This window comes from Pseudomonas sp. C2.3V, assembly GCF_058536325.1.
Map to the genome: position 1 here is coordinate 2,644,921 of NZ_JBZUBN010000001.1, position 57,671 is coordinate 2,702,591.

Sequence of the window (57,671 nt, forward strand, 5' to 3'; positions counted from 1 at the left end):
CTCGGCGCGGGCCGCCTGATCACCATCTGCTGAAGCATCGTAGAGCGGCTTGACCGCTGTCAGGGCAACCTGCACGTAATTCTTCAGGGTTACGTTGCTTTGCTCCATCAAGCGATCACGCGTTGTCTGTATATCGCGCTCGGCTTTATTGCTCAGCATCACATAGGAAATACCGCTGATGATCAGGGTAGTAATCACAACAGGTAGGAGCGCCAGCAGGAGCACCTTGGCTTTTAAACTCATCACTGAGACCTCTTAGGTTGTTATCTAAGTAGGTTTTCGGCCAAGCGAAACGAAAATGAAGGTCGATCGATAGTGCTCTATCCGTATGGTCTCAATCACCGGGAGCAGATCGGGAGGCTCGGAGCGGCAGCCGGACCAAAACTTTCAGCCCGCCCAGGGAACTGCTTTCCAGGCTGAGCGTACCTGCGCAACTGTCCACAATGTCACGCGCAATACCAAGGCCCAAGCCATGTCCCATGACTCGCTCATCCAGACGCGCACCTCGCTCGAGAATATCCTGTCTGGATTCAGGCGCGATACCTGGCCCATCATCATCAATACTGATCTCATAACAGGCATCTTTCTTCAGTACCGTCAGCTCTACCTGGCTGCTCGCCCATTTACAGGCGTTATCCAACAGCGTACCCAGCAATTCAAGCAAGTCTTCGCGATCCCAGGGCAGTTTCAAACCGGAAGGCACATGACAGGAGATCGTCAGGTCGTTGTCATGGATCTGCTTGAGCATGGCGCAGAGCGAAGGCAATTCAGCCTCGCAGTCCAGATAGACACCGGGAAGCTGGTCACCGGCCAGGCGAGCACGGCGCAGCTCCCGCTCAAGACGCTGCTGGATCTGCTCAAGCTGATCGCGCAGGATGTTTTGCAGTTCAGGATGCGCACTCAGTTCTTGCCGCTCCGCAAGGCTTACCAGCACGGCCAGAGGCGTTTTCAATGCATGCCCCAGATTACCGATGCCATGGCGGGCACGCTTGAGATTATCCTCGGTATGACGCAGCAGATGATTGATCTGCTCCACCAGCAGCTCAAGCTCTTGGGGAACCTGCGTATCCAGCTGGCTGCGCTGCCCCTGTTGCAGTTGAGCCACTTGTTGCCGGACCCGTTCAAGTGGCTTTAAGGCGCGCCTTACCGTAATCCGTTGTAGAAAAAGGATTATGATTAACGCAACCAGCCCAATACCGGCACCTATACGCAGCATTCGACTGAAACTGGTCAGGAGCGGGTTGTAATCCTGTGCAACGACAATGCTGAGCTTTTGCCCCAACCGCTGATAATCCGCGCGATAGACCAGGAGGCGCTGATCTCCGGGGCCATTGACGAGATGTCCGGTCAGCCCTACGTGCGTAGGTCTCTCAAGCACATGATCCCAGAGCGACCGGGAGCGCCAGCGAGGTTCTCCTATGTCGATCTCGAAATAACGCCCGGAAAATGGTCGTTGATAGGCGGGATTAAGGCGCTGCTCATCCAGCTGCAGCCCGTTTGGCCCCCGCGCAATAGCCACCAGGAGGTTTTCGCTCTCTGTCTGAAGTCCGCTTCCCAGATAATCCCGTAGCGCCGTATCAACCAGCCAGCGTGCGCCCAGTATCAATAAAAGTCCGGATATCAGCAGAGCGGAGGCCAAGCCAATGCTCAATCGCTGCTGAATGGACTTCATGCAGATTTCCCGAAGCGGTAGCCCTGTCCTCGCCGTGTCTCGATAATATCGCGCCCCAATTTACGCCTGAGATGGTTCACGTGCACCTCGATGACATTGGAGTCACGCTCGCTCTCACCGTCGTAGAGATGTTCACCCAAATGACTTTTGGACAGGATCTGCCCTGCATGCAGCATGAAATACCGCAGCAGCCTGAACTCTGCGGCGGTCAGCTCGATGCTTTCATCCCCGCGATTAACACATTGCCGTGACTCATCCAGGCTCAGGCCGGAAGCCTGCAATGTCGGCTGATTCACCAGCCCGCGGGCACGCCGCAATAATCCTTGAATCCGCAAGGAAAGCTCTTCAGGGTGGAACGGCTTGGTCAGGTAATCATCGGCGCCAGCCTTGAGCCCATCGATACGCTCGGCCCAACCACTGCGCGCCGTCAGAATCAGTACCGGCGTAGAAAGTCCCTGCGTGCGCCACTCCCTGAGCACATCCAGCCCAGAACGCCCCGGCAGTCCCAGATCAAGTACGATAAGGTCATAAGGTTCGACTGCCCCCTGGTATGCCGCATCACGGCCATCAGCCAGCCAGTCTACGGCATAGCCTTGTCGTGTCAGGCTGGCCATTAACTCATCCGCCAGGGGAACACTGTCCTCTACCAACAACAGACGCATCAGTCGTCTACCTCGTCCTTCAAAATCGTACCGTCAGTGGCGCTGATTTCCAGCTCGCGCACAACGCCCTTGTCTACCAGAAACTCGATCTCATAGACATAAACACCATCTTCCTCCTCAAGCTCCGCCTCCAGCAATGTTGCCTTTGGATAGCGCGCATAAGCCTGGTTGATAAGCTGCTCAAGAGGGCGAATTCTTCCTTCCTGACGAAGCCGCAACGCCTCATCCTGGTCAAGGTCGCGAGCGCTTGAAAGCCCGCTGGCTGACAGCAATGTCAATACCAGCAGGCCTTTCATCATGCTGCTACCCAGGCTCAATCGTCCTGTACATCCTTGAGCACTTCGCCCGTTGCGGCATCGAGTTCCAGATCCCATGTCACACCTTTCTGGTCACGTAACTCAACCTGATAGATATAGCGTCCATATTCTTCTTCCAGCTCAGTGTCGTGAGTCGTCGAGCCAGGATGCTTGGCGATAGCCGCCTTGTTCAATACGTCGAAGGATTTGATGGTACCTGCATCACGCAGCTTGAGCGCTTCGTCAGGTCCCAGGTCGCGGGCTTGGGCCGCACCGGCCAGGGCGGTCAGGCTGGCAGCGGCAATCAATGTAGTCAGTGCTTTCATGTGTATGTCCTCACGGGTTATTCAGTGAGTTCACCTTAACGAGGCAGCCTTAATTCAGCCTTAATCTCATTTTGGAACTACATGGTCAGCCCAACGGTCTTTCGCAATCAATGCCATACCTGCTCCGCATCGCGGCGGTGCGTTTGTATACTGGCTGTCCGTATGGAGTCCTCATGACAGCTATTCACATCAAATCTCCTTCCCTCGTTATTCGCGCGGGCACGCAGGCGCTGGCGAATATTCGCCAACAGGGCCTGTCACCTGCAGACGTAGGTATTATCCCGGGCGCAGCAGGCGGCCCGAAAGCACTAGGCTTGCAAGGGCTAGACATCGCGCTGTTTGGTGAATGGCTGCCTCGCTCACCACGGGTGCGCGCATTGGTTGGCGCATCCATTGGGGCCTGGCGCTCCGCATGTGTCTGCCTACCGGATCCGGCAGACTCATTACGCCGGCTGGGCGACCTCTATACCGGATTGCATTTTCCCAAAGGTATTGGAATCAGGCAGATCAGTCAGATTTGCGAAAGCATGCTGGATGAACTGCTGGGAGGGCGTGACGAGGCGATTCTGACCGCACCAGGCTATCGCCTGAACATCATGATTGTTCAGGCATTGGGCCCTCTGGCCAGTGACCAGCGCCGAACATTAAGCCTTGGCCTGGGCGCTGTGATCCGCGACAACCTGATAGCACGGTCTCGTCTGATTCGCCATTTCAGCCGTATCGTGGCCCATGATTTGCGCCAGGCGCCGCCGTTGGATGAACTGAATGATTTCCCAACGCAGTACCATGCGCTTCGCCCCGACAACCTTCGCCAGTCGTTGCTGGCGTCAGGCTCCATTCCACTGGTCATGGAGGGCGTAACAGATATCCCTGGCTTTGGCTCCGGTACTTACCGTGACGGGGGACTGCTCGATTACCATCTGGATCTTCCCTATCGCGGGAATAACATTGTGCTCTATCCACATTTTATCGATCGCATCATTCCTGGGTGGTTCGACAAGGGCATCTTCTGGCGCAAGGCCAATACACATAACCTGCGAAATGTGGTGCTACTGGCACCCTCACGGTCTTACCTTGAGCGGCTACCTGGTCGAAAGCTTCCCGACCGCAAGGATTTCACCCGTTATGCAACCGACCCTGCCACACGGCAACGTCACTGGCATACAGCCATGGCGGAAAGCCAGCGGCTAGGTGATGAGTTTTTGGAGCTTGCCGAAAGCGGTCGGTTAAAGGATCAGATATTGCCTCTCGTCTAGAGCGACGAACCGGCTACTAGCCCTGCGGTCTTCATAGAAAGCAGTCCACAGCCGGTGTTTTCATGTCAGAGAGTGCCTCATTTATTCCCCCGACCGCCGAGGGTACGCTGCCCGCCCCTGGAGACGAGCGCGACGATACAGGTACAGCCCTGTGCCCCCCGCTACCCTCGGACCTTCACTATGTGGATGACACGCAGCCGGGCCTGCGGCGAAAAAAGCTGCGCGGGAAGTTTATCTACCTGGATGCCCAAGGCGAACGTATTCGCGATCAGGCTGAAATTGACCGCATCAACAAACTGGCCATTCCACCCGCCTATACGGATGTCTGGATCTGTGCCGATCCTTGTGGCCATTTACAGGCAACGGGGCGGGACGCCCGAGGACGCAAGCAATACCGATATCATCCACGTTGGCGCGAAATCAGAGACACTGACAAATACGAACGGATGCTGGAGTTCGGCAATGCCCTTCCCAAACTGCGCAAGCGGATAGAAGAGCATCTGGCGCAACGCAAGCTGAACCGGGAAAAGGTCATGGCGACCGTTATCAGCCTGCTGGACGCCACCTTGATTCGCGTAGGCAATCAGCAATATGCCAAAAGCAATAAATCGTACGGCCTGACAACTCTGCGTAACCGACATGCAGACGTTACCGGCAATACGATTCGCTTTCACTTCCGCGGCAAAAGCGGCGTCGAGCACAACATCAAGCTGACAGACCCGAGGCTTGCACGTACCGTCAAGCGCTGCCTTGAGCTACCCGGCCAACACTTGTTTCAGTATCTGGATGAAGATGGCGATCGGCATACGGTCACCTCGTCAGACGTAAACGCCTACCTGCACGAACTCAGTGGTGCCGATTTTACTGCCAAGGATTACCGCACCTGGGCAGGCAGCGCCTTGGCTCTTTCTACGCTCAAGTCACTGCGCTACGAAACTCAAACTGAAGCCAAAAAGCACCTTCAGGAGATGGTCAAGCAAGTATCCAGTACGCTGGGCAACACACCGGCAGTATGCCGCAAGTGTTATATCCACCCGGGCGTCATGGATGCATTTATGGCTGGCGAACTCGGCTCGCTACCCAAGCCGCGCAAACGCAAGGGACTTCGCGAAGAGGAAGTCACCCTGCTCATGTTTTTAGAGCGCCTGGTCGAGAAGACGCAGGCAGCTTAGGTACTCGAGCCGCCTACTAGAGGCGGCTCTGGAACAGCGATTGATGCTCCTGGCACTGCTTGGCGGAAAGCAGAAAGACCCCGTGACCGCCCCGCTCGAACTCGAGCCACATAAAGTCGACTTCGGGATAAAGCGCTTCGACGTGTACCTGACTATTGCCCACCTCAACGATCAACGTGCCGGTGTCAGTGAGGTGATCCGCGGCTTCAGCCAACATTCGGCGCACCAGATCCAGCCCGTCTGAGCCACAGGCAAGGCCCATTTCCGGCTCGTGGTGATATTCAGCCGGCATATCGGCAAAATCTTCTGCGTCCACATAAGGTGGATTTGACACGATCAGGTCGAAACGCTGCCCTGGCAGTCCAGCAAACCCATCCCCTTGCACGGTATAAACCCGGTCTTCAAGGTCATGCCGCTCTATGTTCTGCCAGGCGACCTCCAATGCATCAAAGGAAAGATCGGCCAACGCGACTTCTGCATTAGGGAACGCATAAGCACAGGCAATACCAATGCATCCCGAGCCGGTACAGAGGTCCAGGACTCGAGCAGGCTCATGGGGTAGCCAAGGCACAAAGCGGGCATCAATCAATTCAGCAATCGGTGACCGTGGCACCAACACACGTTCATCAACCATAAACGGCAGCCCACAAAACCAGGCTTCGCCTAACAAATAAGCCGTCGGAATGCGCTCCTGAATCCGTCGGTGAAGCAGGACGCTCAAGTCGTAGCGCTCATCATCTTCCAACCGGCAATCCAGGTAGCTGTCAGACATTTCCCAAGGCAGATGCAAGGCGCCTAACACCAGCTGCCTGGCTTCATCCCACGCATTGTCGGTGCCATGGCCAAAATAAAGCCCTTCGGCGTGGAAGCGGCTCACCGCCCAACGGATATAGTCACGAAGAGTGCGTAAACGGGATTCGGTCATCTAGGGCTCCTTTTCAGCGGCATAGTGTAGCCTTGCAGCTCTGCCCACGAAACGTCAGATGCACTCCTCCAGTCTAGCGGCGCGTCCTGGCAATCAGGCCACCCAGAACGCCCGTTACACAGCCGGCCAGCAGACCTCCTACATGAGCGCCATTGGCAATGGCACCAAAGCCAAGCACATCAATGGCGCCGGTCAGGCATATACCCAGCCAGGCAAGCATCATGATGACAACGCCCTTTGGCATTCGATACGCCGGGGTGGGTGCCAACAGCTGGAATAACCAGCAATGGCCCAGCAGGCCATAGAGCACACCTGACAATCCGCCAAACAGTGCCGGGCCACTCCACCAGTACTGCACAAGGTTGGCTGCCAGTGAAAAGAGGACGGTTAACGCCAATAGCATCCACCCCTTTTGACGAAACTCAATGCGGCGCCCCAGCTCCCAATACCACAGGGAATTCATGGCCAGATGCAAAACGCCAAAATGCAGAAACATGGGTGAAACAAACCGCCACCACTGATTTTGTTCAAGGGTATAGGAGACGGGATAGAACTCGATATACGTATCGTAAAGCCGAAAGTCCAGAAAAGTAAGCCAGCGAACAACCTCATAACGATCGCCCAACAAGGTAATCGCAGCCACGACCAGTGTGATGATCAGGACGCCTGCAGTTACAGGACTTGCCCGTAGCTGCTCCTTGAAGCCAGGCCGAGTTACAGCAGGCCGAACATCAGAGATCTCACCGGCCGTGTCCCCTTGCGGATAGCGTGCATACAGGTTACGCACCTCGTCTACCAGTCCTGGATCAGTAACCCACACCACTTGTGCATCGCGTTCTTCAGTCACTCGGTGAGGAATATGCAGACGACGGAGTAATTGCGTAAACCCTAGCAGGTCCGTTTCGAGTCCTACACGTAACGCAGGCTGTGCATTCATTCCGCCCCTCCTGTTGACGGCACATCGACCCAGACGAATTTCTTTGGATCCAGACGATGCTCCTCATCCAGCCGATACGCCACCAGCTTTCCGTTGTTCACGGCACTGTAATCCAGACAGGCGAGATTAGGCCGTATCGGTTCAGGATGACCGTCGAGCCAGTAATGCCCTACAAACAGCAGCGGCTCATCGACGCCATAACACATCAGGCTGGACTTCTCGGTTTCACTTAGCCGCTCGCAGGCCACATCATCCGGCAAACCATCTGGCTGAAAGACAATATCGCCGTATGTCTGCGGGTCTTCCTCCCAGAATTTGGTTCGGAACCGACCGCGTGTGAAGCCATCACGCCCCGTCATTTTCATGCCGTTGGGCAGCGGCAGGGAAACGCCATTGAGCAGCCGAGAGCAGGCGCGATTAGCCAGGCTCCCCGGAATGGCCGACTGCTGAATGAATCGCTCATCGATATACCCACCCGGATAGACCTCATCAATGGCAGCAATCAGGGACGAATCCCAATAGGCATGTACCAGCCTGAAACGTCCGGCATCGATATATAAGGGCAACTCATACAGCCATGTGAGAAAGTCATTCCACTCCGCAGAATGGTGATCGAACTGCACCAAGGTCGTCTGGATCACCCGCTCGTAACGAGAGGTATGCTCACGAACGTATCGCTTGTGGCTTTCTGGCGGCGCCGGCGTGTGCCAGCTCAAGGCATTGATTTCATGGTTACCCAGCAGGCACATTGCCTGGCCTGCCTCCACCATGTCACGAATGCAGTGCAGCGACTCTCGCACATGAGGCCCACGATCAAGGATGTCCCCTAGAAAGAGCGCCATCCTTCGCGGATGCTGCCAGACACCGTTGTGTCGGCGATAGCCCATTTGGTCCAGCAAACGTTCAAGCACATGAGCGCAGCCGTGAATATCGCCTATCAGGTCATAGCCACGATCAGGGTCAAGCATCAATCATTCCCCAGACGGCTGCTCCAGCCGAGCTTCGTCCGGCAAACCTCGTAATAGTTATGATCCAGTGGATGGATGAGTCGCAGTTTGTGCGGCTTTTTCTGGATGGTTACGACGTCACCAGGCGCGCAATTAAGATGATTCTGTCCATCACATGAGACCTGCGGATAGATCTGCATGTTCGGCGAGACCACGATTTTCAGCTCGCTGTCGCCACTGACTACAATGGGGCGGCTGGACAAGGTATGCGGGTACATCGGCACGATGACAATTGCATCCAGCTTGGGATGCATGATGGGCCCTCCGGCTGACAGCGAGTAGGCTGTCGAGCCTGTGGGTGTCGCGACGATAAGCCCATCGGCCTTCTGAGCGCAGACGAACTTGCCATCGATATGCAGGGCAAACTCGATCATGCGGGTCGATTTGCCCGGATGCAGGACAACATCATTCAGAGCATCGGCCTGACCAATCGTTTCTCCCTCACGGCAGACAAAAGCATCCAGAAGAAAACGTGTCTCGACGATATACTGCCCCTCAAGCACCTCGGCTACCTTGGTCTCAAGCTCATCCGGGCGAATATCGGTCAGGAAACCCAGATTGCCACGGTTGATACCCAGAACAGGTACACGCGGGCGCGCCAGTACACGTGCCGCCCCCAGCAGACTGCCATCGCCTCCTACCACAATAACCAGATCGCAGACCTCGCCCATGGTTTTACGTGAGCAGGTTTCCAGGCCGTGACCGGGCATGACCTCGGCGATGATGTCTTCTAAGATCACATGCAGGCGCCGCGCCAATAAGAATGTTTTGAGCCGGCGAATGGTATCCAGCACTTGAGTGCTGCCCAGACGGCCGATAATGCCGATTTTCTGAAAAGAGTCCATACGCGGCCGTAGCCCTTCTATGGCAGGAATGTCGATAAATTATGCGGGCAAGCGGCAAGGCACAGCAAACCGTACACCCTTGTCCAACTCGGCGTATGCTTGAGTGATGAGCAATCCATTCCAAGCACTGGCCGTACTGCCTTACACGCTTCGCCACCCAGCGGTGCGTGATCTAGCCTGGGTAATCACCTCTCCGCCCATCCTGGACCGAGCGGAACAACGTCACCCCTTGGCTGCAAGCAATTGGACAGCAAAACCTGGCAAATTAGCCGATTGGCTCCATGAGCTTGATCGAAGTCCTGCATTGCTGACAGGCTGGCTTACCCAGGGAAGCGACCGCCGCCTTGGGCGGTACTACGAATTGCTCTGGCAATTTGCCCTCACCCATGCCCCTGGGGTTAAGTTGCTGGGAGCCAATCTACCGCTCCGTACGGCGACTCATACGCTGGGCGAGCTTGATCTCCTGATCCGAGATGATGAAGGCGTTCATCACCTTGAAGTAGCGGTTAAATATTATCTGGCAACGGGCCTTCCGCAATCACCGGAATGGTTGGGCCCAGGTGGCGAAGATCGACTCGAACGCAAGCTGAGTCATTTTCTAAACCGACAGTTACCCTTGTCGCAGTCTCCGGAAGCACGCGTTCTGTTTAAAACGCTCGATATCGCCTCTGTCCAGCCCTGGCTATGGATGGGCGGTTATCTGTTTTATCCATCCGCGGGTGCCACACCATTTCCCAGCTGCTCCCCACACCATTTGCGGGGTTTGTGGCAACGCTTTGATAAAGCGAAGCCTGAAGAAGAAGGCGCATGGAAACTACTTCCCAAGCAGCGCTGGCTTGCGCCTGCACACCGACACGATGGACATGCTCCATTCGACTTCAACGTCGAGCCCCATTGGCCTCGGTTACTTGTGCACTTTGACGAGGAAGGTCAGGAAGACCACCGTTTATTCTGGGTACCTGAGACATGGCCTTTTATACCGGAAAGGGCCGAACACTGATCTATGACTTCAGCAGCTTTAACAGGTTGTCCTGCATCGCCCGACGCCCCTGTAGACCGCCCGTATGCAGCGCTATAATACGCTGTCCGGCTGGAATATCGCCCGCTTCAACCGTACGGCGAAGCGCCAGCAATAGCTTGCCTGTATAAAGTGGCTCGAGTGGTATTTGTGTTTCGGTCTCGAACGAGGCCATAAAGCTGGCCAATTCGGCATCAATACGTGCAAATCCTCCTAAACTCGCATCGAGCCAACGGATATCTGCATCAGGTTGCCCCCCCTCGCGCACCCAACGCGCCACCTGATCGGGAACGTTGTAGCGCAGCGGGACAGATAGCGTCCCGATGACAGGATGTCTGCCAGCCTCTCCTACAGCCAGACCGGCAAGCGTCGTTCCCGTACCAACAGCCACCCACAGCGCATCATAATCAGACCAGCCAATCGTGTTCAGCTGCGTCTTAATATAAGCAACCAGAGGTATACACCCCTGCATGCCCAGCGAGCCACCGCCCCCTTCGGGAATAGGCAAATAGCCTGGGTAACGTGCCAGCCATTCACCCCAGAACTCGTCATCGCGTCGGGCCCGATAACCTCCGTAACCCAACCAGTGCAACTCCATTTTCCATTTGCGCAGGTCATCAACTGTTGGCGTACCCTGCGGCTCGCCTCTCAGGAGCCCTACAGTTTTCAAGCCGAGCCGTTGTCCGGTAGCTGCAAGTGCATGCAGATGATTGGAGTGCGGGCCACCGAGGCTAATCAACCCTGAAGCCCGTTCGATATGCGCCTGCTGGAGGTAAGCCGCCAGCTTATAACTCTTGTTGCCGGAAACCAGAGAGTCCACTTCATCAAGGCGAAGCAGTGCCAGTCGGACTCCCGCCTTGCTAAGCCATATGGTTGCAACTTCTTCCAGCGGTGGACTTTTTAACAACAAGTCCAATGCTAACCTGCCTGGTTTTTCAGAAACGCCGCTGTTTGATGTTGAAGACAGCAGTCAGACTCGCCTCGAATGAACTGGTGAGGTGAGTCAATACGTTGGAGCGGCTTACTACACGGCGTGCCGCCCGGTAATGCCCTTTGGCAAACAGGATGCTTGTAATGAGAGAGCCATTGCTGGTAATGCGGTTGTGTCACTCGGCAGTGCATAGCTGTGTAAGCCAATGGGCTTTCAACAAACCGCATGACATCCATGCGTGACAGTGTCATGTGCCCTGCACCAGGCTGGTAAGTCACGAATATGACGCCACTGTCTGCCATTCTTTCAAGCAGCTTGCTGCCACTCCCCGCTTCAAGCCGTGCACATTTCGCCTTGAGCTGCTCGAGCTCTTCTTCCAATTGCGAATCCAGCTCCTCCCGATAAGCCAGCTCAACTTCCCGGATGGCCAATTGTTCCTTGTAGTCGGCTACTGCCGTTTCGATACGGGCCTGCTGCTCGGCCTCGAATTGAATCTTGAACGCCTCGAGCTTGTATTCGCTGTTTTTCTCCAGGGCTCGCAATTGCTGAGTCAGCTCATTTCGAGTCGAACGATACTGACTGGCCTCCTGCTCCAGCTTTTTCATCAGCATACCGTTCATCCGCTCCTGCTCAGCCAAGGCAGTCTGCAGGTGCTCGGCTTCCTGCTTGAGCTGAACCAGCTCCTCTTCATGCTTGCGCGTCAGGGCGAGGATACGCAGCCGCTGCTGGCGCACAAGGTGGTCCATCTTTGCCTGATGCTCTTGTTCGAGATTGGCCAGATCAACATGTACAGTCGACGCAGAGGGCTCTTGAACATACCACTGATGCTCTTCTGCCATATGAAGATGTTCAGGTTTGACTTCGTCAACGACAGCCTCGGTACGGGCCAGCCCAAGCTGATTACGCTTGATGCATTCTCGAAGCTCAATCAGGTCATTTCGACCTGCGACAAGCTCAGGGTCCCACAGGCTGGGCTGATGCCAGGAAATCGGACACTGACTGCGACAGGCAAGCCTGATAGGTCCTGCGCCCAGATCCGGGCCACGCCCGGCGCGCTCGGCCATTTCGCGTAGCGGAATGTTCCAATTGGGGTCTGCAGCCCCCGTACGGGTGAAATCCAGATAGAAAAATACACCTGATCGGATGCACAGCTGTAGATCGATCGTCACATAGGCCAGCCGAACTCGTCGCTGGGCGAATTGGGGCAATGCAAAGAAGGCATCCAGCAATGCTTCGAATTCGTGATAGAGCATTTCTTTGATGACTGATCCTTCTTCATCAAAGAACAGCACCGCTTCGGCTCGTTGAGCCTTATTCAATGTATTCATGGGGCAGTCCTCGACCCATTGGAAAAGCGCATGACTCATAGGCGCCTTGGCACCGGACGTACAACCGGACAGCACAACACATTTATTTAAGGCACATCGGCCCTAAACCCATTGCTACAGTCTAGGGCCTTTCAGTTAAAAGACTAGGTGGCTTATGTGAACGACTCAGCACCTATGCACATTATTGTTTGGCAAGCTGTTTCAGTGCATGCAGTCAGGTTTCATAACATCGCTGCCAGGCGGGCACCCTGATTGATGGCCCGCTTGGCATCAAGCTCTGCAGCCACATCCGCCCCTCCAATAACATGCACACGCTGTCCAGCCGAAGACAGGGCATCCATCAGGTCTCGTTTGGGCTCCTGCCCAGCGCAGACAATGATGGTATCAACGGCCAGAACCCGAACGTCTTCACCAATCCGGATATGCAACCCTTGATCATCAATACGGAGATACTCCACCCCGTTCAGCATTCTTACCTGACGGTGTTTCAAGCTGGTGCGGTGAATCCAACCTGTTGTCTTGCCCAAGCCTTCGCCCATCTTGGTCGCCTTACGCTGCAACAGATAAACCTCTCGAGCAGGGGGTGTAGGCTTAGGCGAAATACCTGTAACTCCCCCTCTGGCCTGTAGGGTCGTGTCGATTCCCCACTCTCGCCAGAAGGCTGTCGGACTCAAGGTATCCAGATGCGCCTGATGAGTGACAAATTCAGCCACATCAAATCCTATTCCTCCCGCACCAATAACCGCTACCCGTGCACCAATGTTCTTATGTCCGTATATGGCGTCCAGATAGTTGATGACAGACGGATGCTTAATACCCGGGATGGATGGCGTACGCGGTACGATTCCTGTCGCTAAAACGATATCGTCATAGCCTCCCTGAATCAGCTCTTCAGCCCGTACCTCGTGCCCCAGTCTTACGGTAACGCCTGTAAGCTCAAGACGTTTACCAAAGTAGCGAAGCGTCTCGTTGAACTCCTCCTTGCCCGGTATACGCCTGGCAACATTGAACTGCCCTCCGATAATTTCGGAGCGCTCAAACAGAGTCACTGAATGGCCCCGCTGTGCTGCTATGGTGGCTGCCGCCAAACCCGCCGGTCCTGCACCAATGACTGCAATACGCTTGGTCTTACTGACAGGGCTGTAGTTGAGCTCGGTTTCATGGCACGCCCTTGGATTGACCAGACAGCTGGTCAGTTTGCCCGCAAAGGTATGATCCAGGCAGGCCTGGTTACAGGCGATGCACGTGTTGATCTCATCTGCCCGTCCTGTAGCAGCCTTTATAACGAACTCAGGATCAGCCAGGAACGGGCGCGCCATGGAGACCATGTCCGCCTGCCCTTCTGCCAGTATGCGCTCTGCCATATCCGGCATATTGATGCGGTTGGTAGCTATCAAGGGGATATTCACTCTACCCTTCAGCTGAGCAGTTACCTGACTGAATGCTCCCCTTGGCACCAGTGTCGCAATCGTGGGAATGCGCGCCTCATGCCAGCCAATGCCGGTATTGATCAGCGTGGCGCCAGCCCGCTCGATCGCCTGGGCCAGTTGCACAATTTCTTCCGGACTACTGCCGTCCTCTACCAGATCCAGCATAGACAGACGGAAGATTACGATAAACGCCTCACCCACTGCTTCCCGGATCTGCCGTACCACTTCTACAGCCAGGCGGATACGGTTCTCATAGCATCCGCCCCACTCATCCTCACGGTGGTTGGTTCGCGCCACGATAAACTGGTTGATGAAGTATCCTTCCGACCCCATCACCTCTATACCATCGTAACCCGCGAGCTGAGCCAATCGGGCACACCGGACGTAGTCATTGATCTGCTTGTAGACTTCCTCGGTAGTCAGTGCCTTTGGCTTGAAAGGATTGATAGGTGCCTGAAGAGCCGAAGGGGCAACAAGCTTTGGGGTGTAGGCATAACGTCCTGCATGAAGAATCTGCAGGCAGATCTTTCCATCACAGTCATGAACCGCCTGAGTGACTGTTTTGTGGCGGTAAGCCTCTTCCTCAGTAGTAAGCTTGGCCGCACCGCCATACACCGCACCCTCCTCGTTGGGCGCAATCCCTCCAGTCACGATCAGACCAACTCCACCGCGGGCACGCTCGGCAAAATAAGCCGCCATGCGCTCAAAGCCATCCGGCCGCTCCTCAAGCCCTGTATGCATGGATCCCATTAGTGTTCGGTTTCGCAGCTGGGTGAAACCCAGGTCTAGCGGCTCAAGCAGGTGAGGGTAATGAATGGCAGTCACGGGAATCTCCAAGGCCAATGGCTAAAAGCCTGTTATGGACGTTATGGGAAAAACATAAGCTGCCTGTCCCGCAGACTCAATCACCGTAAATGACAACTTATTAACCATGGTGCACACCCCCGGCTTGGCTTTTAAAGGCATTTTCCCTACCCTGACGTGGAATTTTCAGCCAGAGTGTTCAAGCCCTTGGGCACGCCTGGTTCAACGCGGAGCTTTAATGCGCAAGTTTGTATTTCTATTCATCATCTGCATCTTCGCTGCAGTCGCAGGCTGGATAGCCCAACGGCCGACCTTTCATTATTTATCGGATTTGCGAAGCGAGCTGGCAATCAATGCAGGCGAAGCCAAGGGCCACGGCAACCTGCTGGCGATTCAGCCGGAGCTGTTTGCACTCGACTACCAGACCCCTGAGCGTCTGCGACTGAAGCTTGAAGGCTACCTCGCCAAAGCCCAGCGCGAGGGATTGCTCAATGACAAGACGATTGTGGTATTCCCCGAGCATATTGGAACAGGGCTTATGCTTACTGGCGAGAAACCTATCGTTTACAACACTGCCCAGCTAAACGAAGCTCGCCAGTGGCTAGCCCTCAGCAACCCCGTCAAGTTCACCCGTGCCTGGCTTGCATCAAAAAGCGATCAGCGATTCGATGAAGCCCTGCTGAGAATGAAAGCCTGGGATATGGCAGGAAATTATCAGATCCTGTTTGGCGGGCTGGCTCGCCAGTTTTCGGTTACTGTTGTGGCGGGCTCGATCGTTCTACCCTCTCCACGCATGAAGGAAGGCCTGTTACGGGTTGGCACAGGCAAGCTCTACAAAACCTGCGTAGTGTTTGATCCAACGGGCCATCCACTGGCAAAACCGTATCGCAGCCCCTGGCTATCCGGCAAAGAACATCCTGGCATCACGCCACAAGTCATCGAAACTGCTGCCGGTAAGCTAGGCGTCATCCTAGGCAGCGACTCAATTGACATGCAGGCGAACGTAAAGACGGACCTTTTGGTCATACCCGCCCTGAGCGAGCGCAGCACGCTGGACATGCGCCAAGCACTTCAGGCTACCGGGGCGCATGCTGGCGTTCAGGTGTTTGCCAGCGGTCAAGCATGGGGGCTTCGCTCAACGCCTCAGAGCAAGCTTATGCTCAAGGAGCAACCGATTCTCACGCCACTCGATACCCCACAGGGCGGCGCCAAGTTGCTAAACCTCTGGCTATGAATCGAAAGCGCCTGCGCCTGGGTGATTTATCAGTAGGATTTGTCTACGCCCTGGCCAACGCGGTACGTGTCAGAGGTCACGATCCAGCGACGCTGTTGCTCCGCTTCGGCATTGATGACTCGACGTTTGCAACACCAAATGCACGCCTGTCCATTCCCCGATACATGCGGCTGGGACATGCTGCCATTCAACTTACCCAGGAGCCTGCTCTAGGACTGGATATCGGCCAGCAGAGCCTGCCTGTCCATCTGGGCCTTGCCGGCATAGCCAGCCTGCATGCACCAACACTGGGAGACGCCGCTCGTACGCTGCTGGATTATGAATTGTTGTACGGCAGCAATTACCGTGGACAGTCTCGCTTCACGCGCCAAGACAGCCATGCCTGGATGCACTTCTACTCCATCAGTCCTTACAACGATTACAACCGATTCGTGGTAGACCAAGTACTGTCTGGATGGATCGCAATGCTAGGCAACATCACAGGTAATCCTGTAAGGCCAACCAGGGTCCTGATCGAATATCCCCGCCCCTCCTGCACGGCATCTTACGACGAACGCTTTGGCTGCATGGTGGAGTTCGGTGCAGAAACCAATGCAATCATGCTTGATGCCAGGACGTTGGCCTTTCCAGGTCTTAGTTATTTTCCAGGCACCTGGAAAGCGCTTCTGGATATCTGCAGAACTGAGCTGCAGCAGATTACACGGCAACACAGTCTAACCGAGCGTATCGTATCTATACTCGGCCCTCTGCTAAAAAACGGAGAGCCTTCGCTTGAAGAAATTGCAAAGCGTCTACAGATGCCTGCCTGGACACTGCGACGAAAGCTGGCAGATGAGGGAACACGTTATCTGGATATTTTGAACGATACGCGTCGAGAGCTTGCTATAAGCTATATTCGTGATACAGATTTAAGCTTTGGAGAAGTGGCGTACGTGCTTGGCTTTGCCTCTGCCGCTGCGTTTCAGCGAGCGTTCAAGCGTTGGACACTCCTGACTCCAGGAGATTTCCGCAAAGCTATTCGCAAGGAAGGTTAAGCGTTTATGTTTGCAGTAGTGCTTGCTCACTAGACCTGACAGTTAACGAAGCAAGCTTTTGAGATAATCATCCAAGTGGCATGTCATGCTTCGAGTTGCTCGGAGATGGCACAAGGATGTTAATGAGAGCAAAGATAAAATGGCGCAGCGGACGGGACTCGAACCCGCGACCCCCGGCGTGACAGGCCGGTATTCTAACCGACTGAACTACCGCTGCGCGTCGGTCGGGCTAACGCCCGGAAGAATCAAGAGGTCACCCTCTTGGATGGCGCGCATTTTGCGCATACCTCTTTGATCCGTCAAGATTTATTTATCATTTAATCCAAATAAATCATTTTCTTGGTCATTCCACCGTCAACGGTAAATTCCTGACCGGTAACAAATTCAGCTTCCTCTGATGCAAGCCAGGCTACCAGCGCTGCCACATCTTCTACGGTACCTACCCTTCCTACCGGATGCTGCTCATGATCCAGCTCCGTCAACGGCTCAGCCTGTTGCTGAGAAAGATCTCGGGAATCAATCCAGCCAGGGCTGACAGCGTTCACACGAATATCTGGTCCAAGGCTCATGGCCAGCGCATGGGTAAGTGCAACAAGACCTCCTTTGCTGGCAGCATAGGCTTCGGTGGATATTTCTGACTGCTGCGCGCGCGTCGATGCCACATTGACGATGGAACCACGATTGGCACGAAGATAGGGAGCGGCATACTTGGCTGTCAGCATAGCGCCCGTCAGATTAACCGATAGCACCTGATTCCAGCGTGCCAATGTCAGTGTTTCCAACGGCTCGTTATGGGGGTCGGAGAGGCCGGCATTATTCACCAGAAGGTCAAATCGGCCAAACTGACCCACCACCTCGGCAATGACGGCCTCCACCTGACTTTCGTTCGCCACGTCCATTTCCATGAACCAGGCACGATCGCCAAGCGCTTCCACCACACGCGTCCCACGGCTACGGTCGATATCAGCCAGAACCACCTGCCATCCTTCGGTAATGAGCCAAGCCGAGACACCCAGCCCAATACCACGCGCCGCCCCTGTAACCAGCGCTACCTTGCTACCGGTCAACATTTGATATGCCTCATTCACAACGCTGCTATACCTCGAGCCAAATCGGTCTTGATGTCCTCAATGTCTTCCAGCCCAACGGCAATGCGAATCAAGCTGTCGCTGATGCCCGCATTGGCCCGCTCAGCTGGCGATAAACGACCATGAGACGTGGTAGCAGGATGAGCAATGGTCGTTTTGGTGTCGCCCAAATTAGTGGTTATGGAGATCATGCGCGTAGCATCAATGACACGCCATGCGGCCTCTTTGCCACCTGCCACCTCGAAGCTGACCACGGCACCAAAGCCGCTTTGCTGGCGCTTGGCGAGTTCATGCTGTGGATGACTTTCCAGGCCAGCGTAAAACACTCGCTCAACACCGGGCTGCGCTTCCAACCAGCGCGCCAGCTGCAGTGCTGACTGACTGTGCGCCTGCATGCGAATCTTCAGCGTTTCAAGTCCCTTGAGGAACAGCCATGCATTGAAAGGACTCAGCGTGGGGCCTGCTGTACGCAAAAAGCCCACCAGCTCCTTCATGTGCTCGGCACGTCCTGCGACCACCCCCCCCATGCTACGACCCTGTCCGTCGATATACTTGGTTGCTGAATGCACCACGATATCAGCGCCCAACGCCAACGGCTGCTGCAGTACGGGCGTACAGAAACAGTTATCGACCGCTAATAGTGCACCCTGGGCATGGGCTACTTCAGCGAGCGCTGCGATGTCGACCAACTCGGCAAGCGGGTTAGAAGGTGACTCGACAAAGAAAAGCCTAGTGTTCGGCTTGCAGGCACCACGCCATGCCTCGATATCTGATAACGGCGGATAATCCACCTCAACACCAAAACGCTTGAGGTACTTCTCGAACAGGCTAATGGTGGAGCCAAACACGCTGCGCGAGACCAGCACGTGATCACCTGCACTGCACAGACTCATCACCAACGCCAGAATGGCCGACATACCGGAAGCGGTAGCTACCGCCTGCTCTGCCCCTTCAAGCGCTGCAATTCGCGTTTCAAAGGTCCGTACCGTAGGGTTGGTGTAACGCGAGTAAACGTTACCCGGTACTTCGCCAGCGAAACGTTTGGCCGCATCGGCTGCACTTCGGAAGACATAACTCGATGTCAAAAACAGCGCCTCACCATGCTCACCCTCAGGCGAGCGGTTATAGCCTGCGCGAACGGCAAGGGTATCGAAACCTACACCGTCCAGGTCGCTATCAAGCCGCCCGGCGTCCCAGTCATGACTCATGCAAAAGCTCCTCAGTCGTTGTACAGGTCGATGATGGCATGCACCGCATGTGACGTGGTTTTAGCGGCATCATTACGGGCCTGCTCGATATTGAGCAGGTATGCCTCATCGACATCGCCTGTAATGTACTGACCATCAAACACTGCGCAGTCGAAGTTTTCGATACTTGGATTGCCACCACGAACGGCATCGACTAGATCATTGAGATCCTGATAGATGAGCCAATCCGTACCGATCAAGCGTGCAACGTCTTCTGTAGAGCGACCGTGTGCGATCAGCTCATGGACGCTGGGCATATCGATACCATAGACATTGGGATACCGCACCGCAGGCGCCGCTGAACAGAAATATACATTCTTTGCGCCAGCTTCACGGGCCATCTGAATAATCTGCTTGCAAGTAGTACCCCGAACGATGGAGTCATCAACCAGCATGACATTCTTGCCTCGAAACTCCAGCTCAATGGCGTTCAGCTTCTGGCGAACCGACTTCTTGCGCGCAGCCTGCCCCGGCATGATAAACGTGCGGCCGATATAGCGATTCTTGACGAAGCCTTCACGAAACTTGACGCCCAGGTGATTCGCCAGCTCCAGTGCTGCAGTGCGGCTCGTATCCGGAATGGGAATAACTACATCGATATCATGATCAGGGCGTTCCCGCTGAATCTTCTCAGCCAGTTTTTCACCCATGCGCAACCGCGCCTTGTATACAGAAATACCATCGATAATGGAGTCCGGACGAGCCAGGTAAACATGCTCGAAAATGCACGGCGCATATTTGGGATTTGCCGCGCACTGGCGCGTGAACAAGCGACCGTCTTCAGTAATGTAAACCGCCTCGCCAGGAGCCAGGTCACGAATGAGGGTGAACCCCAGTACATTCAGCGATACGCTTTCCGAGGCGATCATGTACTCGACGCCTTTTTCGGTATGACGCTGCCCAAACACGATTGGCCGAATGGCATGGGGGTCCCGGAAACCTACCATGCCATACCCGGTTATCATGGCGATAACGGCATACCCTCCCCGGCACCGCTCATGTACGCCAGAGACGGCAGCAAACACATCATCTTCAGTGGGTTGCAGCTTGTTACGCACTGCCAGCTCATGTGCAAAAACATTGAGCAGCACTTCCGAGTCGGAATTGGTGTTTACGTGACGCAAATCCGACTCATAGATCTCTTGAGAAAGCTGAGCCACATTGGTCAGGTTACCATTATGCGCCAGTGTAATACCGTAGGGTGAATTGACGTAAAACGGCTGGGCCTCAGCAGAAGATGAACTGCCGGCAGTGGGATAACGGACGTGGCCGATACCGATATTACCAACTAGACGCTGCATATGTCGCTGTTGAAACACATCCCGAACCAGCCCGTTGTCCTTACGCAGATAGAGCTTTCCGTCCAGGCTGGTCACTATGCCAGCTGCATCCTGACCACGATGTTGTAGGACGGTGAGCGCGTCATACAACGCCTGGTTGACGTTTGATTTGCCCACAATGCCAACGATGCCACACATGTGACGGAACCCCACTGTTAAGACTAGTTCGATTGGATGCGTGAACGCATCGTTTACTTGGCAATACCACCCAGCTCATTAAGCGTGTGCGGCACGGCTGCCTGAGTCATCCAGTTCCCTGCAAACCCCAACATGAAGTTCTTGGACCAGTCAGCCACCAAAAGAAAATGGGGAAGCAATACGGATTGCTTCCACCAGGGATCCTGCTGTACTGGAGCCAGGCTCAGCAGCCCTACCAGTACCACGATCAACAAGCCGCCACGTGCGGCCCCAAAAGCCATTCCGAGAAAACGGTCAGTACCTGAAAGCCCGGTGACCCGAATCAGCTCTCCCAACAGGAAATTGACCAGAGCACCGACCATCAACGTAGCAATGAATAGCAGCGCGCATGCAGCAATGATACGCCCTGAAGGAATCTGGATATAGTCGTTGAAGTATTGAGACAGCGCACCGCCGAACAGCCATGCTACAGCACCTGCCACTATCCATGTCAGCAATGAAAGCGCTTCCTTTACAAAGCCACGCTTCAAGCTAATCAAACTGGAAATAGCGATAACGCCAATGATCGCCCAATCCGCCCAGGTGAAGCCCACGGTGAGACCCACAACTAAAAAAGGCCCTGCATATTAGCAGAGCCTTTCGATTTGGTTAACCGCGTTCCGGCTGGAAACGCACTACAAAGCCATTTACCTTTTGCTGACGGCTTAACTGGTCACGTAAGCGGTCTGCCTCCCCTCGGTCAACGACAGGACCTACAAACACGCGATTCATCCCATCCACACTGCGTACATACGCATTGTAACCCTGACTGCGCAGCGTGTTTTGCAGCTCATTTGCACGAGCCTTGTTAGACAGGCTGGCTAATTGCACGGACCAGCTTACAGGCAGATCGTTGTTGTCCAGCCGCTTCTCCGGCTGAGCGGCGGGCGCTGGCTGCGTAGACGGAGGCGCCGCTGGTGCAGCCTTGGCCTGGGGTGCCTGCGCTACAGCTGGTGCGCTGGCCTGAGAGGCAGGAGCAGTGGGTTGTGAAGATTGAGCAACTGGCGCATCAGCGTTGGAAATCTCCGGCACGGATGCAATTGGCGCACTGGGTAACGAAGCTGCATTTTCAGGCTTGTCCGGTATCACCTCTGGCGTCTCTACCGGCTTTACAGCTACTTCAGGCATTGCAGGGGCCTGGGGTCGAGGTGCCGGCTCTACAACCACCTGGCGGGTCTCATCCTGACGAGTAAAAAGCATTGGTATGAATACAATGGCCAGGGCAACCAGCACCAAGGCACCAACGATACGCTGCTTGAGCACTCGATCCATTTTTTATTCCCCTTGTGCTTGGCTATGCAACCAGCCTAGCGCCTCTGCCACGCTGTAGAAAGAACCCAATACGATGATTTCATCGTCTTCCGTAGCCATTTCAGCCGCTGCACTTAATGCATTTCTTATAGTGTCGTGACAATGCACGGCCTGCCCCTGATTGCGCAACGCAGCATGTAGCTCTTGCGCAGAACGGCTCCGAGGCGTTGGCAGCTCAGCCACAAACCATTCGCCGATTACTGCAAGCAGTGGGGTAATAACGCCGTGCAAATCCTTGTCAGAAAGCAGGCCAAATACAGCCAGGCGACGCCCGCTGGGTTTGCGTACAGATAATCGCCGAGCCAAATACTCTGCTGCGTGGGGGTTATGCCCCACATCCAGAAGCAAGTGAATTTGCTTGTTATCGATACTTACCTGACGGCGATCCAGCCGCCCTACTACGGCTGTGTCCACAAGAGCCTGGACTATCTTTTCAGGCACCCACTCGATATCTAGCAACACATACGCCTGCAAAGCCAGCGCAGCGTTTTCCATAGGAAGATCAAGGAAAGGGATGCCGGGCAATGTCAACACCTCGCCATCAGCGGCTACGCCCTTCCAAAACCAACTATGGGGCTCCATAAGAAGATCAAAGTCTTTACCCCGGCAAAACAGCGGAGCATTCAGACGCTCCGCCTGCTCCAGCAGTGGAACAGGCGGATCAAGGTCGCCACAGAGGGCAGGTTTTCCCGAACGAAAAATACCCGCCTTTTCAAACGCAACGCTTTCTCGCGTGTTACCGAGCCATTCGGCGTGATCCAACCCAATGCTGGTGACAAGTGCCAAGTCAGCGTCGACCAGATTAACTGCGTCCAGGCGACCGCCAAGCCCAACCTCGAGAATGACCGCATCGAGCTCCGCACGCGCGAACAGCCAGAAGGCAGCAAGCGTGCCCATTTCAAAATACGTTAGCGAGGTGTCTTGACGTGCCGCCTCAACGGCAGCAAATGCCTCACATAACGTCTGATCGTCTACGTCCTGCCCATCAATGGAGACACGCTCGTTATAGCGCAACAGATGCGGCGAACTGTAAACCCCGACACGCAACCCCGAGGCACGTAACAGTCGAGCCAGGAACGCACATGTCGATCCCTTGCCGTTTGTTCCTGTAACCGTAACGACTCGAGGCGCCAGACGCCCCAGCGCAAGTGCCTGAGCCACCTTGCGCGAGCGGTCCAACCCCATGTCAATGGCAGTGGGATGCAGTTGTTCGAGGTAACTCAGCCAATCGGCCAGGGACTTGTTGTTCATCAGGCCGCCGGGCTAGGAACGTTCTGCAGGGTAGCCAGCAACTTGGAGAGACGACTACGCAGCTCAGCGCGCGGCACAATGATATCCACCGCACCATGCTCAAGCAGGAACTCACTGCGCTGGAAACCTTCAGGAAGCTTTTCACGCACAGTCTGTTCAATGACGCGAGGGCCTGCAAATCCGATAAGTGCCTTGGGCTCAGCAACAATCACATCACCCAACATGGCAAGACTTGCCGAAACACCGCCATATACAGGGTCTGTCAAGACGGAGATAAAAGGAATCCCTTCTTCACGCAAGCGCGCCAATACTGCAGATGTCTTGGCCATCTGCATCAGCGATATCAGCGCTTCCTGCATACGAGCCCCACCCGACGCCGAAAAACAGACCAGCGGACAACGCTGTTCCAGAGCCACATTGGCGGCGCGTACAAAGCGCTCACCCACGACCGCGCCCATGGAACCGCCCATGAACGAAAACTCAAATGCGCAGGCCGCCACCGGCATACCCATCAGCGAGCCCTTCATGGCAATCAGGGCATCTTTTTCACCAGTCTCCTTTTGAGCGGCCGTCAGACGATCCTTATATTTCTTACTGTCGCGAAATTTCAGGCGATCAACAGGCTCCAGCTCAGCGCCAAGCTCCTCGCGCCCGTCCGCATCCAAAAAGATGTCCAGACGACGACGAGCATTGATGCGCATATGATGACCACACTTCATGCAGACATCCAGATTCTTTTCCAGCTCCGGGCGGTAAAGCACCGACTCGCAAGAAGGACACTTGTGCCAAAGCCCTTCAGGTACAGAACTGCGTTTCACTTCGGAACGCATGATCGAAGGAATCAGTTTATCTACCAGCCAATTGCTCATGCATTACTCTCCACTTGCATGGGCTCGCATGTATCAAGTCCTGAGCTCGACACACAATCCCTGAGCGAATTATGAATTGATGGTGAACGGAGATTGAACAGCATGTCCAACTCAACGCCACCAGGCTCCACCCTAACGGGCTAGCCCAACCTAAACTCTGCTAGTAATTATCAAGCAGAAAAATCATTGATGACCCGAAACGGTTCGGGCCCGACTTAGCCTGTTGACGGTCTTAATTCAATTGCCGTCACATGGCCTCAGTTGATCCTTTTAATCCTAACCACGCCGTACGGCATCAACGAATGCACGAACCTTTTCGTGATCCTTTATACCCTTGGTTGACTCTACCCCGCCGCTGACATCAACAGCGTAAGGACGCACTCTGGCAATGGCATCGGCTACATTTTCAATCCCAAGCCCACCTGCCAGCACGATAGGCTTGGATAATCCCTGCGGTATTTGCGCCCAGTCAAATGCCTGCCCTGTTCCACCGGGAACACCTTGAACATAGGTATCTAGCAAGATGGCATTTGCACTAGCGTATTCCTGACAACGAGCAGCAATGTCTTCACCCGGCTTCATACGCAGCGCTTTCATGTAGGGTCGACGATACCGCGCACAATCGGCTGCCGTCTCCTCACCATGAAACTGCAACAGATCAAGCGGCAAGGCATCCAGTGTTTCGTCAATCTCACAGCGGGACGCATCGACGAAAAGCCCTACCGTTGTCACGAATGGAGGCAAAGCAGAAATGATGCGCTTGGCCTGGGGGATCGATACGGAACGAGGGCTTTTCCTATAAAAGACGAGCCCGATAGCATCGGCGCCCGCATGAGCGGCGGCCAATGCATCCTCGACGCATGTGATTCCACAGATTTTCACACGGACCGCTGACACGTCTTTTTACCCGGACTGAAAAATCAGACGATGGTATCAGAAGGCGGAGGCTTAGTCAGTTCGCCATATCAGGGAGAGCCGACAGGAAATGCGGCCCCAGGTAGCGCTCAGGCAAATCAAACTCTTCAGGGTATTCGACCCTGACCAGATAGAGGCCATAGGGATGCGCCGTCACGCCTCCCGCTTTACGATCGCAGGCGTCCAGCACTTGAGCAGCCCACTCGACAGGCCGCTCGCCTGCGCCAATCGTCATCAATACGCCTGCTATGTTCCGCACCATATGGTGCAAGAAAGCATTGGCCCTGATATCGAGCACAATAAAGCAGCCGAACACCTGTACATGCAGATGATGAACAGTCTTGATGGGAGATTTGGCCTGGCACTGTTGCGCACGGAACGATGTAAAATCATGCGTCCCAACCAAAAGGGCCGCAGCACTTCGCATTCGCTCAACATCTAGCGGACGGTGATTCCAGGTAACTTGCTCGGCCAGATGAGCAGGTCGAATAGGATCGTTGTAAATCACGTAGCGGTATCGACGCGCGACGGCTGAAAAACGCGCATTAAAATGATGAGGCATGGGCTTGGCCCACGCTACGCTAATATCCTTAGGCAGATTGGCATTTGCCCCTAGTACCCAGGCATGAAGCGGACGATCAACCGCCGTATCAAAATGCACGACCTGACCGCTGGCATGCACAGCCGCATCGGTACGACCCGCACAGGAAACCGTCACAGGCTGAGCTGCCACCCGGCTTAAGGCTTTCTCAAGGGCTTCCTGCACAGATATCACACCAGCCTGCTGCCTTTGCCAGCCGCGGTAGCGAGCCCCCATGTACTCTACACCAAGGGCTATTCTTGAAACGCCAACGGCAGCCTCCTCGGCTGCCGCTGTGTTAACACTTTCAGTCATATTCAACTCAATTGGGCCAACATCTCGCGAGCCTCATTACGCTGGGCATCACTACCTTCGGCCAGAATCTCATCAAGGATATCTCTAGCCCCATCCGCGTCGCCCATATCGATATAGGCTCGGGCCAGATCAAGCTTGGTTGCCGTCTCATCTTCACCCGAAAGGAAGTCGAAATCGTCATCAAGACCTGAACCACTCTCTGCAGAAAAACTGCCGAAGTCAGTACTGGCTTCGTCTTTGCGCTCCTCAGCTACAGCCTCTTCCCTCAAATCAGGACTGCTCTGCTCCAGATCAGCATTGGCGCGCTGAAGCTCAGCTTCGAAGCTGTGTGCTTGTGGATCAGCCGCTTCAGGCGTTTCACGCTCAGCAATAGGCTCTGGCTCTGCACCTGGCTCGTCAATGGAAAGATCGAAGTCATCCGACAGATCATTCACGTCCGAAGGCTTCGTTTCATTATCTGGCAGATCGAGACTGAAGTCATCCTCAGGAGCGTGAACCGAAGGCTCGCTAAAGGCCACCGGCTCAGCGTTGCGATCCGACTCGTCCAGATCCAGAGAGAACTCGTCATTTAACGCCGTATGCTCGGGTGCTACCGGACGCTCCGAATCACTCGACAGATCGAAGTCAAAGTCAAAATCGTCATCCTTGGCAGTCTGAGCAGTGGTTTCTTCTGCGGTAAAATCGAATGTATTCGTATCTTCGCGCACCACCGCTGGCTCTTCAGTGTCATCCAGCTTGAAGTCATCGAAATTCAGATCGAAATCGTCATCGAGCTTCTCAGTAGTCTCGGGCTCATCAAGGCGATGCTCCTCGGACTCACTGACCTCGTGCGCAGCAGCCAGCGCTGCCGCACCCAAGACTGTTGCAGCCGCCGCGGCAGCCATGGCAGGGTAACGGGACTTGAGCTGCTCGACTTCCGGCTGGGATCCACCAATTTCACGCAACTCATTTTCCTGGCGAATGAAGCCCTCACGGTCGCCCATCTCGGCATACACTTCCATGAGCTTCAAACGCAAGTCAGCGCGATGCGGCTCCTCATCGCTGGCTTTTTGCAGAACATCAGCAGCCTGATTGAAGCGCCCATAGGCCATATAGATATCAGCCTGACCTAGCGCGTCAGACGGCTGCTTGGCATCGGTGTTCTGATTATCCAGATTGCTTTCGGACAGGTCACTTATATCCAAGCCGTCCAGACTGCTTTCATGAATATCGGGATCGACACGATAGGCACCAATGGACTGCTCCTCTTCCAAGGCGGCCTCACGCTCGGCTTCACGCATGGCGTTGCGGCGAGAGATGACCATCAGAAGAACCAGCAGCGCCAACAGCGCACTGCCACCAATTACACCCAACCAGAGGGTGTTCCCAAATATCTGATCAAGGAAACTGGCGGGCTCTTCGGCAACAGGTTTAACAGGCTGAGCCGGAGCTGCAGTGGCGGGCATGGCAGGCGTAGTAGCCGAAGGCGCCGCGGGTGTTTCGGCCGGCACTTCTGGAGCACTGGCCGAATCGGGTGCAGTATCCTCTGGCGTAGCGGGAGGCGCTGCTTCAGCCTGTTCAGGCGCGCTTTGATCAGCCGTAGGTTGAGCAGGCTCACCCTCTGGCGTTGTGGCCGGCGGAGTGATTACCGGAGCCGACGCCTCAGGGGATTCTGGAGCAACACCCTGATTGGCAGCCGAAGCCTGCAGCTGAGCTAGCTGGGCATCCTTGAGTTGCATCAGCTTTTGCAACTTGTCCAGCTGACTTTGCAAATCGCTCATGCGACTCTTGAGTTCTTCGTTTTCGCGACGAGTCGAATCCAGACTTTCTTGCGTCACGGCCAGCTTGTCTGCCAGCGCCTGGTTATTACCGCTATTTCCCTGGTCGCTACCAGAGGCTGATTTGCCCTGCTGACCGGAAAGCAGGCGCAGATTGTCCTGCTGCTCGGCCGCCCCCGGTGCACTCTCCGGGCCTTGCCTGTTGGTAGCATCAAGTTGTCGAGGCGAACCTGGCACGTTGGCGGCATCAGCGGCCTGCAGACCACCACGCCAGGCTCGGTTCTGAGCAGCCACTTCTTCCAATGCTTGGCGCTGGGAACGCACTCTGATCTGCTCATCATTGGGGAGACGAAGAACCTGCCCACTCTTCATCAAATTGATGTTATTGCTCAAAAACGCACTAGGGTTACGATCCTGGATAGCCAGCATCATCTGGTGTACAGAGACGTTGTCGTTGGGACGAGTACGGTCTGCCACTTCCCACAGGGTATCTTTCGGGCTGGTCGTGTACTCACCATTCATGGTGACAGGCACACCCGCTGCACCTGAAGGTACCGGGGTTGCCGCTGGACGCGCAGGTCTTGATGGTGCAGGCGCCGTAACAGGCGCTACGGGTGCTGCCGCCGTTTGAGGCGTGTAAAGCGGTGGGTCCAGTAGAACGGTGTACTCGCGAAGCACGCGACCGCTTGGCCAGCTCACTTCCAGCAGGAAGTTCAAGTAGGGCTCACGTACCGGCTTGGATGACGTAATACGAATAACACTACGCCCGTCCGCTCGGACTTCAGGCGTAAATTTAAGATCGGTCAGAAAATAGTTTCTATCGACGCCGGCTTTACTGAAGTCTTCAGGGGAAGCCAGAACGGGGCGCAATTCTTCTGCTGAAAGGTCGCGAACATCCTTGAGGTCAATGACCGCATTGAATGGCTGATTCAGTGATGAATTCAGATGAATATCACCGAGGCCAAGGCCATACGTCGCTCCTGACGCAAAGGCGGATGCCGCCGCGATTGCTAGCACTAATTTTCGAACCCGAACCATAGCTTTCCCTTATGATTTCTGTCGGCAGCAGATTTGCTTACCTAGGTACCGTTCAAGATGACCGGCCAGTTTGAACGGTACGCCTAGCCAATTATTTACTGATAAGTCTGCCCTAACTTAAATCAGTATCTTTTACAGATAATGTTTTATCAATAATTCAGCCGTTTGCACGGCATTAAGCGCAGCCGCCTTTCGAACATTATCTGAAACGACCCACATTTCAATCAGATGTGGATCTTCTGGATTATGTCTGACGCGCCCAATCAATATTTCATCACGTCCGATCGCATCATCCACGACCGTTGGATATTCTTCTGCATCAAACAATTCCAAGCCTTCATGCTTAGAATAGGCCAAATTCAGATCTTTTATAGCCAAAATATCACGTGTTTTAACGGTTATCGAAAGACTATCGCCAAAGAACACTGGCACTTGAATACAACTGACCGCCAATGTTCCGAGACTGTTGCCCAACACTTCTTTACACTCGCCCATGACTCTATGCTCAATCGCAGTATAGCCATCTGACTGAGGTTCACCGGTCTGTGCTAGCACATTGAATGCCAACTGCTTGCCAAATACCTTTGGTTCCAGTGGACGCGCATTCAGCAGCTCGGTTGTTTGCCGCGCCAACTCTCGAACACCGGCCCTACCCCGACTAGAGGCAGCGAGACAAGCGGTAACAGTTGCCTGCTCAATAGCACTTTGATGGCAAATGGGAGCCAGTGTACTGATGAGTACTGCGGCAGGTGCACTCGGCACTGACAGCAGACAAGGCCTTTGCTGCTGGCCAATGAGTTCGCTGCTAACGTCCGGCATTACACGCGGCGAACGTAAGCTATCCAAAGAGCCAGTCAGGTCAATAACCGAGCATCCCGCCTCGAACGCTTTTTCTGCCAACGTCCCGGCCGATACCGTATCAGCTGCCATAAAGGCCAGTTGAGCCTTGCCAAAATCAAAGTCATCAGCTGCCGTTATGCGCAGGTTTCTGCCGCGAAAGGCAATAGACTGACCAACAGAGTCAGCTGACGCTACCAAATAAAGGTGGACGAGCGGGAAATCACGCTCCTCCAGCAATGTCACGATAGCTTCGCCAACGTTGCCTGTTGCACCAACGACAACGACCGAAAGGGATGTGTTCATGTGCAGGGGCCCAAAATGAAAAAAGGCGGCACTGTAGCGGCCGCCTTTAAGACTTTCAATTGCCGTGAATCATGGAGAAGCATGATCTCAACGGAATGAGGAGTAATACATCAACGCTCAAGCAAAATACGCAGCATACGGCGCAGCGGCTCAGCCGCTCCCCATAGCAACTGATCGCCGACAGTGAATGCGCCCAGGTATTGGGAGCCCATGTTCAGCTTACGCAGACGACCTACCGGCACGTTAAGCGTGCCTGTTACCGCAGCAGGGGTCAGCTCACGCATGCTGGCTTCACGGTGGTTCGGCACCAGCTTGACCCATGGATTGTGCTGACTGATCAGACCTTCGATATCGGAAATCGGCACGTCTTTGTTAAGTTTGAGGGTCAATGCCTGGCTGTGGCAACGCATGGCGCCCACGCGGACACAGATACCATCGACAGGAATCGGGTTTTTGAAGCGGGCCAAGATCTTGTTCGTCTCCGCTTGCGCTTTCCATTCCTCTCGGCTCTGTCCATTAGGCAGCTCCTTGTCAATCCAGGGAATAAGGCTCCCTGCAAGCGGCACACCGAACTGCTCTACCGGGAAAGACTCGCCCCGTAGCGTTTCGGCCACCTTACGATCAATATCCAGAATCGCACTGGCAGGATCTGCCAGATCGTCAGCAACGCTTGCATGCGTCGCACCCATCTGGCGAATCAGCTCACGCATGTTTTGAGCACCGGCACCTGACGCTGCCTGATAGGTCATTGCGCTCATCCACTCAACCAGGCCAGCCTCGAACAGCCCGCCCAGAGACATCAACATCAGGCTAACGGTGCAATTGCCACCGATGTAGTTCTTGGTGCCCTCGTTAAGCGCCTGGTCGATCACTCGACGGTTTACGGGATCTAGAACGATTACGGCATCGTCATGCATACGCAAGGTAGACGCAGCGTCAATCCAGTAACCGTTCCAACCGGCTTCCCGCAGCTTCGGGAAAACTTCGCTGGTGTAATCGCCGCCCTGGCACGTGATGATGACGTCCAGGCCCTTGAGTTCGTCAATGCTGTAGGCATCTTTCAGCGGAGCGATATCTTTTCCAATGGAAGGACCTTCGCCCCCTACATTGGAGGTGGTAAAGAACACCGGCTCGATCAAGTCGAAATCACGTTCATCCAGCATACGCTGCATGAGCACGGATCCCACCATACCGCGCCATCCGATTAAACCTACACGCTTCATTGCTACTGCACCTTTTTGGAAGTGGCGGCCGGAAGCGCTCCGGCCGGCCGTACAGATTACTCACTTGCGAGCGCCGCGACTACTGCCTCGCCCATTTCGCGAGTACCTACTTTTTGACAGCCCGCTGACCAGATATCACCTGTACGCAACTTTTGGTCCAGAACACGGCTTACCGCCTGCTCAATCGCCTCAGCGGCTTTTGATTGATTGAAGCTGTAGCGGAGCATCATGGAAACGGAAAGAATCGTAGCCAGCGGATTGGCAATGCCCTGGCCGGCGATATCCGGCGCCGAACCATGACAGGGCTCGTACATACCTTTGTTGTTGGCATCCAGCGAAGCGGAAGGCAGCATGCCAATCGAACCGGTCAGCATTGAGGCCTCATCCGACAGAATGTCGCCAAACATGTTGTCCGTCACCATTACATCGAACTGCTTGGGCGCGCGCACCAACTGCATGGCCGCATTATCGACATACATATGACTTAGCTCGACATCGGGATAATCCTTGGCGACCTCTTCCACAACCTCTCGCCATAGCTGACTGGACTCCATGACGTTAGCCTTGTCTACCGAGCAGAGTTTCCTGCCGCGGACACGAGCCATTTCAAAACCGACACGTGCGATCCGGCGAATTTCGCTTTCGCTGTAGGGAAGCGTATTAAAACCCTCACGCTCACCGTTATCGAGCGTGCGGATACCGCGAGGGCCACCAAAGTAGATCCCGCCGGTCAGCTCGCGCACGATCAGGATGTCCAGACCTGACACCACTTCTGGCTTGAGGGTAGAGGCCTCCGCCAATTGCGGATAGAGAATGGCCGGACGCAGATTGGCAAACAGACCTAGCGCAGAACGAATCTTGAGCAAACCCTTTTCAGGACGAATTGCACGATCAAGCTTGTCCCACTTGGGACCACCCACCGCACCCAGCAGAACAGCATCTGCTGCCTGAGCCTTTTCAAGCGTCTCATCAGCCAACGGAACGCCATGCTTGTCGATGGCTGCACCGCCGATCACATCTTCGGTCAGCTCGAAATCCAATGCGAACATGTCGTTGACGCGATTCAGAACCTTAACAGCCTCAGCCATGATTTCAGGGCCAATGCCATCGCCTGGCAGAATGAGGATCTGTTTGCTCATTGTTATCTCACTTATCCATGGAAAAGTAGAGGTGGTGCAAGGGCACCACCCAGATCATATAGGCTGGGCCCAAAGGACCATCACATCGACGGTAAAGGAGCCGTCCTTGTCAATTTCAAAATAATGACGGACTTCCTGACCAATCCGGCCTTGTACTGTGCGTATGGCCTGACGCATGGGCTCAGGCGTATTCATCCGCTCGGCCCACTCCAGGAAGTTCAAGCGCAGCCGCTGGCGAACACAGCGGGTTACTCCCAGACGAGCAACACCCAGCATCTGGAGCCACTCAGCCATGGAGTAGTCTCTGACGTGACTGTTATCACGCAGGATTTCTACGGTCTGAAGATAAGTATCAAGACGGGGGTTGGCAGGCGAGATGACATCCACAAACGCAGCCTGACCATTGAAACGCAGCACACGCCGTACCTCGCTCAGAGCTGAGCCGATGTCACGCCAATGATGCGCGGAATACCGACTAAGAACGAAATCAAAGCTGGCATCCCCAAACGGCAGACGCTCAGCCATCCCGGGTTGCACACTGATATTGTCGATGCCACGCTCATTGGCCGTACGCTTGACGATGGCTAGCATCTCTTCTGACAGATCCAATGCCACCACCGAGCCCGCCACAGGCGCAATGTTGTAGCTGACATGGCCGGCCCCACACCCTAGATCCAGAACCTTTGCCTGCTCGCGTTTGGCTACCTGCTCCCGCATCTCCTGCAGTTCAGAGCCTTGAGCATGGACGTTACTCCCTAGGTACGACTCAGCCATCGTACCGAATTGGGATTGGACAATTTGTTCGTGATCACCAGCCATGTTGCCTACCTCATGCGTTTTGAAACAACCAGGGATTGGCCTGTTGGTATGTCTTTTCGAATGCCCTGACGGCATCCGCATCCTGCAGGGTCAGACCAATGTCATCCAACCCATTAAGCAAACAGTGCTTGCGGAACGCGTCGATTTCGAAGGGAATGGCTTTGCCATCAGGACGTTTCACAACCTGCGAGGCCAAATCGATTTCAAGGGTATACCCTTCTGTCGACTCAACCTGAGCAAAGAGTTCACTCACTTCCTGCTCTGGCAGGACGATTGGTAATAAACCGTTTTTGAAACTGTTGTTGAAAAAGATGTCAGCAAAGCTCGGAGCAATCACAGCGCGAAAGCCGTATCCATCCAGCGCCCAAGGCGCGTGTTCACGGGATGATCCACATCCGAAATTTTCCCGCGCCAGGAGAATGCTGGCTCCCTGGTAACGGGACTGATTAAGCACGAAATCCGGATTGAGTGGACGCTGGCTATTGTCCTGCCCAGGTTGCCCTACATCCAGATAACGCCACTCATCAAACAGGTTGGGGCCAAAGCCGGTCCGCTTGATAGATTTCAGAAACTGCTTAGGGATGATCTGATCCGTATCGACATTGGCGCGATCCAGTGGAGCAACCACGCCTGTATGCTGAGTAAATGCCTGCATGAGATACTCCTTAAACGCGGCCGAATTCACGAACGTCAACGAAATGCCCTGCAATCGCTGCCGCAGCGGCCATGGCGGGACTTACCAGATGCGTACGACCACCGGCACCCTGACGCCCTTCGAAGTTGCGGTTGGATGTGGATGCGCAGTGCTCACCGCTTTCAAGGCGATCCGCGTTCATTGCCAGGCACATTGAGCAGCCCGGCTCACGCCATTCGAAACCTGCGTCGATAAAGACCTTATCCAGACCTTCCTTTTCAGCCTGGGCCTTTACCAGGCCAGACCCAGGCACCACCAGCGCCTGCTTGATGGAACTCGCCACCTTACGGCCTTTGGCGACAGCCGCCGCGGCGCGAAGGTCTTCAATGCGAGAGTTGGTACAGGAGCCAATGAATACTCGATCCAGACGGATATCAGTAATAGGCTGACTGGCCTGCAATCCCATGTATTTCAATGCGCGCTCAATAGAGCCACGCTTCACGGCGTCTCGCTCCTGGGCCGGATCAGGAACGGCTTGGTCTACCGCAACCACCATTTCAGGGGAAGTCCCCCAGCTAACCTGAGGCTTGATCTTGGTCGCGTCCAATTCGATGACGGTATCAAAGACAGCATCTTCATCAGAGACCAGCCCGCGCCATACCGCTACGGCTTGCTCCCAATACTCGGGCGCAGGGGCAAAAGGGCGTCCTTTTACGTAATCGATCGTGGTCTGATCGACCGCCACCATACCTACGCGTGCGCCCGCCTCAATTGACATGTTGCAGATCGTCATTCGGCCTTCCATCGACAAGGCGCGAATGGCACTGCCTGCAAACTCGATAGCGTGCCCATTACCTCCCGCCGTACCGATCTTGCCGATCACAGCCAGAATGATGTCTTTGGCGGTTACGCCGAAAGGTAATTCACCCTCGACGCGTACCAACATGTTTTTCATTTTCTTCGCGACCAGGCACTGGGTCGCAAGTACGTGCTCAACCTCGGACGTCCCGATACCATGAGCCAAGGCCCCAAGCGCACCGTTGGTGGACGTATGAGAGTCACCACATACCACAGTCATGCCGGGCAGGATGGCGCCCTGCTCTGGGCCTATGACATGCACGATGCCCTGGCGCACGTCATTCATCTTGAATTGAGTAATACCGAAGTCATCGCAGTTTTCGTCGAGCGTACGAACCTGAATGCGAGACGTCTCATCCTTGATGGAAGCAATACCTTCCTTACGATCCGGCGTGGTTGGCACGTTGTGGTCTGGCGTTGCCAGATTGGCGCCTAGACGCCAAGGCTTGCGCCCAGCCAACCGCAGGCCTTCGAATGCCTGAGGTGAGGTCACCTCATGAATGATATGACGATCAATGTACAGCAGTGCCGAACCATCATCGCGCTGCTTGACCAAGTGCATATCCCAGAGCTTGTCGTAAAGGGTCTTGCCAGCCATCACTAACGTCCTCATCGGCGTGTTTCTATGCCCTTAGGGCTTGTAATGTGATCCTAACGCTTGATGCTCTCATAAAACAAATTCATAATTTTCATGATCCGCATAACCATCAGGAATCCATCTTTTGGATCTGAATAACCTCAATGCGTTTATAGCAGTTGCTGAGAGTGGAAGTTTTTCCGAGGCAGGCGAACGGCTGCATTTGACACAACCTGCCGTCAGCAAACGAATTGCCAGCCTTGAACAGCAATTGGAAACACGTCTCTTCGATCGTATTGGGCGGGAAATCAGCCTAACCGAATCAGGCCGAGCGCTTTTGCCCAGGGCCTACCAAGTAAAAGACGCCTTGGCTGACACGCGAAGAGCACTGGCCAATCTCAATGGAGAGATTGCCGGCAAATTAATTTTAGCCACTAGTCATCACATCGGATTACATCGGCTACCGCCGGTACTCAGGACCTTTACACGCCTATACCCAAAAGTTTCTCTGGATATTCGCTTTCTTGACTCAGAAGCGGCATATGAGGAAGTGCTACAGGGGCGTGTGGAGCTTGGCATTATCACCTTGGCGCCAGAAGCATCGCCGCTTATCCAGGCCTCACCTGTCTGGGATGACCCCCTCGATTTTGTCGCAGCGCCTGAGCACCCCCTGGCCATGTCAGAGCAAATCAGCCTGGCTGACGTTGCTGCGCACCCTGCCGTTTTCCCAGGCGGAAATACCTTTACCCATCACATCGTGCGGGGCTTGTTCGAGGCGCAGCAGCTCATACCCAACATTGCAATGAGCACAAATTATCTGGAGACCATTAAAATGATGGTCTCCATCGGCATTGCCTGGAGCGTTCTTCCACGGACAATGCTTGATGAACAGGTCGTGAGTCTCCCCTTGCCCGGAATACACCTCAAGCGTCGCCTGGGCTATATCGCTCACACAGAACGAACGCATTCCAATGCAGCCAAGGCCTTTATGAAGCTATTGAGCGATTTCCATGCATGAATAAAAAAGGGGCCGCACATGGCGCCCCCTTTTCTACTGTTTGATGGCCGCTGTACTTAGGCACTCTGACCTTCCAGCGCAGGCTTTTCATCGGCACTCAACTGGCCATTGATAGCGATGCGCTTGGGCTTGGCCTCTTCCGGTACGTCACGTACCAGATCGATGTTGAGCAAGCCATTCTTCAAGCTCGCGCCCTTCACCTCAATGTGATCAGCCAGGCGGAAGGACAGCTTGAAGGCACGCTGGGCGATGCCCTGGTGCAAATAGGTCACGCTGTCGGCGCTCTTCTCACGGCGGCCGCTCTTCACGGTCAACACGCCCCGCTCTACTTCAAGCTCAAGGTCGTCTTCGGCAAGGCCGGCAGCCGCAATCACGATGCGATAGCGATCGTCGCCATGCTTTTCTACGTTATAGGGTGGGTAGGAGCTGCCCGACTCGTTGCGCAGCGCGGATTCGAACAGGTCATTGAAGCGGTCAAATCCAACGGAATGGCGGAACAAGAGAGAATGCAGTGTTCATATAGGGAATCTCCTGAGTCATCAGCAAGTTTCAACGCAAGGCCCGACTTCGGCGCCCTGCAGGATTCCATATAGGAACCCGCTCGCTTTTTTCAAGTGGTACGCCCGATGAACGGTAACTGAACTGGACTATGCAACCGAAGGAATTGAGGGCTGCAAGCCAAGCAGCGTATCGATCCGCTCGCATTCTGTCTCACGGCGTATTTCGCCAAACAACGTCAGCGCCTCCTCATAATTACGGGAAAGCATACCCAACCACTGCTTGAAACGTCCCGGCGCATAGCGTGGCGCCATCTTCTGGCGCGCTTTGAGCCAGAAGATCTGTAGCAGCGCGAATAGCTCTTCCCACTGCATAGGCTCAACATGCTCACCCTTGACGCTGGCCGCTATCTGTCGCGCCAGGTCAGGCCGGGAAACCAATCCACGCCCCAACATGACCTCTGCGATACCGCACACCTCACGGCACCGCCAGTAATCCTCCAGCGTCCAGATCTCGCCGTTAGCCAGTACAGGAACGTCGACGACTTCCGCAACCCTGGCAATCCACTCCCAGTGAGCGGGCGGTTTATAGCCATCTTTTTTGGTACGAGCATGCACAACCAACTGTTGCGCCCCGCCAGAAACCAACGCTTGAGCGCACTCCAGCGCGCCTTCAGGGCTGTCATAGCCCAACCGCATCTTGGCTGTCACCGGGATAGACGAAGGCACGGCACGACGAACATGCGAGACAATCGAGTGCAACAGCTCTGGCTCGTTAAGGAGAATGGCACCGCCCTTGGAGTTGTTAACAGTCTTGGCAGGACAACCAAAATTCAGATCAATGACCGGAGCACCCAGCGTACAGGCGTACGCCGCATTCTCTGCCAGACAGACAGGATCCGACCCTAGGAACTGGACTCGCATGGGTACTCCCGCTCGCGTCATCGAGCCGCTTGCCAATTCCGGAGCGTATTTTTCATACGTTGCTAGAGGCAATAGCCGGTTGGTAATGCGAATAAACTCCGTGACACACCAGTCGATGCCACCTACCTGCGTTAGCAGATCGCGCAGAATCTCATCAACCAGCCCCTCCATGGGCGCCAAAGCGATTTGCATGTAGACCTCTGGAACACTTAAAGCGAATCAGGCAGCGCCTGACCGTAACCCTGAATGAAAGCCTCAGGCATACGCCGCGGCTTACCTGAAGAGAGCTCTATACATACGAAAGTCGTGACTGCACGCAGCAAGGTCATACCATCGGACGGGCGCACCAGTTGAAAACGACGTGTCATACGTAGCCGCCTGTCCCAATCAGTCAGCCATGTTCCCAGCAGCAACTGATCACCTTCGAAAGCACTTGCGAGATAGTCGATCTCGTGCCGAACTACCGCCATGGCGCGGTCCAACCGGTGAAACTCGTCAACACCAAGTCCTAAGCTATCTGAATGCTGCCAGGCACACTGTTCTAGCCAGGCGACGTAAACAGCATTATTGGCATGCCCAAGCGCATCGATGTCAGTCATTGATACCTGCAACGATATGACGAACGGATTTTCAAGTTCCCAGTTCATATAGCCTCGCCGGAACATGTCTGCGTAAGTTTTTCAGGGCACAAAAACAAAGGGCTTGCATTTCTGCAAGCCCTTTGGGGTATGGCGCGCTCGAGAGGATTCGAACCTCTGACCGCTCGGTTCGTAGCCGAGTACTCTATCCAGCTGAGCTACGAGCGCGCAACTTGGTGCTTTTATATCCAGACCACCACTGGTAAAACCGGGTGTTTTTTAAACACCCTTCAAAATGGCGCGCTCGAGAGGATTCGAACCTCTGACCGCTCGGTTCGTAGCCGAGTACTCTATCCAGCTGAGCTACGAGCGCGCTGAGGGTGCACATTATAGGCTCATATCTTTTTGAGTCAAGCGAATTTCTTAATAGAATCAGAGGGATAGAACTCTGAATCGCTTTTCCCGGAGCCTGTAACGTAAATGGCGGTGAGGGAGGGATTCGAACCCTCGACACCCTTTTGAGGTGTACTCCCTTAGCAGGGGAGCGCCTTCGGCCTCTCGGCCACCTCACCGCGACGGGGCGTAATATACGCGATTTTTTCCCGTATGCAAGCAAAAAGTTAAATAAAAATCAGATGTTAGGTTCTTGGTCCTTTTCCTTTTGAATTCGCTGGTAGATTTCCTCACGGTGAACCGCCACTTCTTTAGGAGCATTCACCCCAATGCGCACCTGATTTCCCTTAACTCCCAAGACCGTTACGGTCACTTCATCACCTACCATAAGGGTTTCTCCAACCCGTCGAGTTAGAATAAGCATTCCTTTTCTCCTTTCGTTCAGGACCACAGTCTGCAAAAAAATCAGGATCAATTCCGGGAACCCGCGATCCTTACTGATCTATTGACCAATACCGCCAGAAAGAAAGTTCCGGCGGCATGATCAAATCGATGGAAGGCATCCAAAAACGCCCTCCAGAGAGATTGGCTATTCGCTTACCCGAGCAGGTGCATCGAGTTCGAAAGCCGTGTGAAGAGCACGTACAGCCAATTCCAGGTATTTCTCTTCGATAACGACCGACACCTTGATCTCAGACGTCGAAATCATCTGTATGTTGATACTTTCCTTGGCCAACGCTTCGAACATTTGACTCGCCACCCCGGCATGAGAACGCATACCCACCCCAACGATTGATACCTTGGCGATCTTGGTATCACCGGTTGCCTCACGTGCGCCGATGGTCGCTGCCGTCTGCTTTAGGATTTCAAGCGCATTCTGGTAGTCGTTACGGTGTACCGTAAACGTGAAGTCCGTGGTGTTATCGTGCGAAACATTCTGCACGATCATGTCGACCTCAATATTGGCCGCACTGATGGGACCCAGGATCTTGAATGCAACGCCCGGGGTGTCTGGAACACCGCGGATGGTCAGCTTGGCTTCGTCACGATTAAAGGCGATGCCGGAGATGATCGGCTGTTCCATGGATTCCTCGTCATCAAGAGTAATTAGGGTGCCTGGACCCTCTTTAAAACTATGAAGTACGCGCAGAGGCACGTTGTATTTGCCTGCAAACTCAACCGAGCGAATCTGCAGAACCTTCGAGCCGAGACTGGCCATTTCCAGCATCTCCTCGAAGGTGATCTTTTCAAGACGACGTGCATGAGGCACTACGCGCGGATCAGTGGTATACACACCGTCCACATCGGTATAGATCTGGCATTCATCTGCCTTGAGCGCAGCTGCAAGCGCGACACCCGTGGTGTCAGAGCCGCCCCGGCCCAAGGTAGTGATATTGCCCTGCTCATCCACGCCTTGGAAACCTGCCACAACCACGACTCGCCCTGCCTTGAGTTCGGCACGGATACGATGTTCGTCAATGCTGACGATACGCGCTTTGGTAAAAGCGCTATCGGTCAGGATCCGGACTTGTCCACCGGTGAAGGACACGGCCGGAACACCCCGCTTGGTCAATGCCATGGCAAGCATGGCGATGGTCACCTGCTCACCTGTTGACACCATTACATCCAACTCGCGCGGGTTTGGCTGCGGCATGATTTGCTTAGCCAGGTCGATCAGACGATTGGTCTCGCCACTCATGGCAGAAACCACTACTACGATATCGTCACCGGCTTCGCGAAACTTCTTGACCTTTTCGGCCACCTGTTCGATGCGCTCGACAGTACCCACCGAGGTGCCGCCGAACTTCTGTACGATCAATGCCATTTGATTGCTGCCTAACGCGAGGGCGCTCATTTAACAATTCAGGTATACACCTGCCAAGGGCTCACAGAGCGCGATGCGAGCCCCATCGCTTATTCAATCACAATCCCGCTTCGGCAAAGCTGCGGGCCAACTCAAGTGCGCCTTCCAGCGCAGCCGGATCGGTACCGCCACCCTGAGCCATATCAGGGCGACCACCACCCTTCCCGCCCACATGCGCAGCAGCCTGCCTCATCAGATCGCCCGCCTTTAGTCGACCGGTCAGATCCTGGGTCACGCCCGCGACCAGCACGACCTTACCGTCTTGCTCGCCACCCAGCAGAATCACGGCAGAGCCCAGCTTGTTCTTGAGCTGATCGACCATAGCCATCAGCGCTTTGCTATCCAGCCCATCAAGGCGAGCAGCCAGGACCTTAACGCCCTTGATCTCGACGGCAGACCCCGCCAGGTCATTACCAGCTGCGCTGGCGGCCTTGGCCTTGAGCTGCTCAAGTTCCTTTTCTAGTTGACGGTTACGTTCAAGCACACCGGAGAGCTTATCGAGAACATTTTCACGACTGCCTTTGAGCAGGCCTGCCGCTTCCTTGAGCTGCTCTTCCGCCTTGTTCAGGTACGCCAGCGCACCAGCACCAGTTACCGCCTCGATACGGCGTACACCCGATGCCACACCGCCTTCACTGATGATTTTGAACACACCAATATCACCGGTGCGGGCAACGTGAGTGCCGCCACAGAGTTCAATGGAGAAGCCGTCACCCATAGTCAGTACGCGCACGGTATCGCCATACTTCTCACCGAACAGCGCCATGGCCCCTTTGCGCTTGGCGCTTTCAATGTCCATTAGCTCGATTTGAACCGTCGTGTTCCGGCGAACCTCGGTATTGACGATTTCTTCCAGCTCCTTGAGCTGTTCAGGTTTGATAGCCTCGAAGTGACTAAAGTCGAACCGCAGACGCTGACTATCAACCAGGGAGCCCTTTTGCTGGACGTGATCGCCCAGTACCTGACGCAGTGCGGCATGCAGGAGGTGAGTCGCCGAGTGGTTAAGTGCCGTAGCCTGGCGCACAGAGGCGTCGACTTGTGTTTCCAGCGTCTCGCCTACCTTGAGCGTACCAGCGGCAACCAGGCCATGATGCAGGAACGCACCGCCTGCCTTGGTGGTGTCACGCACATCGAAACGCTGGCCGTCAGCGAACAGATAACCGCTGTCACCCACCTGACCGCCCGACTCGGCGTAGAAAGGTGTCTGATCAAGCACCACGACACCCTCGTCACCTTCAACCAGTTGAGGCACCGGGCTGCCTGCCTTGAACAGCGCAACGATCTTGCCACTACCGGCGTGACTGTCATAACCCGTGAAGAGCGTCTCGCCCTCGACTTTGACCAAACTATTGTAGTCCACACCAAACGAGCTGGCCGAGCGGGCTCGCTCACGCTGAGCTTCCATTTCACGCTCAAACCCTTCCTCATCCAGGGTCAGGTTGCGCTCACGTGCGATGTCGTTTGTTAAATCAACGGGGAAGCCGTAGGTGTCATATAGCTTGAACACCACATCACCCGGGATCACATCGCCTTCAAGGCCAGCCAGATCCTGCTCCAGAATCTTGAGGCCCTGCTCCAAGGTTTTGGCAAATTGCTCTTCCTCGGTACGTAGAACGCGCTCGATATGTGCCTGCTGATCCTTTAGCTCAGGGAATGCCTGGCCCATTTCAGCCACCAGGGCCGCCACGATCTTGTGAAAGAACGTACCCTTGGCGCCGAGCTTATTACCGTGACGGCAGGCACGACGGACGATACGACGTAATACATAGCCGCGACCTTCGTTGGAAGGCAGTACACCATCGGCAATCAGGAAGCCACAGGAACGAATGTGGTCGGCTACAACCTTGAGCGAAGGCGCGTCATCATTGGCGCAGCCGATTGCCTGCGCAGAAGCCGCCAAAAGATTCTTGAACAGATCAATTTCGTAGTTGGAGTGAACGTGCTGCAGAACGGCACTGATACGCTCAAGCCCCATCCCCGTATCCACACTGGGCGCCGGCAACGGGTGAAGAACCCCGTCAGCCGTACGGTTGAACTGCATGAATACGTTGTTCCAGATCTCGATATAACGATCACCGTCTTCTTCTGGCGAGCCGGGTGGACCGCCCCAGATGCCTTCACCATGGTCGAAGAAGATTTCTGTGCAAGGACCGCAGGGACCTGTGTCGCCCATTGCCCAGAAATTATCCGAGGCGTAAGGAGCGCCCTTGTTATCACCGATACGAACCATGCGCTCGGCAGGCACGCCAACGTCCTTGGTCCAAATGTCGTAGGCTTCATCGTCGGTGGCGTAGACGGTAACCCAGAGCTTTTCCTGCGGCAGACCCAGCCACTTGGGTGAGGTCAGGAATTCCCACGCATAACTGATGGCGTCACGCTTGAAATAGTCGCCAAAGCTGAAGTTACCCAGCATCTCGAAAAAGGTGTGGTGACGTGCTGTATAGCCGACGTTTTCCAGGTCGTTATGTTTACCGCCGGCACGTACGCATTTCTGACTGCTGGTCGCACGGGTATAGGTGCGCTTTTCAAGGCCGAGGAAACAATCCTTGAACTGGTTCATGCCTGCATTGGTGAACAGCAGGGTTGGGTCGTTCGCGGGGATCAGCGAACTTGAGGCAACTCGAGTGTGCCCCTTCTCTTCAAAGAAGCGGAGGAAGGCTTCACGGATTTCTGCGCTTTTCATAAATTCTTCCAGACAGATACAGGGCTACAGCGCGCCAGCAAAGTCTTGCAGTATATCGGGACGGAGCGCCGGCTGTCGTCAATTTGCGATATAGGCGTTGCCTATTTGATTCAAGTGGATTCAGGCCTTGCGATAGGCGGCGAATGCCTCCAGCACGGTTTCAATGTTTGCGCTGGATACATCTAGATGCGTCACCAACCTTAACCGTGCGGCCGGGCTGACTACAATGCCTCTTTCTCGCAGAAAAGAAGCGAGTTTGGGAGCCTTATCGCCCGCGGCAAGGTAAACCATATTGGTCTGCACCGGCTCGACAGTGTAGCCCAGCTTTTCAAGTCCTTCAGCGAGGCGAGCTGCGTTGGCATGGTCTTCTGCCAGTCGGGTCACGTTGTGCTGAAGCGCGTAAAGTCCTGCTGCCGCCAGGACGCCCGCCTGGCGCATGCCGCCGCCAACGACCTTACGCCAGCGAATGGCCTTATCGATCAAACCCTGGCTGCCACACAGAACCGATCCTACTGGCGCGCCAAGACCTTTTGAGAGGCACACCGATACAGAGTCGAAGTGACGTGTAATGTCTTTTGGTGGAACGCCCAGCTTGACGACCGCATTGTAGAGACGGGCGCCATCCAGATGGAGTGCCAATTCATGCTCGTGGGTAAAGCGGCGTGCATCCGCAAGATAGCTCAGGGGAAGCACCTTGCCGTGCATGGTGTTTTCCAGCGCCAGAAGGCGGGTACGTGCAAAATGAAAATCCCTGGGCTTGATGTAGGACGCTACGCGATCCAGATCCAGGCTTCCGTCAGCCTCCATCTCGACTGGCTGTGGCTGGATCGAGCCCAGAACAGCGGCCCCACCGCCTTCATATTTGTAGGTATGCGCCAGCTGCCCTACTAGGTATTCATCACCTCGCTCGCAGTGCCCCATCAGCCCCAGCAGGTTGCTCATGGTCCCACTCGGCACAAACAAACCAGCCTCGAAACCCAGCTCATCTGCCAGATAATGCTGCAACTTGAGAACGTTAGGGTCCTCACCGTAGACGTCGTCCCCCACCTCAGCCTTCGCCATGATGTCGCGCATCGCTGGCGTAGGCTGGGTGACGGTATCACTTCTCAAATCGATGAGGCTCATGCAAACAGCTCCGGAAAGAGAAAATCCCGATGCTAATGCAAAGCCGCCTCGAAAATCACGAATTGTCTAAAGCTTTGGTTGGAACGATCAAAATCCCTGCGCGCAGACCGGGCCTTACGTTGGGATTTGGAAAGATGATCCTGGCGTCCGTTTCAGTGACTATCCACTTTTGAGAACCATCCTCTGCAAGCAGATAGCCTTCGGGCAGTGGACTGAAATTAGCGACATCGTCAGCCAGATGCAGGCGAAACGCTTCACTCTGCTTGATGATTTCTCGCGATACGTGAAACACCTTGAGCCGCTCCAGTGTTTGCGGCAACTCGGGCTCGCACTGCTCAATGATAGCCTTGAGTCGGGACTCGAGCTGACTGACATCGACTCCGGCATTCTGACCGAATGGACGAGCCTTTCCCAACTCAAGCGTAAAGGCTTCAGCCTGATGGGCCGCGTAGCTGTAAGCGCTGAAGGTGATACCAGGCTTGCTCTGCAATAGCACAGCGTCAATACCGGCGGCTTCGAGCCTGGCCATCTCGGCCTGCGAGTGCTCTCGCCCCTCGCTCCAGGGATACAGCGCAAAACGCTCAATGGCCGAACCACGGATTGCCGTATGCAGATCGTAATGCAGTCGAGCCCTGTCCGGCTCGCTGAAAAACTGTGCGACCAAGCGCTCCAGCTGATCGGCCCGCTGAGCTTCGAATCCTGACGTCAGCACATGCTTACCGTTGAACAGGCGATTCATATCCTGTTCGACAAAGCGAACATTACGCCGCATGGCTTCAGGATTGCCCAGAAGAAAGAGAATGCGAACACGAGGCTTTATCTCACCTCTCGCAATGCGTTTGAGCAGCCGATCCAGCATTTCGATAGGTGCTGTCTCGTTGCCGTGAATACCGGCTGAAAGCAGGAGGTCGACCCCTGCATCCGTTCCATTGGACGGCTTGACGAGCAAGGCGCCCTCACTCAACCACTGCAAGCGAATACCGCTGGAGGTGACCTGGATTTTTTCGGCTGGCTCTCGGCCAGCCAGTGTGAGTTCAAGCAGTTTGCCCAGAGAAAGACCGTACTGTTCCGTCATGATGATCCTGGCTGGCAAGTAGTGTTAGTCAGTGATCATGCCCACAACCACAATCTGGGCCATGCTCATGGTCCTCTTCGACCAGCTCCAGACTGAGCGCCAGTCCAAACTGGTTCACTGCCTGCGGGCGTAACCCCAGTACCGGGGTCTCAGCCTCATCTTCAAAGGACTCGGCATAGATCGTAAGCCCACCCTGTCCGTCTGGCTCCAGCCAGAGGTCACGGCCATTGATTTGAACAGCAACGCGGGCAGCACGCGCTTCGCGTCGCTCGCCTTGGGTGTCTTCGAGAATAAGGGACAAGCTTTCGATCATGTCTGTACTCAATCGATCTGGAATGGATAAACCGAACCCAGCTTCAAGATTTGTGTAAGCTCATCCAGAGCTGTTCGGCACTCGAATAGTAGCTGCGGATCGGCCAGATCGGATACGTTAAGGCGATCCCGGTAGTGAGTATCTACCCAGGTTACCAGTCGTGTATAGAGCTCGGACGTCATCAGCACACCAGGATTGACGGCTTCAAGCTCTGTCTGCTTCAGCGCTACACGTAGCCGTAGACAGGCTGGCCCCCCACCGTTCTGCATGCTCTGTTTGAGGTCGAATACCTTGACCTCGCGGATAGGCCCATCACTTTTGACGAGCTGATCCAGATATGTCCACACCTGAGCATTCTGGCGGCACTCTTCAGGCACGATCAGTAGTGTCTGGCCATCCGGCTTGAGCAGCAATTGGCTATTGAACAGGTAAGACCGTACCGCGTCATTGACGCTTACCTGACTACGGGGTACGCATACGGCGCGCAGCGTCCCGCCACGTCGAGCCAGCTTGTCGGTCAACTCCTTGAGCACGCGATCGCTTTCGAGGAAAGCATCCTCGTGATAGAACAATACTTCAGCATTGCCCACCGCGATCACGTCATTGTGGAAGACCCCCTGGTCGATGACTTCAGGATTCTGCTGAGCATAGACCACACCCTCTTCCGTCAGTCCATGCAGCCGCGCTATGGCCTGGGAGGCTTCCAGGGTTTGACGCGCCGGATAACGCTGCGGCGCCGGGTAGCGGTTGTCGAAAGCACTCCGACCAAACACGAAGAACTCTACGCCAGCCTCGTCATAGTCGCGGCAGAAACGTGTGTGGTTGGCAGCCCCTTCATCACCAAACTGGTTTACGGCAGGCAAGGCCGGATGATGCGCAAAATGCGTTTCATCACGAAACATGGCCGCCAGTACACGACTGGTCGTAGGATGCTCGATGCTACGATGAAACTTACTGTTCAGGTTGGCTGCCGTGAAGTGCACCCGTCCATCCGCCGTATCTGCGCTAGGACTGATGGTAGCGGCATTGGCCGTCCACATTGAAGAAGCAGAGCTGACCGAGGCAAGCAGCGGCAAGGCTTCCCTGGCGGCGCGCTCTATGACCTGAGCATCTGTCCCGGTGAAGCCCAGCTGGCGCAACGCAGCAACGTGGGGACGCTCCTGAGGCGCGAATACGCCCTGTTTGAAGCCGAGCTCCATCAACGCTTTCATTTTGGCCAGCCCCTGGCGAGCGGCTTCGCGAGGATTCGAAGTGAGCTGCCCATTGCTTTGAGAGGCTACGTTTCCATAGGAAAGCCCACCATAGTTATGGGTGGGGCCGACCAATCCGTCAAAATTGACTTCATAAGCGTTCATAGATGGACTCCAGGCAACAGTGTTGCCGGTAAATCAAGCGTGTCGGCTTCCAGCGAGGCGACCGGATAAGCGCAGTAGTCCGCCGCATAATAAGCACTGGGACGATGATTGCCGGAAGCGCCTATACCGCCAAAGGGAGCACTGCTGGCAGCACCTGTCAAAGGCCTGTTCCAATTGACAATGCCCGCGCGCGACTCGATCAGGAATTGTTCGTACCTCGCGCTGGATGACGAGAGCAAGCCTGCCGCCAGGCCAAAGCGGGTAGTGTTAGCCTCGCGTACAGCCTCGTCGAAGCTCTCATAGCGAATGACTTGCAGCAACGGCCCGAAGAACTCCTCGTCAGGACGATCGGCAACGCTGGTCACATCCAGAATGCCAGGCGTGAGCAAAGCGCTCTCAGCGTTGGGCTGAGTCATGGTCAGTAGCGGCATTGCACCCTTGGCCAGGAAACGCTCTTGTGCTTCAAGTAGCTGGCGGGCAGCGTCCAGAGAGATAACAGCCCCCAGGAAAGGAGCCGGCTCCTCATCAAACCGTCCTACTTGCAGCCTGGCCGCTGCCTGTACCAGACGCTCCAGAATGATGTCGCCCTGCTCCGTATTCGGTACTAACAGACGGCGTGCACAAGTGCAGCGTTGCCCGGCCGAAATGAAGGCAGACTGTACAATCGTATAGACCGCTGCATCGATCTGATCGACCGTGTCGACCACCAGCGGATTATTCCCTCCCATTTCAAGCGCCAGGATCTTGTGGGGGGCACCGGCAAACTGTTGATGGAGCAAGGCGCCCGTCCGGCTTGACCCCGTAAAGAACAGCCCATCGAGGTCAGGCTGCGCAGCCAAGGCAACACCAGTAGCGCGAGCCCCTTGCACCAGGTTGAGTACACCTTCCGGTAACCCCGCCTCGATCCAGCACTTGACCGTCATCTCGGCGACAGCAGGCGTCATCTCACTGGGCTTGAAAACAACAGTATTTCCTGCCAGCAAAGCCGGCACGATATGCCCGTTGGGTAAGTGGCCTGGGAAGTTATAAGGACCAAATACCGCAACAACACCATGGGGCTTGTGTCGTAGCCGCGTTCTAGCCTCGCCCAAGACGCCCGCCTTTTCACCCGTGCGCTCATGGTAGGCCTGAACTGAGATGGCCACCTTGTTTATCATACTGGTGACTTCTGTCGCAGCTTCCCAAAGAGGCTTGCCGGTTTCCACACCAATGGTATTGGCCAGTTCCTGACTACGCGCCTTGAGCGTCACTGCAAAGGTTTCGAGTACCTTGATACGCTCGTCCAGCGGCTTGCGAGCCCATGCAGGAAAAGCGGCGCGAGCAGCGGCTATAGCGTCCGATACCTGCTTGTCAGAGGCTTCGTTTCCATGCCAGATCACGGTTTGCCCGACAGGGTTGAGCGAAGTGAATTCGGCGCCTTCGCCAGCCAGCCATTGACCGCCAATGTAATGCGTACTCATGTCGTTTTCTCCTAGGGCGCTACTGACACTGCGCGGACCTGAGCGCCAGCAGACAGCTGCAGCCTTCTCGCCGTAACAGGGTCAACCACCAGTGTTCCAGAGGCTACCCGTGCAGGTGCAGCGGTAATTCGGCAGCCTTCTCGCTTACGGTTGTGAATTACATAGGGCTGGGCATCTTCGCCCGGCGTGCCGATGGACAAAACGAGTATCTGGCTATCCCGAATGGCACGAACCCTGTCGGTTTCGCATTCAATTGCCGGGCCCGCGTCGAAGATGTCCACATATCCCTGGTAGGCAAACCCTTCTGCATTGAGCATGCGAAGTGCAGGCTCGGTATCAGGATGGACGCGACCAATGACAGCCCGTGCTTGCTCTGAAAGGAAACACGTGTAAAGCGGAAACTTGGGCATGAGTTCGGCAATGAATGACTTATTGCCCACACCGGTCAGGTAATCCGCTTGAGAAAACTCCATCTTGAAGAAGTTACGCCCCAGGTTTTCCCAGAAAGGCGAAAGTCCTCGGCTGTCCGACACCCCACGCATTTCTGCGATCAGCTTATCTGAGAACAACGAGCGGAACTCGGCGATGAACAGAAAGCGCGCCTTGGACAACAGACGGCCGTTCAATCCGTTACGATGGCCTGCGTGCAGGAATAACGAGCAGAGCTCCGAATTACCGGTCAGGTCATTGGCCATGAACAGCGTGGGAATCCGCTGATGGATATTGAGTTCGCGAGAGGCACTGACTGTCAGCCCCACCCGGTAGTTGTACCAGGGCTCACGTAGACCTACGGCGCCGGCAATACCGGAAATACCGATAACGGTGCCATCGTCCTGCTCGAGTACGAAGAGATAATCCGCATCGGCACGCTCGACGTCGCCGCGGAAGGTTTTTTCAGCCCATTCCACCCGATGAGCCAGACGCTCTTCACTGGCAGGCAAAGTGGTAAGCCCGGCGCCTGTAGTGCGCGCAAGCTCGATTAGCGCGGGCAGATCCGCGCGGGTGACAGGACGAATGATCATATTCCCTCCGATGACCCAGGCCGGCGCTTCGCCGCGCCTGCGTCTGACGTGCCCTGGGCACGCACTACTCTCATGACGACAGCACGTATCATGGTTAAACAGCGACGAGCCGTACGGTATCGCCAGCCTTGACGTTGAGCGCGGCGGCGGCGGCACTCGACAGAACTGCCGGCGCTCCTGGCTCCCAATCGAGCTCGTGAACAATGGCACGGAAGTCCTGTAGCAGATCATTGCTGATCAGATAGGCACGGTTGCCGTCGACCGCATCCTGCACCTCCACCGCGACCACATGACTCCCTGCCATCGAACGGATGTTGTTGGTACGCGCATGCAACGTCGGACCGCCATCGAAAATATCGACGTAATTGTCAGTTTCGAAGCCTTCGCGGGTCAGGATATCGAAAGTGATCTGCGCACGTGGATGAACCTGGCCAATGGCCTCTTGGGCGGCATCTGTCAGCAACGGCACATAGATCGGATAGATCGGCATCAGCTCGGCCAAAAAAGTGCGACTCTTGGCACCGCAGATGCGCTCCGCTTCGGCATAGCTCACATCAAAGAAGTGACGGCCTACTGAGTCCCAGAACGGCGAATCGCCCTGCTCGTCACTCATGCCTACGATTTCGACCACGACAGACTCGGCAAATCGCTCGGGATGGCCAGCCATGAACATCAATCGACCCCGAGAATTGAGCTCGGCTATAGGGGTATCCAGAAAATCACGATCGATGTAGAAGCTGCTCAGCACACTGTTGCCCGTCAGGTCGTGGCAGAGTGAAAGCACATGCGTCTTATTGTGAATCTTGAGCTCACGCGAGGCATGGATAAAGGTCTCGTTGCGAAAGCTGTAAAACGGTTCGGAAAAGCCAGCCGTGGCAATGATGGCTGAACAGCCAACCAGACGCCCCGTGTCTGAATCCTCCAGAACGAAGAAATAACTTTCCTCGCCATTGAAGCTTACTTCGGCGGCAAAAGAGGCTTCTGAAACCCGGATCTTTTCCTTGAGCCGCTCGATGTCATCCGGCAAAGAGGTGACACCTACCGGACTGTCCGCGGCCAGATGCTGCACATGGGGCAAATCAGCTGCCCGAGCAGGTCGCATCACCAGCATGAAGTCACTCCTTCTAATTTTTCTAATTGAAATCGCTCTTGAATACCGTGGCGCCTCCCTGCGCCACGTTCAGGCTCAAGCCTGGGTAATGCGGGCCACAGCGCGCTCCAGTCGCGCCAGGCCTTCATCAATGTCAGCCTCGCTGATGACCAGACTGGGAGCAAAGCGGATGACATCCGGACCGGCCTGAAGCACCATCAGCGACTCCTCGTTGGCTGCCGTCAGCACTTCCTTCGCCCGACCTTTCCAGGGCTCGCTCAGCGGAGCGCCAATCAGCAGGCCCATCCCGCGCACACCGGAGAAGATACCGTACTTGCGGCCCATGGCCTCAAGCGCGGTACGGAAACGGTTATGGCGAGTCTTCACACCCTCTAAAACCTCAGGCGTGTTGACTACGTCCAGCAGAGCGGAACCGATAGCACAGCCGAGAGGGTTACCACCGTAGGTGCTGCCGTGAGTGCCTACCGAAAGATGTGCCGCCAGCTTGTCAGTTGTCAGCATTGCCGCCAACGGGAAGCCGCCACCAATGCTCTTGGCTGTGGTCAGGACATCAGGTGTGATGCCGTAGTGCATGTAGGCATAAAGGTGGCCAGTACGGCCTACCCCACTCTGCACCTCATCGAATACAAGCAGTGCGCCATATTGGTCGCACAGGTCACGTGCGCCTTGCAGATACGCCTGGTCACCCGGCAGTACGCCACCCTCGCCCTGGATAGGCTCGAGCACGACCGCGCAGGTCTTTTCGGAGATGGCCGCCTTGAGTGCGTCCAGATCGTTATAAGGCACATGGGTGATACCTTCGATCTTTGGACCAAATCCTTCCGAATACTTGGGCTGCCCGCCCACGCTTACCGTGAACAGTGTACGGCCATGAAAGCTGTTGGTTGCAGCAATGATTTCATAACGGCTTCCGCCACTGACGTCATGCCCATAACGACGGGCCAGCTTGAACGCAGCCTCGTTGGCTTCTGCGCCGGAGTTGGCAAAAAACACCCGGTCGGCAAAGGTAGCGTCAACCAGCTTGCGAGCCATGCGTAATGCAGGCTCGTTGGTGTAGATGTTGGATACATGCCAGAGCTTGTTAGCCTGCTCCATTAAGGCCTGCATCAGGGCGGGATGACCGTGCCCCAGTGCGTTAACCGCAATGCCGCCGGAGAAGTCGATCAGCTCACGCCCGGCCTGGTCCCAGATGCGTGAACCTTCGCCTCGGACGGGAATGAATGCGGCGGGCGCATAATTGGGCACCATGATCTGGTCGAAGTCGGTGCGTTGCACCGAGAACTGCGGAGCAGACATCGAAAATTCTCCTGCCTGTTGTGGGCTAGCGATGGAAGGATTGTAGGGAGTAGATCACGCCGGGCATTGCCGCTATGCGACAACTATTTACAGCGCACAACCAGCCAGCGGAGCGGCTTACAGATATGCGACAGAAAACATCGGCAATACGCAGTCTAGGGTGTACGGAGAGATGCGGGAAGCATCAGTAGATGCTCATCTTTAATGCACAGCTAGGCAACAATGAGTGAAACGCTGAAATAGTGGCCGCAGAAACGCTTTCTGCGGCCACTGGATCTTACTGGGCAGAATTAGGTGCTACACGGCTGGTACCGTTTACCGTCACGATGCGTACGCGCTCGCCCACCCGGAACACCTCTCCCTTGCTGACTTCCTGTACATAGGCACGGGTGCTGCCATCGTCTTCGCGTACCGTCACCTCTACACCGTTGGCGCGAGTGAAACCTTCTTCGGTAGCGGCACCAAGCAAGCCACCCGCTACGGCGCCCACGATAGCGGCGACATAGCTACCCCGACCGCCACCTACGCCACTGCCGGCGATACCACCTACCGCCGCACCAGCACCTGCGCCGATGGGGGTCTTGGTTCCTTCAATCTTAACGGGGCGCAAGGCTGTGATGGTCCCCATGCGCACGGTTTGTACCTGGCGAGCCTCATCGCGTGAGTACACGTCACCGGTCTGGCTGGATACGCACCCGGCCAGCAGCGCGGAGGCTGTCAGTGCAGTAATAATTTGAGTGGTCTTGTTCATCATTCAACTCCAGTTCCTACAGGGCTGTTCTCGGCGGAACCCTATGGTGGACCCTCCGCCTTACAGGAATGTTCAGCTTTTATCATCCTCTCATACGGCCTCAAGGCAAACGGTTGAATCTTTTGATCCAGACAGCTTTCGTTCATCCGCTTCGCTTGCTTTACCTGAAATAGGACGACTCATCCTGCTCAACCCTCGCGTGATTGCCGGGCCAGACGCCAGACACGAGCAAGGTCGGTTGCGCGCGCACGCAGCTCCTGTGCGGCGGTCCTACAGGCCTGCTCCAGCGTGACAGGGCCAGGCACCAGACTGAATGCTGCCTCAATCCCTGCCTCATATACCTGCTGGTAGTGCGCACCCAAGCTACCTACTAATGCAATGACAGGCACATCAGCCTCACGGGCGACCCTGGCAACTCCTATGGGCGTCTTGCCATGCAGGCTTTGGTAATCAAGTTGCCCTTCTCCGGTAATGACCAGATCCGCGTCCCGGAGCGCCTCTGCCAGCCCGGAAACTTCTGCAACCAGCTCGACACCCGATCGAAAATGCGCCTGAAGAAAGGCCCTAGCAGCAAAACCCAGCCCTCCTGCCGCTCCCACTCCTGGAAAGCAACTGTGATCTTCCCCGAGTACTTGAGCCGCAACCTGAGCGTAATGCCCAAGTGCTGCATCCAGCACAGCGACATCCTCAGGCGTTGCGCCCTTCTGAGGGCCAAAGACATGGGAGGCACCATGAGAGCCACACAAGGGGTTATCGACATCGGCAGCCACATCGATCTGAACAGTAGCAAGACGCTTATCCAGGCCGCTCAGCTCAATACGGGCAAGTTCGGCTAACGCAGCGCCCCCTGGCGGCAAAGGCTGACCATGTTTATCCAGGAACTTGACTCCCAAGGCGTTCAGCAACCCCGCACCGCCATCATTCGTAGCGCTGCCACCCAACCCCAGGATAATTCGTCGAGCTCCAGCATCCAGTGCAGCGCGGATCAACTCACCGGTACCGTAGCTACTGGCCCGTCTGGCATCCCGCTGCGCTTTCGGCACCCAGTGTAGGCCGCTGGCAGCCGCCATCTCGATCACGGCTGTCCCCTCGCCCAGCCATCCCCAGTGAGCCAATACCGGCTGCCCCAGCGGCCCCTGCACGGTCAGCTCACGACGCTCTCCTCCGGTTGCAGCCAGCAAGGCCTCGACCGTGCCCTCTCCTCCATCGGCCATGGGTTTGAGTTCGATAGTGGCGGAGGGAAAAACCGCTCTCCAACCCTCTGCAATAGCCTGGGCGACCTCAAATGCGCTCAGGCTTTCCTTGAACGAATCAGGTGCGATCACGAGTTTCATCAATGTTCTCCCGGCTGACGGTTCGCCTGTCGATGGGTATGGCTGCTCGTTACAGCAGGAAAAGACTTAAAAGCCATACCGTAGCCATCCCGGCAAGTCCTTGAATCAGGGTAGCGAGTGTCTGGGCACGGTACGCTGTGGCTACGCTCATACGGCTGAATTGAGTCACAACCCAGAAAAAGCTGTCGTTGGCATGTGAAACCGTCATCGCTCCAGCGCCGATCGCCATTACGGTCAATACACGCCCCATCTCACTGTCGAGTCCCAATTGGCCCAGCAGTGGTGCCACCAAAGCAGAGGTTGTCACCAGTGCGACCGTAGTCGAGCCTTGGGCTGTTTTCAGGGCGGCGGACACTACGAATGGCATGAACAGCCCAATCCCCAAGGCGGAAAGCGTGCTGCCAAGGTAATCGCCCAGTGGAGTGACTTTGAGCACGGCACCAAACGCTCCACCAGCGCCGGTAATAAGCAGGATGGGAGCCGCTGACAAGATGCCTTCGGCCACATGGTTCTGAAACTCCTGGCGCTTGTCATCGCCCTTGAGCAGCGAACAGGCCAGCACCAGGCCTACCAGCAGCGCCGGGACGGGTTGCCCAATAAAACCCAACAGCGTCAACACCGCCCCTTCTCCGAAAGGCTTGCTGGGAAAGGCAGCGATTGACCCCAGGCAAATCAATCCAATGGGAACAAAAATTGGGGCAAAAGCCTGCCAGGCGCTAGGAAGTACACCATAACTTTCGCGTAATGCCGTGAAATCCGCTTGGGAAGGCATCGGCGTGCCATCGTCGACCAGCGGGATGTCTTTATCCAGGAAGCGGTTGGCCCACCAAAGCCCTGCCATGGCTGTCACGAATGACACGACAAGGCCGACGCCGATAACCAGTCCGAGGCTTGCATCGAGCCCTAGATTACCCGCAGCCGCAATCGGCCCCGGTGTAGGTGGCACAAAGGTATGCGTAGCATAAAGGCCAGTTGCCAGGGCTACGCTCATGGAAATCAGGGAGACCTTCATACGAGCGGCCAGAGCATTCTTAAGCGAGTTGAGAATCACGTAGCCGGAATCGCAGAATACGGGTATCGAAACCAAGTAACCGATGATCGACAAGGTCAGGGTGGGAAAACGCTCACCAAGTACACGAATCACGGTTTCCGCCATGGTTATGGCCGCGCCGCTACGCTCCAGAATTACACCAATGATCGTGCCCAGCACAATGACAATACCGATGTATCCCAGGATGCTGCCAAAACCTGTTGTAAGGGTCTTAGTGATATCGCCGACGGGCACCTGATAGGCGAAACCGGCGAGAAAAGCCGCCAGGAGCAAGGCCAGAAATGGATGAAGCTTGAAGCGTGTGGTGGTCACGACGATGAATGCTATCAACGCCACCAGAATAAGGACGAGGCTCATGACAGGCTCCGGTTGTTATTGTGATCGGATAACTGTGGATGAGCTTATTGTGCTATCAGTTCAATGAGTTCCGCTTGGTACACAAGCACAAGATAAGTACCTGATTTCACCCTATGTATTGTGCATCTGCACAATCAGGCGCATTCCAGCAGACTGATTCCCAACGACAGGTAAAGCCACTGCCCCAGCATATCGTGGCTGAGCCCAGTCAGCTCACAGATACGCTCGAGACGATAGCGCAACGTATTCCGATGGATATTCAAGGACGCGGCACAGGCAGATGCCTGCCCATGGTGCTCGCACCACGCCTGCAAGGTTTCTCGTAACACGCCATTTTCATCCTGCGCAAACAGTCGCTTCAAGGGATCGAGCCACCCTTGCAAAAGCCAGCTCTGCCGCTGGCTGTAAAGCAGTGCCGTCAGCCGGTGCTCATCCAGCTTGAGTAGCCGCACATCAGGCAGGCACGCACGGGCATAGGCTTGCAGCAAGCGCAGTGATTGGCAGGCCTCTCGCAAGTCAACCAGACTTTCCAGCGGACCCGATGCTGTAACGCGTAATACGTTCAGCCCCTTGGCCTTTGCCTGATCAAGCCAGAGTTGTTCTTCATGAGGCCGCCCGAGCGGACGACACCAGAACCATTCCTGCATACCGACGGGGGCGCAAAAACTCTCCAGATTGGCAGACAACATAGCGCTCAACGCCTTGGCCGAACGGGAGTCTGAAGCTTCATTCAGCTCGATAAGGCATACCTGACGTGGCCAGCTCAGGGGTACCTGCTGTCGCTCCGCCTCAACAGAAAGCGTGTTCAGGCTTACCGAAGGGTCCAGCAATTGGCCGATCCAGCTGTCCAGTCGATGCCGCTGCCAATGACGCTCCAGATGCGATTGTCGCTGCTCCACCAACATTTCGGCCGCCATGCGGACCAGCTCGGCATATGGCCTGACAACCTCGGGCGTACCCGTGATACCGAGGACCCCGATCAACCGCTCGGCATAAAGCAGTGGCATGTTGACCCCCGGCTTCACACCCCGCAGGCAAGAGGCGGCCTGATCGTCGATCTCGACGACTCGACTGTTGGCCAACACCAGCTGAGCGCCTTCGTGACGGGTATGCAATCGCAAGGGATCACCGCTGCCGATAATCATGCCCTGCGCATCCATCACATTGACGTTGTAGGGAAGGATTGCCATGGAGCGATCCACAATGTGTTGCGCAAGGGTTGAATCAAGTTCAATCACGGCAATCCCTTCCTTTACATGAGCACTGTTTAAGGAGCCAAACGCTGGCGCTTCCAGCCCTCTCCTTCACGGCGGTAATCGAGCCGATCATGCAAACGGCTGGAGCGGCCCTGCCAGAACTCGACCCGCTCGGGAATCAGCCGATAGCCTCCCCAATGTGGCGGGCGCGGTGGCTCCTCATGGGCAAAGCGTGCCTGCACTTCAGCCACTTTCGTCTCAAGCTCTTCCCGACCGCCCAGCACCTGGCTCTGCGGCGAAGCCCAGGCGCCCAACCGACTACCCAACGGACGGACACGGTAGTATGCGTCGGACTCTTCAGGACTTACGCGCTCGACCACACCCTCGATTCGCACCTGACGCTCAAGTGTGGGCCAGAAAAAGGTCATGGCGGCCCTGGGCTGCCCAGCGAGCTGCTGCCCCTTGGCACTTTCGTAATTGGTGTAAAACACAAACCCCTTGGCGTCTACACCCTTGAGTAGAAGTACACGACAATGGGGTTGCTGCTCGGCATCAACCGTTGCCAGTATCATGGCATTGGCTTCTACAGGGGGCTGCTCGGTTTTAACAGCATCCTCAAACCATTGGCCAAATAAGGCAAATGGCTCGGCGGGCGCCTGCGCTTCGGTTAATCCGTCGCGGGTGTAATCACGACGCATGTCAGCCAGCGTCTGGGTCATGGCAAGCTCCTGATTGGGAATGGAACTTACAGCTTACCCAGTCATGCGCCAAGTTGCTTGACTCATGCCAGGCATATGGCGAATTGGCATCCGAAACCAAACGGTTCCGGATGCCTTTACTGACTCAGCGCTTGCTTTGCAGAGAGGCCAATACCACTGTACGTGGCTGGATAAGGACCTCGACACGACGGTTCTGAGCGCGCCCTTCGGCATTGTCGTTTGCTGCGCGCGGCTGGGTATCGCTCAGACCACGAACGACCAGACGATTGCCATTAAGCCCGCTCAGACGAAAGATGGAGGCTACCGCCTTGGCGCGGCCGAGACTGAGCTGGTCATTAACCGCCTTGGAACCAGTGCTATCCGTGTGTCCCAGCACAATGACGGCGCTCTG

Annotated in this window: 54 protein-coding genes and 4 tRNA genes (2 of these 58 only partly in view); 6 read left to right on the forward strand and 52 right to left on the reverse strand. The window is 55.4% G+C overall.

Annotation, left to right across the window (positions count from 1 at the left end; genetic code table 11):
• The 5 genes from ctpM to AC4LF3_RS12580 all read right to left on the reverse strand — a co-directional run.
• Positions 1-243 carry the start of a methyl-accepting chemotaxis protein CtpM gene (gene ctpM, locus AC4LF3_RS12560; RefSeq protein ID WP_150348597.1) on the reverse strand. The gene continues 1,431 nt to the left of window position 1, outside the view, so the window shows 243 of its 1,674 coding nt (coding positions 1-243); the start codon lies at positions 241-243; its stop codon lies off the left edge, out of view.
• A gap of 91 nt (positions 244-334) precedes the next feature.
• A complete protein-coding gene (locus AC4LF3_RS12565) occupies positions 335-1,672 on the reverse strand; it encodes a sensor histidine kinase (protein ID WP_491835409.1) in 1,338 nt (445 codons plus the stop codon).
• Entirely contained in the window at positions 1,669-2,334 is a 666-nt protein-coding gene (locus AC4LF3_RS12570; protein WP_010794918.1) for a response regulator transcription factor, read from the reverse strand. Before AC4LF3_RS12570 ends, AC4LF3_RS12565 begins: the two co-directional genes overlap by 4 nt.
• A complete protein-coding gene (locus AC4LF3_RS12575; protein WP_371106363.1) occupies positions 2,334-2,633 on the reverse strand; it encodes a PepSY domain-containing protein in 300 nt (99 codons plus the stop codon). The genes AC4LF3_RS12570 and AC4LF3_RS12575 overlap by 1 nt, the downstream gene beginning before the upstream one ends.
• 14 nt (positions 2,634-2,647) lie before the next feature.
• Entirely contained in the window at positions 2,648-2,956 is a 309-nt protein-coding gene (locus tag AC4LF3_RS12580; protein ID WP_019365781.1) for a PepSY domain-containing protein, read from the reverse strand.
• A gap of 173 nt (positions 2,957-3,129) precedes the next feature.
• Between AC4LF3_RS12580 and AC4LF3_RS12585 the strand changes: the two genes are divergently transcribed.
• Both AC4LF3_RS12585 and AC4LF3_RS12590 read left to right on the forward strand, forming a co-directional pair.
• Positions 3,130-4,212, forward strand: coding sequence for a patatin-like phospholipase domain-containing protein (locus AC4LF3_RS12585; RefSeq protein ID WP_491835410.1), 1,083 nt, complete (start codon positions 3,130-3,132; stop codon positions 4,210-4,212).
• A gap of 62 nt (positions 4,213-4,274) precedes the next feature.
• The gene (locus AC4LF3_RS12590) at positions 4,275-5,384 is read left to right on the forward strand and encodes a DNA topoisomerase IB (protein ID WP_185749680.1); all 1,110 of its coding nucleotides are present in this window, start codon (positions 4,275-4,277) and stop codon (positions 5,382-5,384) included.
• 16 nt (positions 5,385-5,400) lie between these two features.
• Here the strand turns inward: AC4LF3_RS12590 and prmB are convergent, their stop codons facing one another.
• The 4 genes from prmB to AC4LF3_RS12610 all read right to left on the reverse strand — a co-directional run bounded on the left by prmB (position 5,401) and on the right by AC4LF3_RS12610 (position 9,098).
• Positions 5,401-6,309 (reverse strand): 50S ribosomal protein L3 N(5)-glutamine methyltransferase, encoded by a 909-nt coding sequence (gene prmB, locus AC4LF3_RS12595; RefSeq protein WP_491835411.1) that lies wholly within the window; start codon positions 6,307-6,309, stop codon positions 5,401-5,403.
• Between the two features lie 73 nt (positions 6,310-6,382).
• Positions 6,383-7,246, reverse strand: a complete 864-nt coding sequence (locus AC4LF3_RS12600; protein ID WP_491835412.1) for a rhomboid family intramembrane serine protease — start codon at positions 7,244-7,246, stop codon at positions 6,383-6,385.
• A complete protein-coding gene (locus AC4LF3_RS12605) occupies positions 7,243-8,214 on the reverse strand; it encodes a metallophosphoesterase (protein WP_197872258.1) in 972 nt (323 codons plus the stop codon). Before AC4LF3_RS12605 ends, AC4LF3_RS12600 begins: the two co-directional genes overlap by 4 nt.
• Entirely contained in the window at positions 8,214-9,098 is an 885-nt protein-coding gene (locus AC4LF3_RS12610) for an NAD(+) kinase (RefSeq protein WP_010794926.1), read from the reverse strand. Before AC4LF3_RS12610 ends, AC4LF3_RS12605 begins: the two co-directional genes overlap by 1 nt.
• Before the next feature lie 106 nt (positions 9,099-9,204).
• Here AC4LF3_RS12610 and AC4LF3_RS12615 point away from each other — a divergent pair, with 106 nt between their 5' ends.
• Positions 9,205-10,098 (forward strand): DUF1853 family protein, encoded by an 894-nt coding sequence (locus tag AC4LF3_RS12615; protein ID WP_491835413.1) that lies wholly within the window; start codon positions 9,205-9,207, stop codon positions 10,096-10,098.
• Between the two features lies 1 nt (position 10,099).
• Here AC4LF3_RS12615 and AC4LF3_RS12620 read toward each other — a convergent pair whose 3' ends face one another.
• The 3 genes from AC4LF3_RS12620 to AC4LF3_RS12630 all read right to left on the reverse strand — a co-directional run bounded on the left by AC4LF3_RS12620 (position 10,100) and on the right by AC4LF3_RS12630 (position 14,630).
• Positions 10,100-11,005, reverse strand: a complete 906-nt coding sequence (locus tag AC4LF3_RS12620; RefSeq protein ID WP_491836290.1) for a 1-aminocyclopropane-1-carboxylate deaminase/D-cysteine desulfhydrase — start codon at positions 11,003-11,005, stop codon at positions 10,100-10,102.
• A gap of 29 nt (positions 11,006-11,034) precedes the next feature.
• Positions 11,035-12,375, reverse strand: a complete 1,341-nt coding sequence (locus AC4LF3_RS12625; protein ID WP_404624773.1) for a chromosome partitioning protein ParA — start codon at positions 12,373-12,375, stop codon at positions 11,035-11,037.
• 221 nt (positions 12,376-12,596) lie between these two features.
• On the reverse strand, positions 12,597-14,630 hold the full coding sequence (locus AC4LF3_RS12630; protein WP_491835414.1) for an FAD-dependent oxidoreductase: 2,034 nt from the start codon (positions 14,628-14,630) through the stop codon (positions 12,597-12,599).
• A 217-nt stretch (positions 14,631-14,847) separates the two neighbouring features.
• Here AC4LF3_RS12630 and AC4LF3_RS12635 point away from each other — a divergent pair, with 217 nt between their 5' ends.
• Together AC4LF3_RS12635 and AC4LF3_RS12640 are read left to right on the forward strand one after the other, a co-directional pair.
• Positions 14,848-15,843 carry a carbon-nitrogen hydrolase family protein gene (locus tag AC4LF3_RS12635; RefSeq protein WP_491835415.1) on the forward strand — a complete coding sequence of 332 codons (996 nt, stop codon included), beginning with the start codon at positions 14,848-14,850 and terminating at the stop codon, positions 15,841-15,843.
• Entirely contained in the window at positions 15,840-16,877 is a 1,038-nt protein-coding gene (locus AC4LF3_RS12640) for an AraC family transcriptional regulator (RefSeq protein ID WP_404624776.1), read from the forward strand. The genes AC4LF3_RS12635 and AC4LF3_RS12640 overlap by 4 nt, the downstream gene beginning before the upstream one ends.
• A 140-nt stretch (positions 16,878-17,017) precedes the next feature.
• Here the strand turns inward: AC4LF3_RS12640 and AC4LF3_RS12645 are convergent.
• From AC4LF3_RS12645 to leuC, 17 genes are all read right to left on the reverse strand, one after another.
• Positions 17,018-17,094 (reverse strand) — tRNA-Asp (locus AC4LF3_RS12645).
• 100 nt (positions 17,095-17,194) lie between these two features.
• Positions 17,195-17,947 (reverse strand): SDR family oxidoreductase, encoded by a 753-nt coding sequence (locus AC4LF3_RS12650; protein ID WP_074823866.1) that lies wholly within the window; start codon positions 17,945-17,947, stop codon positions 17,195-17,197.
• Positions 17,948-17,961: 14 nt separating this feature from the next.
• Positions 17,962-19,173, reverse strand: coding sequence for an O-succinylhomoserine sulfhydrylase (locus tag AC4LF3_RS12655; protein WP_019365767.1), 1,212 nt, complete (start codon positions 19,171-19,173; stop codon positions 17,962-17,964).
• A gap of 11 nt (positions 19,174-19,184) precedes the next feature.
• A complete protein-coding gene (purF, locus tag AC4LF3_RS12660; protein ID WP_010794935.1) occupies positions 19,185-20,690 on the reverse strand; it encodes an amidophosphoribosyltransferase in 1,506 nt (501 codons plus the stop codon).
• A gap of 53 nt (positions 20,691-20,743) precedes the next feature.
• Positions 20,744-21,283 carry a CvpA family protein gene (locus AC4LF3_RS12665; RefSeq protein ID WP_037030388.1) on the reverse strand — a complete coding sequence of 180 codons (540 nt, stop codon included), beginning with the start codon at positions 21,281-21,283 and terminating at the stop codon, positions 20,744-20,746.
• 55 nt (positions 21,284-21,338) lie between these two features.
• A complete protein-coding gene (locus tag AC4LF3_RS12670; RefSeq protein WP_125888281.1) occupies positions 21,339-22,001 on the reverse strand; it encodes an SPOR domain-containing protein in 663 nt (220 codons plus the stop codon).
• Between the two features lie 3 nt (positions 22,002-22,004).
• Entirely contained in the window at positions 22,005-23,291 is a 1,287-nt protein-coding gene (gene folC, locus AC4LF3_RS12675) for a bifunctional tetrahydrofolate synthase/dihydrofolate synthase (protein WP_491835416.1), read from the reverse strand.
• Positions 23,291-24,160 carry an acetyl-CoA carboxylase, carboxyltransferase subunit beta gene (accD, locus tag AC4LF3_RS12680; RefSeq protein ID WP_010794939.1) on the reverse strand — a complete coding sequence of 290 codons (870 nt, stop codon included), beginning with the start codon at positions 24,158-24,160 and terminating at the stop codon, positions 23,291-23,293. The genes folC and accD overlap by 1 nt, the downstream gene beginning before the upstream one ends.
• Positions 24,161-24,436: 276 nt before the next feature.
• Positions 24,437-25,057, reverse strand: a complete 621-nt coding sequence (locus AC4LF3_RS12685) for a phosphoribosylanthranilate isomerase (protein WP_125888279.1) — start codon at positions 25,055-25,057, stop codon at positions 24,437-24,439.
• 55 nt (positions 25,058-25,112) lie between these two features.
• Positions 25,113-25,970, reverse strand: a complete 858-nt coding sequence (truA, locus tag AC4LF3_RS12690; RefSeq protein ID WP_019365761.1) for a tRNA pseudouridine(38-40) synthase TruA — start codon at positions 25,968-25,970, stop codon at positions 25,113-25,115.
• Positions 25,971-25,972: 2 nt separating this feature from the next.
• The gene (locus tag AC4LF3_RS12695) at positions 25,973-28,765 is read right to left on the reverse strand and encodes a motility hub landmark protein FimV (protein ID WP_491835417.1); all 2,793 of its coding nucleotides are present in this window, start codon (positions 28,763-28,765) and stop codon (positions 25,973-25,975) included.
• 132 nt (positions 28,766-28,897) lie between these two features.
• Positions 28,898-29,908 (reverse strand): aspartate-semialdehyde dehydrogenase, encoded by a 1,011-nt coding sequence (locus AC4LF3_RS12700; RefSeq protein ID WP_434154592.1) that lies wholly within the window; start codon positions 29,906-29,908, stop codon positions 28,898-28,900.
• Positions 29,909-30,018: 110 nt separating this feature from the next.
• On the reverse strand, positions 30,019-31,131 hold the full coding sequence (gene asd, locus AC4LF3_RS12705; RefSeq protein ID WP_434154591.1) for an aspartate-semialdehyde dehydrogenase: 1,113 nt from the start codon (positions 31,129-31,131) through the stop codon (positions 30,019-30,021).
• A 56-nt stretch (positions 31,132-31,187) separates the two neighbouring features.
• Positions 31,188-32,270, reverse strand: coding sequence for a 3-isopropylmalate dehydrogenase (leuB, locus tag AC4LF3_RS12710; protein ID WP_434154589.1), 1,083 nt, complete (start codon positions 32,268-32,270; stop codon positions 31,188-31,190).
• A gap of 54 nt (positions 32,271-32,324) precedes the next feature.
• Positions 32,325-33,089: a class I SAM-dependent methyltransferase gene (locus AC4LF3_RS12715; protein ID WP_010794946.1), complete on the reverse strand. Its 765-nt coding sequence runs from the start codon at positions 33,087-33,089 to the stop codon at positions 32,325-32,327.
• A gap of 10 nt (positions 33,090-33,099) precedes the next feature.
• On the reverse strand, positions 33,100-33,744 hold the full coding sequence (gene leuD / locus AC4LF3_RS12720) for a 3-isopropylmalate dehydratase small subunit (protein ID WP_010794947.1): 645 nt from the start codon (positions 33,742-33,744) through the stop codon (positions 33,100-33,102).
• A 10-nt stretch (positions 33,745-33,754) separates the two neighbouring features.
• A complete protein-coding gene (leuC, locus tag AC4LF3_RS12725; RefSeq protein ID WP_019365757.1) occupies positions 33,755-35,179 on the reverse strand; it encodes a 3-isopropylmalate dehydratase large subunit in 1,425 nt (474 codons plus the stop codon).
• A gap of 124 nt (positions 35,180-35,303) precedes the next feature.
• Here leuC and AC4LF3_RS12730 point away from each other — a divergent pair, with 124 nt between their 5' ends.
• Positions 35,304-36,176 (forward strand): LysR family transcriptional regulator, encoded by an 873-nt coding sequence (locus AC4LF3_RS12730; RefSeq protein WP_312272004.1) that lies wholly within the window; start codon positions 35,304-35,306, stop codon positions 36,174-36,176.
• A gap of 56 nt (positions 36,177-36,232) precedes the next feature.
• Here the strand turns inward: AC4LF3_RS12730 and AC4LF3_RS12735 are convergent, their stop codons facing one another.
• The 23 genes from AC4LF3_RS12735 to AC4LF3_RS12845 all read right to left on the reverse strand — a co-directional run.
• The gene (locus AC4LF3_RS12735) at positions 36,233-36,676 is read right to left on the reverse strand and encodes an Hsp20 family protein (RefSeq protein WP_491835418.1); all 444 of its coding nucleotides are present in this window, start codon (positions 36,674-36,676) and stop codon (positions 36,233-36,235) included.
• A 147-nt stretch (positions 36,677-36,823) separates the two neighbouring features.
• Positions 36,824-37,789, reverse strand: a complete 966-nt coding sequence (locus AC4LF3_RS12740) for a tRNA dihydrouridine synthase (protein ID WP_010794951.1) — start codon at positions 37,787-37,789, stop codon at positions 36,824-36,826.
• Between the two features lie 17 nt (positions 37,790-37,806).
• Complete coding sequence (locus AC4LF3_RS12745; RefSeq protein WP_491835419.1) at positions 37,807-38,244, reverse strand: acyl-CoA thioesterase; 438 nt, start codon at positions 38,242-38,244, stop codon at positions 37,807-37,809.
• 82 nt (positions 38,245-38,326) lie between these two features.
• Positions 38,327-38,403: transfer RNA gene (locus tag AC4LF3_RS12750), tRNA-Arg, on the reverse strand.
• A 68-nt stretch (positions 38,404-38,471) separates the two neighbouring features.
• Positions 38,472-38,548: transfer RNA gene (locus AC4LF3_RS12755), tRNA-Arg, on the reverse strand.
• A 108-nt stretch (positions 38,549-38,656) separates the two neighbouring features.
• Positions 38,657-38,747, reverse strand: a tRNA-Ser gene (locus AC4LF3_RS12760).
• 59 nt (positions 38,748-38,806) lie between these two features.
• Positions 38,807-38,992 carry a carbon storage regulator CsrA gene (gene csrA / locus AC4LF3_RS12765; protein ID WP_010794953.1) on the reverse strand — a complete coding sequence of 62 codons (186 nt, stop codon included), beginning with the start codon at positions 38,990-38,992 and terminating at the stop codon, positions 38,807-38,809.
• Positions 38,993-39,157: 165 nt separating this feature from the next.
• Entirely contained in the window at positions 39,158-40,393 is a 1,236-nt protein-coding gene (locus tag AC4LF3_RS12770) for an aspartate kinase (protein ID WP_010794954.1), read from the reverse strand.
• A gap of 97 nt (positions 40,394-40,490) precedes the next feature.
• The gene (gene alaS / locus AC4LF3_RS12775; protein ID WP_491835420.1) at positions 40,491-43,115 is read right to left on the reverse strand and encodes an alanine--tRNA ligase; all 2,625 of its coding nucleotides are present in this window, start codon (positions 43,113-43,115) and stop codon (positions 40,491-40,493) included.
• A gap of 120 nt (positions 43,116-43,235) precedes the next feature.
• Positions 43,236-44,240, reverse strand: a complete 1,005-nt coding sequence (gene ltaE / locus AC4LF3_RS12780; RefSeq protein ID WP_491835421.1) for a low-specificity L-threonine aldolase — start codon at positions 44,238-44,240, stop codon at positions 43,236-43,238.
• Between the two features lie 55 nt (positions 44,241-44,295).
• Positions 44,296-45,315, reverse strand: a complete 1,020-nt coding sequence (gene astE / locus AC4LF3_RS12785; protein ID WP_312271051.1) for a succinylglutamate desuccinylase — start codon at positions 45,313-45,315, stop codon at positions 44,296-44,298.
• Positions 45,316-45,343: 28 nt separating this feature from the next.
• Positions 45,344-45,628, reverse strand: coding sequence for a GTPase (locus AC4LF3_RS12790; protein ID WP_491835422.1), 285 nt, complete (start codon positions 45,626-45,628; stop codon positions 45,344-45,346).
• An 8-nt stretch (positions 45,629-45,636) separates the two neighbouring features.
• A complete protein-coding gene (gene astB / locus AC4LF3_RS12795) occupies positions 45,637-46,983 on the reverse strand; it encodes an N-succinylarginine dihydrolase (RefSeq protein WP_491835423.1) in 1,347 nt (448 codons plus the stop codon).
• Positions 46,980-48,443, reverse strand: a complete 1,464-nt coding sequence (astD, locus tag AC4LF3_RS12800; protein ID WP_491835424.1) for a succinylglutamate-semialdehyde dehydrogenase — start codon at positions 48,441-48,443, stop codon at positions 46,980-46,982. The genes astB and astD overlap by 4 nt, the downstream gene beginning before the upstream one ends.
• An 11-nt stretch (positions 48,444-48,454) precedes the next feature.
• A complete protein-coding gene (gene astA / locus AC4LF3_RS12805; RefSeq protein WP_491835425.1) occupies positions 48,455-49,465 on the reverse strand; it encodes an arginine N-succinyltransferase in 1,011 nt (336 codons plus the stop codon).
• A 94-nt stretch (positions 49,466-49,559) separates the two neighbouring features.
• On the reverse strand, positions 49,560-50,576 hold the full coding sequence (aruF, locus tag AC4LF3_RS12810) for an arginine/ornithine succinyltransferase subunit alpha (protein WP_010794962.1): 1,017 nt from the start codon (positions 50,574-50,576) through the stop codon (positions 49,560-49,562).
• A gap of 75 nt (positions 50,577-50,651) precedes the next feature.
• Positions 50,652-51,872 carry an aspartate aminotransferase family protein gene (locus AC4LF3_RS12815; protein WP_219652369.1) on the reverse strand — a complete coding sequence of 407 codons (1,221 nt, stop codon included), beginning with the start codon at positions 51,870-51,872 and terminating at the stop codon, positions 50,652-50,654.
• A gap of 277 nt (positions 51,873-52,149) precedes the next feature.
• On the reverse strand, positions 52,150-52,623 hold the full coding sequence (locus tag AC4LF3_RS12820) for an outer membrane lipoprotein (RefSeq protein WP_010794964.1): 474 nt from the start codon (positions 52,621-52,623) through the stop codon (positions 52,150-52,152).
• 188 nt (positions 52,624-52,811) lie between these two features.
• Positions 52,812-53,957, reverse strand: a complete 1,146-nt coding sequence (locus tag AC4LF3_RS12825) for a glycerate kinase (RefSeq protein WP_475256391.1) — start codon at positions 53,955-53,957, stop codon at positions 52,812-52,814.
• 49 nt (positions 53,958-54,006) lie between these two features.
• The gene (locus AC4LF3_RS12830; RefSeq protein ID WP_434134523.1) at positions 54,007-55,365 is read right to left on the reverse strand and encodes a GntP family permease; all 1,359 of its coding nucleotides are present in this window, start codon (positions 55,363-55,365) and stop codon (positions 54,007-54,009) included.
• A 134-nt stretch (positions 55,366-55,499) separates the two neighbouring features.
• A complete protein-coding gene (locus AC4LF3_RS12835) occupies positions 55,500-56,603 on the reverse strand; it encodes a sugar diacid recognition domain-containing protein (RefSeq protein ID WP_010794967.1) in 1,104 nt (367 codons plus the stop codon).
• A 29-nt stretch (positions 56,604-56,632) separates the two neighbouring features.
• Positions 56,633-57,280: a pyridoxamine 5'-phosphate oxidase gene (gene pdxH / locus AC4LF3_RS12840; RefSeq protein ID WP_475256394.1), complete on the reverse strand. Its 648-nt coding sequence runs from the start codon at positions 57,278-57,280 to the stop codon at positions 56,633-56,635.
• A 124-nt stretch (positions 57,281-57,404) separates the two neighbouring features.
• Positions 57,405-57,671, reverse strand: partial view of an OmpA family protein gene (locus AC4LF3_RS12845; RefSeq protein ID WP_010794969.1) — the 3' end only. 441 nt of this gene lie beyond the right edge of the window; the window shows 267 of its 708 coding nt (coding positions 442-708); the start codon falls outside the window, past its right edge; its stop codon occupies positions 57,405-57,407.

Excerpts from the sequence above, each read along its gene's own strand:
- AC4LF3_RS12565 (WP_491835409.1), bottom strand. The coding sequence starts at position 1,672 with ATGAAGTCCATTCAGCAGCGATTGAGCATTGGCTTGGCCTCCGCTCTG.
- AC4LF3_RS12570 (WP_010794918.1), bottom strand. The coding sequence starts at position 2,334 with ATGCGTCTGTTGTTGGTAGAGGACAGTGTTCCCCTGGCGGATGAGTTA.
- AC4LF3_RS12575 (WP_371106363.1), bottom strand. The coding sequence starts at position 2,633 with ATGATGAAAGGCCTGCTGGTATTGACATTGCTGTCAGCCAGCGGGCTT.
- AC4LF3_RS12580 (WP_019365781.1), bottom strand. The coding sequence starts at position 2,956 with ATGAAAGCACTGACTACATTGATTGCCGCTGCCAGCCTGACCGCCCTG.
- AC4LF3_RS12585 (WP_491835410.1), top strand. The coding sequence starts at position 3,130 with ATGACAGCTATTCACATCAAATCTCCTTCCCTCGTTATTCGCGCGGGC.
- AC4LF3_RS12590 (WP_185749680.1), top strand. The coding sequence starts at position 4,275 with ATGTCAGAGAGTGCCTCATTTATTCCCCCGACCGCCGAGGGTACGCTG.
- prmB (WP_491835411.1), bottom strand. The coding sequence starts at position 6,309 with ATGACCGAATCCCGTTTACGCACTCTTCGTGACTATATCCGTTGGGCG.
- AC4LF3_RS12600 (WP_491835412.1), bottom strand. The coding sequence starts at position 7,246 with ATGAATGCACAGCCTGCGTTACGTGTAGGACTCGAAACGGACCTGCTA.
- AC4LF3_RS12605 (WP_197872258.1), bottom strand. The coding sequence starts at position 8,214 with ATGCTTGACCCTGATCGTGGCTATGACCTGATAGGCGATATTCACGGC.
- AC4LF3_RS12610 (WP_010794926.1), bottom strand. The coding sequence starts at position 9,098 with ATGGACTCTTTTCAGAAAATCGGCATTATCGGCCGTCTGGGCAGCACT.
- AC4LF3_RS12615 (WP_491835413.1), top strand. The coding sequence starts at position 9,205 with ATGAGCAATCCATTCCAAGCACTGGCCGTACTGCCTTACACGCTTCGC.
- AC4LF3_RS12625 (WP_404624773.1), bottom strand. The coding sequence starts at position 12,375 with ATGAATACATTGAATAAGGCTCAACGAGCCGAAGCGGTGCTGTTCTTT.
- AC4LF3_RS12635 (WP_491835415.1), top strand. The coding sequence starts at position 14,848 with ATGCGCAAGTTTGTATTTCTATTCATCATCTGCATCTTCGCTGCAGTC.
- AC4LF3_RS12640 (WP_404624776.1), top strand. The coding sequence starts at position 15,840 with ATGAATCGAAAGCGCCTGCGCCTGGGTGATTTATCAGTAGGATTTGTC.
- AC4LF3_RS12650 (WP_074823866.1), bottom strand. The coding sequence starts at position 17,947 with ATGTTGACCGGTAGCAAGGTAGCGCTGGTTACAGGGGCGGCGCGTGGT.
- AC4LF3_RS12655 (WP_019365767.1), bottom strand. The coding sequence starts at position 19,173 with ATGAGTCATGACTGGGACGCCGGGCGGCTTGATAGCGACCTGGACGGT.
- purF (WP_010794935.1), bottom strand. The coding sequence starts at position 20,690 with ATGTGTGGCATCGTTGGCATTGTGGGCAAATCAAACGTCAACCAGGCG.
- AC4LF3_RS12670 (WP_125888281.1), bottom strand. The coding sequence starts at position 22,001 with ATGGATCGAGTGCTCAAGCAGCGTATCGTTGGTGCCTTGGTGCTGGTT.
- folC (WP_491835416.1), bottom strand. The coding sequence starts at position 23,291 with ATGAACAACAAGTCCCTGGCCGATTGGCTGAGTTACCTCGAACAACTG.
- accD (WP_010794939.1), bottom strand. The coding sequence starts at position 24,160 with ATGAGCAATTGGCTGGTAGATAAACTGATTCCTTCGATCATGCGTTCC.
- truA (WP_019365761.1), bottom strand. The coding sequence starts at position 25,970 with ATGACTGAAAGTGTTAACACAGCGGCAGCCGAGGAGGCTGCCGTTGGC.
- AC4LF3_RS12695 (WP_491835417.1), bottom strand. The coding sequence starts at position 28,765 with ATGGTTCGGGTTCGAAAATTAGTGCTAGCAATCGCGGCGGCATCCGCC.
- AC4LF3_RS12700 (WP_434154592.1), bottom strand. The coding sequence starts at position 29,908 with ATGAACACATCCCTTTCGGTCGTTGTCGTTGGTGCAACAGGCAACGTT.
- asd (WP_434154591.1), bottom strand. The coding sequence starts at position 31,131 with ATGAAGCGTGTAGGTTTAATCGGATGGCGCGGTATGGTGGGATCCGTG.
- leuB (WP_434154589.1), bottom strand. The coding sequence starts at position 32,270 with ATGAGCAAACAGATCCTCATTCTGCCAGGCGATGGCATTGGCCCTGAA.
- AC4LF3_RS12715 (WP_010794946.1), bottom strand. The coding sequence starts at position 33,089 with ATGGCTGGTGATCACGAACAAATTGTCCAATCCCAATTCGGTACGATG.
- leuD (WP_010794947.1), bottom strand. The coding sequence starts at position 33,744 with ATGCAGGCATTTACTCAGCATACAGGCGTGGTTGCTCCACTGGATCGC.
- leuC (WP_019365757.1), bottom strand. The coding sequence starts at position 35,179 with ATGGCTGGCAAGACCCTTTACGACAAGCTCTGGGATATGCACTTGGTC.
- AC4LF3_RS12740 (WP_010794951.1), bottom strand. The coding sequence starts at position 37,789 with ATGCAAATCGCTTTGGCGCCCATGGAGGGGCTGGTTGATGAGATTCTG.
- AC4LF3_RS12745 (WP_491835419.1), bottom strand. The coding sequence starts at position 38,244 with ATGAACTGGGAACTTGAAAATCCGTTCGTCATATCGTTGCAGGTATCA.
- csrA (WP_010794953.1), bottom strand. The coding sequence starts at position 38,992 with ATGCTTATTCTAACTCGACGGGTTGGAGAAACCCTTATGGTAGGTGAT.
- AC4LF3_RS12770 (WP_010794954.1), bottom strand. The coding sequence starts at position 40,393 with ATGGCATTGATCGTACAGAAGTTCGGCGGCACCTCGGTGGGTACTGTC.
- alaS (WP_491835420.1), bottom strand. The coding sequence starts at position 43,115 with ATGAAAAGCGCAGAAATCCGTGAAGCCTTCCTCCGCTTCTTTGAAGAG.
- ltaE (WP_491835421.1), bottom strand. The coding sequence starts at position 44,240 with ATGAGCCTCATCGATTTGAGAAGTGATACCGTCACCCAGCCTACGCCA.
- astE (WP_312271051.1), bottom strand. The coding sequence starts at position 45,315 with ATGACGGAACAGTACGGTCTTTCTCTGGGCAAACTGCTTGAACTCACA.
- AC4LF3_RS12790 (WP_491835422.1), bottom strand. The coding sequence starts at position 45,628 with ATGATCGAAAGCTTGTCCCTTATTCTCGAAGACACCCAAGGCGAGCGA.
- astB (WP_491835423.1), bottom strand. The coding sequence starts at position 46,983 with ATGAACGCTTATGAAGTCAATTTTGACGGATTGGTCGGCCCCACCCAT.
- astD (WP_491835424.1), bottom strand. The coding sequence starts at position 48,443 with ATGAGTACGCATTACATTGGCGGTCAATGGCTGGCTGGCGAAGGCGCC.
- astA (WP_491835425.1), bottom strand. The coding sequence starts at position 49,465 with ATGATCATTCGTCCTGTCACCCGCGCGGATCTGCCCGCGCTAATCGAG.
- aruF (WP_010794962.1), bottom strand. The coding sequence starts at position 50,576 with ATGCTGGTGATGCGACCTGCTCGGGCAGCTGATTTGCCCCATGTGCAG.
- AC4LF3_RS12815 (WP_219652369.1), bottom strand. The coding sequence starts at position 51,872 with ATGTCTGCTCCGCAGTTCTCGGTGCAACGCACCGACTTCGACCAGATC.
- AC4LF3_RS12820 (WP_010794964.1), bottom strand. The coding sequence starts at position 52,623 with ATGAACAAGACCACTCAAATTATTACTGCACTGACAGCCTCCGCGCTG.
- AC4LF3_RS12825 (WP_475256391.1), bottom strand. The coding sequence starts at position 53,957 with ATGAAACTCGTGATCGCACCTGATTCGTTCAAGGAAAGCCTGAGCGCA.
- AC4LF3_RS12830 (WP_434134523.1), bottom strand. The coding sequence starts at position 55,365 with ATGAGCCTCGTCCTTATTCTGGTGGCGTTGATAGCATTCATCGTCGTG.
- pdxH (WP_475256394.1), bottom strand. The coding sequence starts at position 57,280 with ATGACCCAGACGCTGGCTGACATGCGTCGTGATTACACCCGCGACGGA.